We start from the raw sequence: 57,671 nt of genomic DNA on the forward strand, positions 1-57,671 counted from the left end.
CCGAAAAGGGAATTCTGTATTGTTTTAGATGTTTCACAATCTTGCATTTGAGCCTGCAAAGGTATGTATAAATTCATTAGAATAGAAATATTTTTTTAAATATTCCAGCTCAATGTTTCATACATTCCAATAGCGTGGCTTATTCATAGTAATTTTTGCCTAACTCTATCTTTTCCCGACCATTTGCCATTCGCCATTTATTGGTGTCGCGAAGGGAATATGCACAGCCGCAATATTCTTGCATATAGAACTTTTCTTTTTTGGATATTTCCAGCATGCGTGCCGAGCCTCCTTTTTTTCGCCAATTGAAAGTCCAGTATTCCATACCTTCATGGCGTGAAGCAGCCCGTAATCCACAGTCATTGATCTGTTCCATATTTTTCCAGCGTGAAATACCCAGCGAGCTTGAAATGACATCAAAGCCATTTGCTGCGGCGTATTCTGCAGTCTTTTCAAAACGCATATCAAAACACATGGTGCAGCGGATGCCTCTTTCAGGTTCGTGTTCCATACCTTTAGCCAGTTCAAACCAATGGTCTACATCGTAGTCTGCATCAATAAATGGTATATTATGTTTGTTGGCAAACCGGATATTCTCTTCTTTGCGCAGATCGTACTCTTTGCGCGGATGAATGTTAGGATTGTAAAAATAAATCGTAAAGTCGATATCTGAAGCGATCAGTGCTTCCATCACCTCTCCGGAACAAGGCGCACAGCAGGAGTGTAGCAACAATTTCTTGCCCTCTCCTGGTAATGCTAGCTTCTCCCGTACAAATTCCTTATTTTCCATAATCGTAAGTGATATCAAAATCAAAGGCAATTTTAATCAAAAAGTAGCGAAATGGCAAATCTTTCCGTTTTAGATGTTAGGGCAACAGGCCAAAAGAATCATATAAATGCATTGATATTCTTCATATATTAGTAGATTTGTATGTTTAACGCAATAAGCTATTTAGATAAAAATATATGAAATTTTCGCTTCACTCCTGTGTTATTGTATTATTTGTCAGCTTGGTAGGATTTGTCTCCTGTAAAAAACTGGATGATGAGCCGGATGACAGTGGTCGGCAAACCCTTATTTCGAGGTTGTATGTCTCTTTTCAGGACTATCAGGATGGAGGGGAGTCCAGCATTAAGAACCTCATGATCGTGGATCCGGCGGATACAACGAGTCTCACCAATATTTATCAATATCTTTCACCGTCCAAAGGCGGGGGACCGGTGACATTTGACCCGCGGGTGAAAGCGATTTTTCAGGCGAGCACCAATGATGCCGTCCTGCAGGATACCTTCCTTCGTGTCATCCCCTTCCAAAATGATATTTATGGCATCCCCGGCACCTCCGGTAATATCGGATTTACAGGTTTTAGGAACGTAAGGGGGCTGGCTTATTATCTTTTCTCGCAGTCCACGGGTACAGGAAGTGCGCCGGCAAATTCGGATTTTCTGTTAGCAGCGACCAATAATGGTACTAATTCAAGCTTATATGCGATAAGTAGGCCTACGGGTAAGACGAGCTCAAGAGGAGGAGCCAAAATCATTGATAAGCAAATTAACCTCGGGGCGATCCGTCCCACTTCGATGGTTCTTTTGAGAGGTAACGGCAGCAACGAACCCTATCTATTGGTTGGATTTAACAACGATGGCTCAAACAAAGGAGCTGGATTTGCTGTTTACACCAATTTGAAGCAAGAATTAATTGACCGGCCCAGGGATACCATTGTGAATGCAGAGAAATTTGCGCCAGCGTTAAAGGTATATATAGCGGGTAATAAAGCTAATCTGGGTTCCATAGCCTATGCTCCCCAACGTAAATTATTGGCCGTAACAACTTTTAGCGGTTCGGGAGGTAGTGCGGTTGGTGAGGTGCTGTTTTTTAATGATCCTGACAACGTATTCAAACCTGGAGGAGCATCCGAAAAAGAGGTGACCCCGGATAAAATCATTAGCGGCGGGCAAACGGGATTGGTACAGCCACAAAGCGTTGGGATTGACGACCGTGTAGAGGAAGGAAAGTATTTCTACGTTTCTGACCGATCTACCAAAAAGATTTCGCGCTTTTTGCTGACTGATCAGGGGGACGCGAAACCGGATCTTACACAAATTTATAACAACCTGACCCCAAGTTATATCTTCCTGGATGCCCGATCTGCGACCAACTTCGGTAACTAATCACTTTTAAGCAAGCAATTCGAACAGCTCTCTGATTTCCTGTTGCTTGCTTGCACTTTCGTGTTCTTCGTAAGCAGACATCAGGTTCCGAAGTGCGCGCCTGATAATCGTTACATTATCGCAGGGATAGGTAAACTCCCGATCGGGAGTGAGGTTCAGCTGCTTTAAAAATGAATGCACATCGCTTTTTTGCATGACCTGCCCACGGTTGAAAGCGTTGATATAAAATAGGACCTCCTCATGACCTTCCTCATCCGCATCCATGTAAGCTAGAATAAAATGTTTGGGCAGATTGATGCCATAAATAGGAATGTCTAATTTCTGCGCAATAATACTGTAGATGCAGGATAAGGTGAGGGGATTGCCCTGTTTGGTATCGAGTACCTGTCCAATATAAGAATTTTGTGGGTGATGGTAGTCTTTTGTATTACCTGATAGCCCAAAAGAGCCAAAGAGTACATGGTTGATCAGATTCACTTTTTCCAGTGGACTCATATCATATTGCAGACCGCGCCAGACTTCCGTCTTGAGATCCTCTATGGTCAGCACTATTTTATGGTCTTCATAAGAAGGGTATTGATAGTTATTGAGGATGATCAATCCTTCCAGGAGATTGAATGAATTGCTTAGGTTCCAGATTTGCAGCTCATTTTTGGTCTGATCAAACTGAATCTCATGAATAATGTTTTCCAGCCGTCCTTGTACTTTTGGATCAAAGCTTGATTCCCAGAATTTTTCCAAATAAGGTACGATCTCAGGTCCCTGGCTTTTTAATCGATGTTCCACTTCCTGAATAATCTGTTGGTCGGTGTCGTCCAACAATGATATTAGCGATTTCAACTCTCTCTCATTCATCATAACGAATTTATAAAATTGATTTGACAAATGAGCAGAAAAAATCCCTACTGTAGTCAGTTACTAAGTAGGGATATCCAGGTTAATTTGGCATTCAGTTATTTGAGCTGCCCATCCAGCATATTAACGATCTTTTTTCCGTATTCGGCATTTTTTTCAGAATGAGTGACTTGTATAATGGTGACACCATCCTCGTTGAGCTGTTTAAAGAGATCCATGATTTCTTCGCCCTGTTTGGAATTGAGATTGCCTGTAGGCTCATCCGCCAGCAGTAATTTTGGCGATCCCGCCAAGGCACGGGCGATGCCTACGATCTGCTGCTGACCGCCGGACAATTGGGCGGGAAATAGGTCTTTCTTGCCGACGATGCCGAAACGGTCCAACATATCTGCTACAATGGCTTTTCTTTCCTTACCGGAAATATTCTTATAAATCAGTGGTGTTTCTATATTTTCATAGACTGTCAACTCATCCAGAAGGTGGTAGGCCTGAAATACGTAACCAATATGTGTCTGATAAAGCTGTGTTCTTTTTTTTGCCTTCATTTCCAGTACATTCTCTCCCATGAAGTAGTAATCGCCCTCGTCGGGTTCATCTAGCATACCGATAATATTCAGCAAGGTCGATTTTCCCGAACCTGAAGGCCCCATGATGGAGATAAAATCACCTTCAGCGATATCTAAGCTTACATCTTTGAGAACAAATGAGCGTGTACCACCTACGTTATACCACTTGAATAAATTTTTTAGTTGTATCATTTTCTAGTATTGAGATATTTGTTTTGACACCCTGTTTCTCACTGCTATAGTCTGCCAAGCTATAACATAATTCATTTTATAACGGACTTTGGGTTTCTGTTTACCTAATTTCTGTTACTGCACTTTTTACCGTTTTTGTTCTTGAAGTACAATCCCCTTGCCATTGTTGTAATTATTTTATTATGAATGATTTATATTGTTGTTTTATTATTGTGTGTTCGATTACGAACAGTTTTCGCTCATAATCGAACATACAGACATCGAACATACGGGCAAGGTAATTTACCTATTCATCTCTTAGGCTGTCTACCGGATTGGCACGGATGACTCTCCACGTCTGATAGCTAATGGTAACGAGGGCGATCAGGATGGCGCTTATACCCGCTAATATAAAGTAAAGCCAATTGATATGTATGCGATAATTAAAATCCGTAAGCCATTGGTTCATCGCCCACCATGCAACAGGTGAAGCGATGACCAGGGCTACAAACACCAATTTTATGAAGTCTCCGGAGAGCAGTTTCAGAAGTCTAAATGAGCTGGCACCAAGAATTTTTCTTACACCGATTTCTTTTGTACGCTGCTGCGTCACATATGTAGCAAGGCCGAAAAGCCCGAGTGACGCCACAAAGATGGCGATGACAGCAAAACAGGAAAAGATATTTTTTGCACGTTCCACGTCCTTGTACAGACCTTCAAAGCCTTCGTCAAGGAAAGTATAATTGATGTTCTGATTTGGTACAAATCTGTGCCAGGCGGCTGTTATTTCCGTCAAGGTCTGTTTCAGTTGTTCTGGTTTTACCTTGATAGCTATTATGGAAGGCTGTCCACGCAGCACCATGCCGAGTCCACTAAAACCCTGACCTTTTAACGATTCAAAAATAAAATTATCGACTACACCAATCACGGTCCAGGTACTACCGTTGGTGATCTTTGCACCGATGGGATTTTTCAAACCCAGATCGTCGGCCAATTTTTGATTGATGATGACAGCAGTACTATCCGAGCTCATCTGAGGATCAAAATTCCGGCCCTTTGACAATTTCAGTCCGAATGTGGTAATATAATCAGTATCTATTTCCCAAAATTGCCCCTGAATGGCCATATCCAGCTCGCGACGGCCTTCTTTCCAGAAGGGGTTGCCATTTCTTTTGGCACCGTCGATAGGTACAGGAAGAAAATCTCCTGTTGATACGGAAGTAACATTAGCTATGGACTTTAGCTCATTTTTAAGGCTTGCTATCTTGCCGGACAACGTTCCGGCGCCATGTAGTACAATGACCTGCTCCTTGTTGAATCCCAGATCCTTTTCCAGAATGTAGCGTATCTGTTGATTCGTGATCAAGGCGCTGATGATTAATGTTATGGAGATGGCAAATTGGAAGATCACCAAACCATTTCTAAACATGGATGATTTGGGGCCAGAAGTTTTGTTTTTCAGTGCTTCGATAGGCTTGAACCGGGAAAGATATATTGCGGGATAGATACCGGCAAGACCACCGATCAAAAGTATGGCCCCTAGCAGAGATAGCAAGAAGTAAGGTGAAGTCCACGGTATGGTTAGGGATTTGTTGGCGACATCATTAAAGATGGGCAACAGCAGCCAGCTAATAAACAAGCCAGCGACCAAAGAAAAAAGGCTATACCATATAGCTTCTGTTAAGAATTGCCTTACCAACGCTTGTCTGGTAGATCCAATTGTCTTTCGGATACCAATTTCTTTGGCTCTGGTAGCAGCGTTAGCTGTCGAAAGATTGACAAAGTTGATACAGGCAATGAATAAAATAAATAACGCTATGAGTGCGAAAGTCCAGACCATGCGGATATCGCCACGGTTTAAGGTACTGACTTTATCGTCCTCCACATCCGCGGATTTAAGATGTATGTCAAGTGCATTCTGTAACCTGATTTTTGCCTGGTTGAACAGAGGATTGAGTTTGCGTCCCGATTTTTGATATGCAGGTAGATAATGCTCCTTATAGTTTCTTAAGATCTCGTCCTCTGTCTGTTCAAGGTTCACATTTGGCCTTAGCTTAACATAAACGGTATAATTATTATTAAGCCATTGGATCTGTTCGCCCGGGTAAAATGGATCGCCTGCCAGTGACATAAAGAAGCTGTAACCCGCCAAAGTTGAATTTTGTGGCATATCTTCGATTACGCCGGTGACGGTATACGCTTTGGATTTGTTGTTGTTCAGGTAAATGGTCTGCCCGACGGGATCATTTTTGAAATATTTCGCGGCTTTACTTCTGGTAATAACTATCGTATTGGGGTTATCAAGGGCATGCGCAAGTTTCCCGAAAACCATAGGCATGGGGAACATATCCAAAATGGATTGATCGACGTAGACAAAGCCATCATCGTGAAAGCTTTCAGGATCATCATTGAGGGACAGCTGATTGCTGCCCGCACCGAATAAAGGATTGGGAAGCACGCGCCCCGATTGTTCTATCGTGGGAATCTCAGCTTTCAGTGTAGGAGCTACGGGAGCAGATAGGGATACCCAACGCTGGATTTTGCCCTCAATCGGAAGCTGTACGACGAGCCGATAAGTCCGATCCATATCGGGATAAGATTTATTATAACTTGTCTCACTTTTGATATAAAGTACAATGAGAATACAGATCGCAATACTAAACGCAAAACCTCCAATCTTTATAAAAGAATAGAGCTTATTTTTTGCCATACTACGCCAGGCGATTTTGAAATTGTTGCTTACCATAGCAGAAACCATATTAAGGTCCGATCGACCGTGATTAAAACAAATAGACAGCTAGACCTCATTCAATAGCGTTGCCATAATTGTAAGTATTTGTTTTTTAGCGAGTTTCTGTTTGGTTGTTTCCAATTTGCCTGTACGATTTTGAACAGTTTCCGTTCGGTATCGTACAGACAAATCGAAATGGGCTGGAAGGCTGGCTTATTGTTCTATTTCTTTGAGCTGCAGATGATCGCAGAGCTCGTACATCATTTTCGCGGGATCGGTATCGATGGCGAGGGCGATAAGGTACATTTCATCCAGCCGTAATTTCGATGTCTCGGTCATGGTCAATTCATTGATGCGGGCTTTACTAAGTCCTGTTTTTCGGGCAATCTGGGCTTTGTTTACAGATTTCTTCGCTAAAAATTCTCCAAGTTTTGTCATCGTTTATGTTGGTTCCTCTTATTTGTATAGATAAATATATAAAATGTTATTTTTATTTATACAAATGCTTTTGTTTTTGAAATATTTTCCATTCTTTTGTATTGAAAAACTATATTATTTAAATGTGCCAATGATGAAAACAGGGAAAATTCAAAATTGCTGCAAAGATCCTAAGCCATAGGTACACCAATTATAAACTTTCATTCCCAATCGGTTAATAATAAATTGCACTTTTGACTTCAACAACCTACGGCTTATTTTTCTTATTCGTCCCGTAAACTATTGACGGGATTGATACGGGCTGTCTGGAATATCTGGACAGCAATAATGCCTAAAGTTGTCAATCCGATAAACATTCCTGTGAAAACAAATAGAGTGATCGGAACATCGATATGGTAGTAGAAGTTTTCCAGCCATTTGTGCGTAAACCACCATGCTATGGGGAAAGCGATTAGAATAGCGATCAGCAAGAGTATGATAAAGGATCTTGAAATCATATAGGTGATTGTATTTACCGAAGCCCCAAGCACTTTGCGGATACCGATTTCTTTCACCCGCCGCTTTAGTGTATAGATGGCAATACCTAAGATTCCTAAGAAGGCAATCAGCATACTGGAAGCTGTAAACAGTGCCAATTGTTGGTACTGTTTTTTCTCTTTATTATACTGATGCTGTACCTGATCTTCCTGCCAGTTGATCTGCGCGATCCGGTTGGGGAAAAATTGGTTCCAGGTGTTGTTTACCAAGGCTAAAGCCTCCTTTTTCTTGCCTTCTTGTACGCGGATGAGCATACAGCCGCCTTCCCATTCCTGTTGTGCCTTGATCGCAAAGGGACCGATTGGAAATTTTAAACTTGCTCCGTTAAACTCTTTAAATACACCCACTGGTGTATTTTTTAAGAGCTCCGAACTTTTATTGAGTTTAAAAGGTAGCCGCTGGGCGGTTCCTTCGGAAATCAGCATGTTTGTAAATACTGGCTGCCCATTGTGTACAGAATCTGTATATGGTCTGTCCAGTGCGTAGTCTGCGCTTAAAGGCCGGCCATCAAGCAGCTTTATGCCCATTGTTTTGATATAGTCATAATCTGCATAGACAAATACAATAGGGAACTCTTTATTCGGATCATTGGGGTCTTTTACAATTTTAAAGTCCGCACTCCCACTAAAGGGAGTCCAGCTTGTAAGGCTGACAGATGTGATGTATGTTTTTTTTAATAGCTCCTGTTTGAAGGCCTGATCCTTTCCCTTCCAAGATGTATAGTTGATGGCTAAAAGATTTTTAGGCTCGTAACCAAGATCTTTATTGTACAGATAATGCAATTGCGCCCGCATGGACATCATACAGATCGCTACAACGATGGCAATGGCAAACTGGATAACCACCAATACCTTGGTAAATGCCATATTGAGCGGTAGTCGGAAGAAAGAGAACTGTTTTCGAAGTTCCAGAGAAGGCTGTGTTTTCGATAGAGACAAGGCTGTAGGTAAACTGCAAAGCCAGCCCAGAACAATCCAAGTGATTAATAGTCCAACAAACATAAATACGGAGCGCTGGTAATTCATGGTCAGCGGATGTTCTAGATATTGTTCAAATGCAGGACAGATAAGAACATAACAAGAAAATGCAATCGAAAAAGCGCCGGCAAAAAGTATGGTACTCTCCAGGCCCATTTGCATAATCAAATTTTTTCGGCTTGCACCCAATACTTTGCGGATACCGATCTGCTGTGTGCGTTTGAGCGCATGCGCAAAGCTCAGGTTGATGTAGTTGATACTGACTAATACAAGGATCAGGATGGCTATTCCCGCCAGCAGATAAATATCTTGCATGGGATTCTCCCATCCCGTAATGCTTTGTAAGTGTATGTCTTTGATGGGGTCAATGAAAAGATTGTGCCCTTTCGCCCAGTCATTCAATTTTTGAGCGTTGTACCATTTGTTTATCTTGGTTGAAAAGCTGTTAATATCAGTTGTGCTTTTGAGCAATAGAATTTGTGTTTGCAATGAACCAGTCTCTGTTGGATTGAATGCATTCATTTTGGGCATCAGCACGAAGGCTTCTGCCTGAAAGGAAGAATTATGGGGCATATCTTCAATAATGGCATTGACATAATAAGCTTCTGGTTCACCTTCTTGTGGTTTATTGTAGAATGTGCTTCCGAGTACATCTTTTCCGCCGAAATATTTTTGAACAGCGGAGGCTGTCAACGTGATATTTTTTGCGCCGGCGATGATCTGTTTCGGATTGCCGGCGATGATTTCTGTATCAAAAATATTGAAAAAACCGCTGTCAATTTCTAGGGTGCTGATTTCAGCTAATTGTTTTGAGAGCCTGTTGACCGTTAGTTTTTGCGAGTTACTGTTGATCGTAGTATACCCGAGTATTTCAGGGAAATTAGCTTTTAATGTTGCAGATATACCTTCAGGAGCCCCTGAAATATTGTTTGTGAAGCCTTCTTGCGTTTCTTTGGGCACTATTCGCAGTCGGTAGAGCTCCTTGGAGTTGCTCCATTGCCTGTCGTAGGAAAGCTCGTCAACGACAAGCGAACTGATTAACATAAATACCAGCAGCGCTATGGTTAAACCAACAAGGTTCGATAGCGAATAGATACGATTGTGTATCAATGTCCGCCAGGCAGTTTTAAGATGGTTCTGTATCATACTATTTATAGATTGGTTTCTCGGATTATTCCTCTCTCAATTTTTCAACTGGATTAAACCGGGTAGCCCGAAATACAATGGCACCAACCAATAGCCCCAGTATACTAAGCAGTATAGCTAAAGGTAACAAGTAGGTGAACGCGTTGATTTCTATTCGGATTACATAGTTTTGCAGCCAATGTTGCATGAGCATATAGCTTGATGGGACTGTGACTAGCACCGCTAGCAGAAATATGCCGTAGTATTCTTTTGAAAATAATAACATCAAATGTGCTAATGAGGCGCCCAATACTTTGCGGATGCCAACTTCCTTGTTACGGAGATGAATCGATAGCGAAATTAAGCCCGTCAATCCCAATATGACAATCAAAAGCGAAACAGCGCTCGCAATTTGTGCTGCATGTTGCAGTTGTAGTTCTGTTTCGTATAAACTTTTGATGCGGTCATCCATAAATTGATACTCAAATGGCGCATCGGGCATTAATGCTTTCCATTTCCTTTCCAGTCCCTGTACTGCGCTAGAGAGATGGCCCGGTTTTAAACGGATACTCAGGTATCGGTATTGGAAATTTTCATGGATATCTGTCCAGACAATCGCCGGAGATGCATGATGAAGAGAATTTGCGACAAAGTTCTCGGTGACGCCCACAATGGTCATCTTATCTTTTGGATCGTTCAGGGCAATCTGTTGACTAATTGCATTTTCGGCGTTACCGAAACCAAAATCTTCCATGGCTTTCTTGTTGATCACAACGGGTCTATTTGTGGCACCGGTCACCGCATTTTTGGGTAAAAAAGTGCCCGCCAATAGGGGGATTTCATAAGTGTCAAGAAAGTGACTGTCGCTGTTAATCCGTTGAACCTGTACTTCTGTATCGTTATTATTGCCAAAAGCCGCTTGCATATTGGAACCTAATAGTCCCGGGGTTTCATACGAAAGGCTTACAGACTTGACAGCCGCTATCTGCAATAGCTCGTGCCGGACCGTTTCCATCTTCCGGATTCCAGTTTCTGACCAGTCTCTGGGGGCTTGTACAGTCAATAGATAATCTTTGTTATATCCTAAGTCGCTGGTTATAAATAGACGAACTTGTTTGGAGATTATCAAGGTACAGACCAGTAGGAGTAATGCGACGGCGAACTGAAAAAATAATAACACTTTTCGAACCAATTGCTTATCACCCAACGCGGCGAATTGTTTTTTGACGGAGACAAGTATGTTGATATTGGACAGTTTAATTGCCGGATATAATCCCGCCAGTAGGCCGATCATTAAAATCGACAGCCCCAGTAAACCGAAAAAGTAACCTGGCAGACTGATTAAAGATGGAAGCTCACACATGAGTACCTGTGCAAACAGCGGGCTTACAAGGATATAGATGGGTAGACTGATCAAAGCGGCAATAGCCACGATAAGGATATACTCTGTCAACAATTGTCCGATTAATTGTAGCCTCGATGATCCCATAATTTTGCGTACGCCGATTTCCTTTAATCGCGTAATATGCTGTGCAATACTAAAATTGATGAAATTGATGATCGCCATGATCAAAATAAAAATTGCAACCCAACTCAAGGTATTGATCATCTTTCGTATTGCGCCCTGATTGTCGTCGAGATAGTAAGTTTTTAATGGCCTTAGATTTGGCGCATATTGATCAGCAAATTCTTTATCTTTATTTTTATGGACAAGGTTCAGTATAGCCTGATCTACCTGTTGAGGTGTTACGCCTGTCTTTAATTCGATATAACCTGCTATATAAGGATTGTCCCAATTATTTATCGAACGTCCGAAATAGGTTTCGTTAGCAATAGGCAAGAAAATATCAGCATGCATACCTTTTGTTAGATCCATAATGGCATTCTGAACATCCGTTTTGACAATAGCGGTGATCTCAAAATCATGCTTTTCACCGTTGAAATTTTTAATCTGTAGATTTTCACCCAGGACATTTACCTTTCCGAAATATTTTATTGCTGCTTTATCCGTGATGGCAACTGAAAAAGGGTTGTTCAGCGCAGTATTGACATTACCAGCTAAGAGCTCAAAGCCAAACATGGTCAAAAGGCTCGGATCACCGAGCGACATACCTTCTTCATAAACTGTGTTACCGTTGGACACTATACCTGTCAATCCATCAAGGCGGTAATAGTTGGCTACTAAATTCGGGTACTCCTCGTATAACGCCTTGGGAAGGGCACCAATTGTGGTCAAATTGATCCCAAACCCTTCTTTCTTATAGGTGCTCTGTAGTAAAAATTGTTGATCAATATTTTTTATCCTGCTATTTACCTGATGAACATCCCAGATGTAGGCGCCGACAAGTATCATAAAAGTGATGCCACAAGTCAGACCGATGAGATTGATCAGATTTTGGATTTTTTTCTTTCTAATATTCCGCCAGGCAATTTTGAAGTTGGTAAAGTTCATTATAACCGAAATAGTATAGTAATAAAGTTCGTCCACCTACTATAGATTAACAATAGGGAGGTTAGTGTATAACCCAAATGTTTGGCCAAAAATTTAAGTTGTTGATTGTTAGTGGTTCTGTCTTTACGTGAGGGAGGTATCTGTCCGATTTTGAACAGTAAATGTTCGTAGGTGAACATTGGATTTGAACTGATGTGGCGCTGACAATAGAGCCAATCGGCTAAAAAAATGAGGGACAAATAGGCGGTGGCATTGGCTACGTTAGAGGCGGCATTGGTCACTTTTCGCAATGCCGCGACGGAAGCCTTTTATCGAGATACACGTGCATATTGATCCCTAATCAAAAAAAGGTGGAGCTGGTCTATGTGTTGCGGGAACTGGCCAAATATGTGGATACGATTGCACATGGCGATCCGACGAACATCCAAAACATCCTATGACGGTTTGGTTCCCAAACCACTAAAACTTGCCGTTCGGACGGGTGATGCGGGCAGTGGGCGGATCAAGCTAAACCTTAGTTATTCATTCCGAAGGCTATCGACTGGATTCGCTAAAGCGGCCTTAATGGCTTGTGAACTAACCGTTAGTAATGCAATCAGTATAGCAAGTAACCCCGCAACAGCAAACATCCACCATTGTATTTCAATACGATAAGCAAAATTTTCCAACCATTTGTGCATGGCCCACCAAGCTATGGGTGAGGAAATCAGGATAGCGATAGCCACAAGTTTGATAAACTGTACAGAAAGCATCTGTGTAATACCGGAAATGGATGCGCCAATAACTTTGCGTATACCGATTTCTTTACGGCGCTGATTTGCCGTAAAAATAGCTAATCCAAATAGACCGAGGCAGGCAACAAAAATCGTCAGTCCAGCGAATATACTTAACAATCTTCCTGTCTTGACCTCAGCCTGATAGGTTTGGGCATATCGTTCATCGAGGAATGAATAGTTGAATGGAATATCTGTTGCGAAGGAATCGTATAGTGCTTTCAACTTTTTGACCAGTCCTTCGGTGTCATTTGTATGTGTCTTGACAATTAGACTTCCTGCCTGATCCCCAAGTACCATGACCAATGGTGAAATCTGTTCGTGTAGGGATTTGAAGTGAAAATCTTTGACCAGCCCGATCACATTATAAGTTTTGTTGTCCTTATTGGTCAATGTGCGACCAATAATTTCGCCTTTCCAGCCCAGATCTCTTGCTGCAGTTTCATTTACGATAATGGATAAACTATCGTTACCGAAAGCTTTCGAAAAACTTCGGCCCTTACTAAGCTTCATGCCCATAGCATCAATATATTCTTCATCTACGTCATAGCGTAGCGTCTTGACCCATTTTTCTGTGTTTCCGTCTGGATAGACAAAGAAGTTGTTGTTGGCAGATTCACCGGCGGGAAGATAGGATGAACGGGAGAGATGTTTGACACGGCTGTCCTCTGATAGAAGTTTGATATAGCTTTTTTCGTTTTTACCTAAAGGCCAACTTTGGATCACAATCACATTTTCCTTCTCATAACCTAATTTGATATGTCTTATATAACGGAGTTGCCAAGTGACAACTACAGTACAGAAAATGAGTCCCACGGAAATAATAAACTGAAAAACGACTAGACCACTTCTGATATTGAACCGTTGTGTAGATCGCACCAAGCGCCCCTTTAATACGGTCAAAGGATTAAAAGCAGATAAGTACAGTGCAGAATACGTACTCGAAAATAAACCGACCAATAATCCAAATGTGAGTAAGAGCGGGATCATGTAGGTGCAATCGAATTGATGAATTTCAATGGATTTACCGGATAGTTGATTAAATAGGGGAAGGCTAATGATAACGATACCAATGGCCAGCAATAAGGCCAGATAGGTCAGCATAATACCTTCAGTGAGAAACTGACGCATCAAGCTGTATTTGTTGGCTCCCAAGACTTTACGTACACCTACTTCACGGCTTCTTTTGAAACCGCTGGCTGTAGATAAATTCATAAAATTGATGGTTGCTATCAATAGCATAAAGAGGGCTATTGCACTAAAGATATAGATATACCGGATATCACCAGAAGGACTGAGATCGTAGCCAAAATTGGAATGTAAATGGATGTCGGTCAACGGTTGTAAATACAGACCAATGGAATTGCCAGACTTTTTGAAATCGATATAATTCATCCCGAAACCAGCCATAAACTGAGCACCGACATGTTTGTCAAATAGTGTTGCTAAGTTTTTTTCCAGATTTTTTAGGGATGTATTTTCTTTGAGCAATGCATAAGTAAAATATTCGGATGTCATCCAGGATTTCGAACGGGAGTCTTCCAGTGCCTCCATAGATGTAAAAATATCAAAATGGAAATGCGAGTTTTGAGGAATATCCTTCATTACTCCTGTGATCTTTAAGATATTTTGGTCATCTTTAATGGTTAGATTACGTCCTATGACATCCGTAGTCCCAAAATATTTGAGCGCAGTAGATTCAGATATTACAGCCGTATATGGCATTGTTACAGCAGTAGAAGGATTACCTTTAACGAAAGGGAGAGTAAATATTTTGAAGAAGGAAGGATCTACGTAAGCCATTTGTTCATCGCGAAACACTTTATTTCCGATAGTGAACAAGGGGGAGCCACCTTGTCGCAACCGTGCTGTTTCTTGTACTTCGGCTAATTCAGCTTTCATTGTGGCAGCGACAGGCGGCATGACATGAGCCTCATTCATTGTTCCGCCTTTTACTGTACCTCTGAAGATCACACGGACGATGCGATCTGCATGTGTATTGAAACGATCAAAACTGAACTCATCAGCGACATATAGGCTTATCAGCAAACAGACCGCAATACCCATGGCTAATCCGGTGATATTGATGATCGAGGTGGAAGAATTCCTTATTAGATTTCGCCACGCTATTTTTAGATTGTTCTTTATCATAATAGGGTTGTATTAGCTGTTTAGTTTTCTGCTATTCATCCCGTAAACTATCGACGGGATTAGCTGTTGCTGCTTTAATAGCCAATGTACTGACCGTAAACAAAGCAATCAGTGTCGCTAAACAGCCTGCTAATGCAAATATCCACCATTGTATATCGATACGGTACACATAATCTTCTAGCCATTGATTCATAATCCACCAAGCAATAGGTGAGGCTATGAGCAAAGCAATACCGATGAGTTTAATGAAATCGCGGGACAGTAGCTTAATAATTCCGAATACAGATGCACCAAGCACCTTTCGGATACCGATCTCTTTTTGTTTCTGGATCGTTGCGAAGGAGACCAGTCCCAGTAAACCTAAACATGCGATGAGGATCGCCAGCCCCGAAAATAAAGCTGTCAGCTTCATCGTACGTTTTTGACCCGCAAATTTTAAGGCATACTCTTCGTCAATAAAGTGGATGTCTATCGTGTAATCTGGATTATACTTTTTAAGTAGCGACTGGATCGCCTCTATATTTGCCAATAAGCTTTTAGCTGTGTTTAGTCGGATATGGAGATAATTTGCGGGAACGATAGGGCCCTGAATCATCATTGGTTCGATGTCTTGATAAGGTGATTGCCAAACAAAATCCGCAATAACACCAACTACGTGATAGGTACGCTGGTACTCGGTACCCTTGGCTACGGTAACATGAGTACCAAGGGGCGTGGATAATCGCATTTTGGAAACAGCAGCTTGATTAAGTAGCAAGGCGCTGGAATCAGAAGGATAGGTATAAATGTCGATATCTCGTCCCTGAATCAATTTGACCCCCATTGTCTTTGTGAAATCGACATCTGTCGCCATATTGTTAAAAACGACATCATAGTCTTCTGGTCGGTCATTGGGCCAGGAGTATCCCCAGCTATTGCTACCCGAACGACTTATCCGCCCCCAAGATTTGGTCATGCTCGTGATAATATTTTGTTGGAATAATTCATTCCTGAAAGCTTGGTAATTTTTATCTAAATTCCCCTCTAAAGGTACATATACTAGGTTGTCACGATCATATCCACTTTCTCGATGCTCGCCAAGGCGGATCTGCTGACCGATGATAAAAGTGCATATACCAAGACCTATCGATATGGTAAACTGTAGAGTGACAAGTATTTTTCTGGGCTGGAGACTGGATTTGGCCGTTACAATATTCCCTTTTAAGCTTTTTACCGGATTAAAAGCTGATAGCACAAAAGCTGGATATAATCCTGCGCAGAGGGAGCAGAAGAAAATCGTGGTAAGAAATAGGCAATAAAAGAATATAGGGTAATCTGTGATCGTAAGATGTCCGTTGATGAGCTTGTTAAAAGATGGGAGTGCTAAGAGAATCATCAACAGCGCTAATAGTCCAGCTAAAAAGGTTATGATAAAGGATTCCAATAGAAATTGTTGAATAAGTGATTTTTTCGATGCACCAACTACTTTGCGTAGGCCAATTTCTTTGGCACGCCTTTCGGCTCCTGCGGTACTTAGGTTGATAAAGTTGATGCAGGCTATCAATAGAATGAGTATGCCAATCAGTCCAAATAGCTGCAACGTGGTGATATTGCCCGCCACCATCTGTCCATTGATCGATTTGTTGTAGAGATGCCAACGGCTGGCAGGGTAGAGATAGATCGCTGCTTTTGTGGTGTTGTTAGTATGTTTAGCAACCAGATTTCCAATGTTCTTATTGACAGAGGCCAATAGTGCCCCTTCTTTTAGAAGCACATAAGTCTCATGATTATAGGCTGTCCATGAATCCGTAAAAGTCTTGCCCGTTTTGGCCAGGTAATCCAGAGAACAGATAAAGTCGTTTCCATAGAATCTGGAATTAGAAGGAATATCCTCGATAACCGCTTCAACAGTTAGGGAAACGGTGGTGTCCATCTCAACCCGGCGTCCAATGATATCTACCGTACCAAATAATTTTTTGGCAGTAGAAGCAGTTAGCACTAATGCATCGGGACGGGATAATGGGTTGGAAGAATTTCCTGTTAGGATTTTGAAATCGAAAAGTTTTAAAAAAGCTGCGTCTACCGCTATCCCTGAGGAGCTGAGGCCCGGTTCAGCATCGTGGTGGATAAGGTGGTTAATATTCGAGGTACGCACCACGTGTTCGATTTCAGGATGTTCCTGTTGTAAGATAGGACCGAGTACATGCGGGGTACCTCCCCAAGTATGCTGATTACCATCAAATACATCTCTTGTATATACTTGATAGAGACGGTCTGTTTGGGAGTAGAAGCGGTCAAATCTTATTTCTGAATTGATCCAAAGGGCGATTATCAAAGAGACTGCCATCCCCAAGGCCAGCCCTAAGATGTTAATAAAAGAGTATCCTTTGCTTTTCCAAAGGTTCCGCGTGGCGGTTTTGATATAGTTTTTGATCATGTTTCTAATATTGAGATCTGAGCATTGAGATTTTGGTTGTGCAAGCCGAAAGCCTGCGAACCTAGTCTATTGTCCCAGATCTGTCATCTCATGTCTGTCATTTATAATTATCTCCGATGAGCTCGCAAGCTCGGTTCTTAATCATTATATTGAGGTTTTGACTTTTTCATAATCTACTGTTTGGCCAAGCAATCTATCCTAGTTGATAGCGCTATGCTGATCATGTATACTATAATTCGTTAATTCAATCCGTTTGCCATAGATCTAACTTACTGGCTATTAGATGTTGATATGTTTTAAGAACCTGTTGTGTGTTCGGAAGCGGACAGTCTACTGTCCGTCGCCGAACATGTGTATTACTCGTTCCGGAGGGTGATCCCCGGATTGGCCAATGCTGCTTTAATGGCTTGATAGCTGACCGTTATCAGGGTAATGCCGAGAGCCGTCAATCCAGTAAGGCCAAATACAGTCCAGGTAATTGAAATACGATAGACATAATTTTCTAACCATGTTTCCATTAGCAGATAGGCAAGAGGGGCTGCGATGAGAAAACTGGTCAATGTCAACCAGATATATTCCGTGCATAACAATTTCCATAAACCAACTTCTGAAGCTCCGAGCACCTTGCGGATACCAATTTCTTTTTGCCGTTGTTCCGTTAGAAAGGTGACCAAAGCATATAGCCCAAGACAGGAGATCAGTATGGCGAGCGCTGTAAAAATACTGGTCAGGCTTTTGATGATTTCCATCTGTTCAAATTGCCTAGCATATTCTTTGTCCGTGAATGCATAATCAAAAATGAGATCTGGATCAAAGCGATTAAATTGCTGAGCGATTTTTTTCATCGTTTGATTCATATCTTGTTGCTCATTCAGTCTAAGTGTTATTTTGTCTTTTGGCAAAAAGTCAAGAAAATAGGCGGTAGGCGTAATGGATTTGAACGGGGATTCAGATAGGGTGTTCTGTATGATACCTATAATCGTATAATTGATTCCTCTCATGGATAGCTGTTTGCTTGTCAGATCCGTCACTCCCATAAATTTGGCCGCCGCTTCATTGATAATTACACCCGTAGAATCTGTTTTGAAATCCCTAGAAAAATTTCTTCCTTTCAAAAAGTTCCATTGTACGGTTTTGGCAAAGTGTTCGTCTACGGTGAAAATTCCCATAATGGATCCTTCTTTTGTTTCATTCCCTTGCCAGTTAAAACCACCGCCAGTTAAAGATAGCCGATTAATGGAGCTGGAAGAAAGAGAGGCATCTTCTATCAAACGGCTATCGATCAGTTCTTTTCGCAGGGCCTCAAAGTTTTTGGTAATTAATGCGCTGCTACTTTTGACGTTCACTAGGTTTGAAGTGTTGTAGCCAATCGGACGATCTTTTGTATAGTGCAATTGTTTTATCACCAGATAGGTAGCAATCATTAGAAAGATGGAAATAGCAAGCTGCACGATTACCATTCCCTTTCTAGTCTTGAATCCATTTTTGCTAATATTCATTTTTCCTTTAAGCGCAAGGATCGGGTTAAAAGAGGATAAGAACAGCGCGGGATATAGTCCTGCGAGAATACCTATAACGAAAGTTCCGAATAGAGCATACAGATAGAATTGACCGCGATTAAATGGAATGCTTAAGGAGGTATTCGTTGCAGCGTTAATCCATGGGAGCAGCAAAGTACTTAATAGGATTGCGATCAAAAATGCACAGGATACGGATAAGATGGATTCAACTAAAAAGCCGGTGATCAGCTGCCAACGGTTTACACCGACAGATTTTAGAATACCGATCTCCTTTCCTCTCTTTAGACTGCGGGCTGTACTGAGATTAATAAAGTTTATACTCGCCAACAAAAGAATAAATATACTTATCCAGGCAAACATCCATACATATTGAATCTGCCCACCGGTATTTTTACCATTCTTGAACGAATCATATAAATTCCACTTGGACATAGGATGCAGTAAAATCTCGGGGTTTATATCTGTAAGATTTGTTCTAAAGATGCTGGTTAGTTTATGCTCAAGCCCCTGGATATTTTGCGGATCCTCGATTTTGCCATAGGTACTAAAAAAGCAGTTTGACCATCTTTCGATACCCTCATTTTTCCTGAGGTAATCTACTAAAGGTAGGACATATTCCAGTTTGTGAAATGTATTGTTTTCGGGAATGTCCCTAAAAATACCTTGTATCGTATATTGTTCTTTTCCGTTGAGCTGTATAGTTTTTCCGATAACATCTGAAGTCTCCGATAAGCGGTTGGCTAATGATTCAGAGATAATCAAGGTGGAAGCTGCGGTTGGGGTAGCGATATTTCCTTGTATAGCTTCAAGGGAGAATAGTTCCGAAAATTTGCCCATTGCATAAAAGCCTGTTGCATTCAATTTTTTGTCCCCCATTTTAATGGCCTTACTTTCCGCATCAGTAATCAATGTAACATCTTGGATTTCATCTTTAAAATCCGATTCCAAAACCTTCGCCAGGGGGATAGGAGTGGAAGTTCCATCTGTCGATTTTTCATTGTTGAAAGTACCGGTCATCATCAACTGATGGATCGTATCATAGTTTTTATAATAATGGTTGAAGGAAAACTGCTTCAGGATCCACAGCGTACTCACCAAAGCAACTGCAAACCCCAGGGATAGTCCGACAATATTGATGACTGTATTTAAGGGAGTGCGTTTAAGATTTCGTAACGCAGTTTTTAAAAATAGCTTTATCATGGTGCCTGTTTTTTCTTTCTATTCATCTCGCAGACTCTTAACCGGACTAGCGACTGCTGCCTTAACAGATTGAAAACTGACTGTCAATAATGCAATGGCAATTGTCGCGCTGCCAGCAAACAAGAAGATCATTATCGGTACGGTGATTCTGAATGCAAAGCCTTCAAGCCAGCTTGTGGTAAAGTATAACGCTATGGGGATCGCGATAATATTTGCAATGAGGACCAATATCAAAAACTCCTTATTCAGCATTTGTATGATGTTCAATACCGTCGCTCCCAATACTTTGCGAATGCCGATTTCCTTCGTTTTTACCTGTGCGGTATAGGTGCAGAGGCCTAAAAGTCCCAAACAGGAAATTAATATAGCTATAGAAGCAAAGAAATTGAATAATGTACCCTGTTTTTCTTCATTGGTATATTGCTTCTGGTAGCTTTCATCCAAGAAACTATAGCTAATGGGCATATCATCGTAATAACTTTTCCATACCTCTTGTAGACTTGCCAGGGCCTCTTTTGTGTCGGCTGCATTTGTCTTTAGATACAACATGCTGCAATCTTTGGGGCTATATTGGAAAACCATTGGTTCGATTTTATACCGGGCGCTTGCGTAATTAAAGTCTTTTACCACGCCAATGATCGTCCCCGGCATGGTACGGATGCGCAACCTACTACCAATAGGGTTTTTTAATCCCATCTCGCGAACGGCAGTTTCGTTGACGATAAAATGTGCTGAATCTGCAGCTGAACCTGTAAAATTCCGACCCTGTGCCAACCTGATTTTGAAGAAGTCGAGCGTATATTGGTCAGAATAAGTGATGCTGAACCAAAGGTTTGAATTGCTGGGTTTGCCTTCCCAATCATTATCTCCTGTGGAACTACCCCCATAAACCATATCCCGGCCGAGCCGGATGACATCGTTTACACCTCGGGCTTTTAGAAGCTCGCCTTTGGCCGCATCAAAATGTTCTGCCATCTTTTTGCCCATGAGGACGGTCACAATATGATCTCTCTCGTAGCCAATATTTCTATGGCGCATATATTCCAATTGGCGCCCGATGACGATAGTCATAGTAACCAGTACAATCGAAACAGTAAATTGCAAGATGACCAATATCTTCCTGAAATTTGATTTTTTTATGCTTGTTCGCCCTTTTATAACGCGGATAGGCTTGAAATTGGAAAGGAGCAGCGCAGGATAGACACTTGCCAGGATAAGGGTGGCCAAGAGCATCAAAAGTATGTAGCTCCAAATCTGAATGTTAGAAAGAGTGAGAGTCACATGTTTGCCAGAGAAGTTGTTAAAGAGCGGCAGAAAGATGAAAGCTAATGCAATTGCCGCCGCAGCAGCGATAGCAAATAAAAGTGTCGTTTCCAGTATGAACTGAAAGAAGAGTGCTTTCCGGTCTGCTCCAATAACCTTTCGAATGCCGACTTCTTTGGCACGATGCAATGAGCGCGCAGTCGAGAGATTAATATAATTGATGCTCGCTATTAGTAGGATTAATATGGCGACTCCGATAAAGATGCGGACGGTCCCGATGCCACCGTCACTACCATCCATTTGGTATAGATGCATTTTGGCAAGCTCCTGGGTGATATAGGGGACCTTACCATCTTCAGGTTTGGCCTGCCCGTGAATTTTCTGTAATTTTTGGGCCACGGTAACCGCATCGGCGTCAGGTCTTAATCGAAGATAAGTTTCGAATGCAAAGTTGGACCAGTCCTCGTCCATTGATGACAAATATGTTTTATTGTCATAGGTTGTTTTGTTCTTGATATATGCTTGTTCATTGTATCGCGATAGGGGTAGGAGCACTTGGAATTGAAATGTTGAGTTGTCTGGATAATCAGCGATGACCCCCGACACCGTGCACAAATCTTCCATGCCCATGATGATCGTCTTCCCAATAGGATTTTCTTCACCAAAATAACGCTGTGCAGTGCGGGAGGTAATCACAACAGAATTGTTGTCAGGAAATGGTTGCTGTTGATTGCCTTGAATTAACGGAAAATCGAATACTGAGAAATAGCTCGGGTCAACGAAAGCAAAATCTTTTTCGTTGAATCTTTTGTCCTTGTATTTAATTGCGGCATCACCAATTCTAAAGATACGCACAGCATCGTCTACTTCCGGAATCTCTTTTTTTGCCAAGGATCCCACAGGAGCGATAATCGCCTTAAATATGCGTTTGGATATTCCTGTACCGCCCTCGATGCCGATTCTATAGATATTGCGGTGCTGGCTATGAAACCTGTCAAAGGATAATTCGTCCTGAATCCACAACAGTAGGAATATTCCTACCACTAACCCTGAGGTCAGTCCCAGAATATTAATGGCGCTATAGAACGTATTGGAAAAAATACTTCGCCATGCGGTTTTGATGAAATTTCTGACCATGATTTCCTCTATTTATTCATCTCTCAAACTATTTATCGGATTTGCTTTTGCGGCGGAAACACTTTTTGTTGATAGGACAAAACTTGCGAAAGCGATCAGCCCAAGAGCCGACAGTCCAAATGTCCATGGACTTATGGTTGTGCGGTAAGCGAAATCATTTAGCCAGCTATGCATGAAATAATATGCGATCGGAAACCCGATCAAGCAGGCAATGGCTACTAGCGAGAGCAGGTTTTTAAGTAGTAAAAAGGTGATTTGTGCGACAGAGGCTCCCAGGACTTTGCGTATGCCAATTTCTTTTGTTCTTTGGTTTGCGGTGAAAGTCGTAAGACCAAATAATCCCAGAGATGCGATTAAGATCGAAAGCCCCAATGCCCAAGACAGGAGTTTGGATAGCTGCTTCTCCTGATTGTAAAACTTTTGGATTATTTCATCGACAAACCGGAGGTCAAGCTCATCGTCAGGAAATAACACTTTGTAGTTTGCCGATATTTTATCGATGGCGTTTTTCCAATTTTCCGGGTGTTGCTCGTCCAGGGCAATATGAAGTACATAACCTTGTTTATTGCCGATATATAAAACCGGTTTTACCCCCTGGCGCGCGGATGCGAGGTCAAAATCCTCCATAACACCGACGATGGTATTCTGACCGTTCTCAAATGTTTTTCCGATGGCATCTTGTGGGTTTTGAATCTGTAATAATGCTAGTCCTTTTCGATTGATCAGAACTTCATTGGTTGAGTCGCGCAGCTGAATATTTCTACCTGCCACAAGTGGTATTTTATAAACCTTTAGGTAGTCTTCGTCACCAGAACGGCTATCAAATGTCAGAGGTTCCTTTTCTGCAGACTGATCGAAGCTCATGGAAGTTGTCATAAATCCATTCATGGCTGGGGCGATATTACCAAAGCTGACGGCTTTCACTTCAGGGAGCTTTCGAAGCTCATTTTTTAGCGCCACCCCTTTATCAGAATTATGGAATGCCCCGGGAATGTAGATATTAAGAACAGCGTTCCGTTCAAAGCCCATATCTCTATGGGATACGTAATCTATCTGTTGAATCACGACCAGCACACAGATCAGAAAGGTTTGAGCCATGACAAATTGAAAGACGGTCAGCACTTTGCGGATCCATGCACTACGGGATAGTTTGGTGTTTTTGGTCAATTGGTTTTTGAGCGCTAAGGCAGGAGCATATCCTGTCAGCACTCCTGCTGGATAGAAGCCTGCCAGCAGGGTTACGACAAAAAGCTGAGCCAGCAAAAATAGAACGATAACTTTTTTGTCCAACAATTCCAGACTTAAATTTTCTGGTATAAATCCTTCAAAAACCTGTAGGAACAATGGCAGTAAAACAACTGCCAAAATGGTCGCGACCAAGGTAATCAAAAATGTTTCACATAAAAATTGCTTAACCAATGTCGATTTTGGGCTTCCGAGCGTTTTACGTATTCCGATTTCTTTGGCCCTTTCGATAGACTGCGCTGTGGATAAATTCACAAAATTGACAGCACCTAATGCTAAGAGAAAGAAAGCCAATAGGACCAGATTGCGAAGTGTTTCGGGTTTGGTCGCTTCATAATTAAAAGCTGTATTGAAATGTACGTCAGCCAATCGCTGTAATTCTAACTTATCCGTATTTTTCTCGCCGATTTTATATTTGTGCTTTTTAAGTAGCCTATTGATGTTGTTTTCTACTGCATGAGCTGAGGTGCCGGGCTTCGTTTTTATCAGAACCTGGTGGGCATCGGATATGCTGTTCCAGGCTTCCCAATTAAACATTTGCTTTAGGTTATGATCTTGGGCAATTGTGGCAACTGAAATAAAGCTTTCAAAACTGAAGTCAGAGTTATGTCTGGCTGTTTCAACTATTCCGACAACCCGCAATGGTATGCTGTCTGCATAAACTATTGTTCTACCTAGTGCATCCAGCGGCGGGAGACTGCCATAGAATCTCTCCATCGTTTTTCTTGTCAATACGATGGTTCCTGGTTTGTTCAGTTGCTCTGCATCTCCAGACAGCCACTTATTAGGGAAAATGTTAAAATATTGGCTGTTAACGAAAGTAATACGTTTTTCTTTCGGAAATGTCTGATACTTGTCCGTTGCCGATGCGACTTTCAGTTTCGAAATAGGGCTGCGGTAGATCGGAACGACGGCTTCCAGATTTGGCAGTTCGTCCTCCATAGTTCTTACGAGAGGAACGAATACGCCCGCGTTTTTAAAATCCCCATTATTGACGACCCGATAGATCTGATCGCGGTCTGGTACATGGCGATCAAAACTATAATCATACTGAATCATTAAAAAAATCACCAATGTCGCTGTAATACCAATCCCTAGGCTCAGCACATTGATAAACGTGATCAACTTATGTTTTTTCAAAAAGCGATAAGCTGTCTTTAATGAAATGCTAACCATTGCTGTGTATCTTTAATTTCTTAAAAAAGTTGTTAAACTCATTCATCTCGTAAGCTATTTACCGGATTTGCATTTGCAGCTTTAAAGGTCTGAAAGCTCACCGTAATTAAGGCAATCACAACTGCAGCGAAACCTGCAAAAGCAAACATCCACCATTTGGGCTGTATATGATAAGCGAAGTTATCCAGCCATTTATTCATGGCGATCCAGGATAAAGGTGTTGCAATGCATAGTGCTACAACCAATAATCTGATAAAATCTGAAGTAAGGAGTAGCACCAGATTATAGATGGATGCTCCCAGCACTTTTCGGACACCAATTTCTTTCGTCCGCTGTTGAGCTGTATAGGTCACCAGCCCTAGCAGTCCTAAGCAGGCGATGAACAGAGCAAATCCAGAAAATGCGGAAAAAAGCCGCCTGAAATTGAAATCCGCCTCATACTGCCGGTTAAAACTTTCATCCAAAAAACTATATAAGAAGGGGCGGTGCGGAACAAGTTCAGTCCACAATTTACCTATCCGTTCAATTGTTTCCGACTGATTTGCACGTCGTATTTGGAGGGTGAGATATCGGCTGCTGCTGGGCTCGAGCCGTAAGGCCAGCGGCTCAATTTTACGGTGTAAAGAAAGGTAGTTGAAGTCTTTTACGACGCCAATAACCGTTCCTTCTTTTCCCCACTGCCGAAATTGCTTGCCGATAATATCCTGAGGATTTTTATAACCCCAGAGTTTGGCTGCGGCTTCATTGATCACAAGAGAATGTGCAGTATCTGTCGGGAAATCTCTTGAATATGCTCTTCCCGCCGCCATTTTTACACCGATATTTGGAATAAAGTCGACATCTACTTCATAAAGAAAAGGGGCAAATGAGGTCATTGTACCATCTTCGGAAATGATTTCCGTCCCTGCATTAGGAAGAAACGTCCCGGGGACCGTACGTGAGGCGGTCACCGATAGTATGTCTTTATCTTTGGCAAACATTGATTTGATGGCTTCGAGGTTGTTATTGACCTTTTCGTCAAAATTATAATCAATTACAAGACGTTGTTCTTTTTGGAATCCCAGATCCTGCTGTTGCAGTTGATTTAGTTGGGAGAAGACGATTACTGTTCCGGCAATCAATGCAATGGAAAGGCAAAATTGGAAAACAACTAATCCTCTGCGTACCAAGGCGCCCCCTTTACTGTTACCAAAGGTTCCCTTGAGCACCTTTATAGGGTTAAAGCTGGCGAGGACCAAAGCTGGGTAACTTGCCGCTAAAATCCCTGTGAACATTGTTGTCAGTATGAATATTGACCAGGTGGTGCTGTTCTGTAAGGCTGAATAGTTGATTTGTTTACCTGAGAATGTACCTAAAAATGGGAGGCAGGCCAGAACGATTACTATTGCCAACATTCCGCTTATCAGCACAAGTGTAAGGGATTCGGACATGAACTGGAAGATAAGGCTGCTTCTGCTAGCTCCGACGTACTTTCGGACACCGACCTCTTTTGCCCTTTCCATTGACCTTGAAGTGGCTAGGTTCATAAAATTGACGCAGGCGATGAGCAGGATAAATCCGGCAATGATCCCAAATATATATAAGTTTTGATAACTGCCAGTGGTGCCGGGCTGCCGGTCTGCCGCTGAATGCATATAAGCACTAAGCAAGGGTTCGATATGGAAATTATATCTCGCATTTGTATTTCCGTCCGGCGGAAGATGACGTTGAAGAAAATCTGGAATTTTTTGATTAAACTTGCCAGCGTCAAATTGCTTCGAAGTCAGAAAATAGGTGTAAAAGTCGACATAGTCCCAACCCTCCTTTTCGAAGATGCCGGGGCGCTGCTTTCTAAAAGTACTCATGGAAAGTAGGGCATCGAAAGTGAAGTGTGAATTTGCAGGTATATCTTGCATGACGGCAGTCACTTTATATGATCCCGCATTCGCCCGGCCCGCTGCCAGCCCGCCTTCCAAAGTTTTACCTATAGGATTTTGATTTCCAAAATACTTTTTGGCTGTACTCTCCGTCAATACCACCGTATAGGGATCTTTTAAGGCTGTATGCGGATTACCTGCAAGTACTTTCCAGCTGAATACATCAAAGGCAGTAGAATCCATGAAGAATACGTTCTCTTCCTGAAACTTTTTGTCCCCCTGTCTGAGCAAGATGGAGGTCTGACCAGAAAATTGAACCACCTTTTCGATTTCAGGAAAATCGGATTCGAGTGCCTCACCAATAGGAGCGTTACCCCATATTTGTTCCTGTTCGTTTCCACTTGGATCTTTGTATTCGTGAACGATGCGGTAAATACGCTCTTTGTTGTCATGATATCTATCGTAAGATAGTTCGTTCTGTAGATATATAACAATTAATAGGCAGCAGGCTAGCCCCATTGCCAGTCCAATGATATTAATCGCCGCATATCCTTTGTTTTTAAGGATATTTCGAAATGCTATTTTTATATAATTTTGTATCATTTTGGTCTCGTCGAAGTTATCGTATAAAGCTATCAAGCTTTTTATTCATCTCGTAAACTATCTACTGGATTAGCGCGGGCTGCACTCAATGCATGATAACTCATGGCCAGAAATGCGATGCCAACGGTTATTATCGCCGGAATTGTAAACATCCACCAGCTCAGCTCAATTCTGAAGGCAAAGTCGCTTAACCATCTGTTGACTGCCAGCCATGCGATCGGGGTGGCTATTAAAATGGATATTATAATCAACTTCATATAGTCTTTCGATAGAAGTAATATGATTCCACTAACTGTACTGCCTAGAATTTTTCGGATACCTATTTCTTTTGTGCGCTGATGGGTCGTTAATGTCACCAACCCGATCAAACCTAAACAGCTAAGAAGAATGGTGATTGAGGTAGATAAATTAATAATTCTGTATAAACGATAATCTGCTTCATAGAGTTCTTTTATATGTTGATCATAAAACTGGTAGGTAAAAGGCGCTTTGGGGTAGACCGTCTTCCAGTCTTTCTCTATCGCCGCAAAGGCTGCCGGCCATTTACGGGAATCGGTACCTAATTTGATATTAATATTTTGCAGCATAGCTTTATTCGTCGTTAACTGCATCGCTACGGGGTCCAATGTCGCATGGAAATTAAAGTTGTGGAAGTTAGCCAATACGCCGACAATGGTAGTGGGTCTGTCGTTTACCGACACATGTTGACCCACGGCCTCTTGTGGAGATTTGAAACCAAACTTTTTTATAGCCATTTCATTGACAAGTATTCCGGATGTGCTGTCGGAACGTGTAAGCGCGCGTCCTGCTAACAGCTTCATACCGAACACATCGAGATAATTTTCTTCGACATATTTAAAGGGCATGTTGACCAAGACCTCGCCGGTATCACTCTGCATGATGATATTATTCCCCCACTGGTCGTTGTTCATCGGAAGATGACCTAGCGATACATGGTCGATTTCGGGATATTTTTGCAGGAGCTGTTTCAGCAAGAAAGGACTATTTCCGGAGTCTTCTGCTTTTTTATAAGGAAGCGGGATGGTAATAACGGCTTCGTCCTGAAAGCCTGCATCGCTGTTTAGTGCATGCTTCAACTGTAAACCCATAATTATCGTTAGTACCACAAAAGCCTGAGCAATGACGAATTGACACACGATGAGTACTTTTCTCAAGGAAAGTCCGCCAAAAGATAATTTGTCCGTTCCATTTGCTTTCATCACATCGACCACATGTACCTTATTGATCAGATAAGCTGGGTAGAGACTGGTAGCGAGTGTTAAAACGGTAATAAGTAAAGCTAGAAAGATGAAAAGGGGCAGATAATCTGAGAATGTATTGATATCTACTGGAATATAGGAATAGAACGCGGCTTCAAACAATCTCACCAATGGCCAGGAGAATATCAGACTTAACACGCATGTGACAAATGTCTCTTTGATAAATGCGAGGATTAGATGTTTTGGCTGTTCGCCTAATGTCTTGCGAATGCCAATTTCCCGTGACCGGGAGGGAATACGAGCTGTGGTTAGATTAATGTAATTGATACTGGCGAGGGTAAGCAGGAAAGCAGCGATGCCGACAAGCCCGAGTAATATCTGTTTGTCGCTGCTATTTTGAATAAACTTATTGAAATGCAAATCTGTGAGCGGAGCTAATTTATATCCCGGCGTTATATTATATTGTTTAAATTTATCGCCGACCATCTCTTTGACCTTCTTGGTCGCTGCTGCTGTTACTTGAGAAGGCCTACCGTTGTCAGCCAATTTAACGTAAACCTGGAAATTTGAGCTTGAATTCTCCCAATTATCGACCTCCTGAGGATTTGGTTTTACATGAATAAATTCTTTGTTGGTAAAGCTGCTCGGAAAGTCAAGGTCAGCCACGATACCTGTAACCGTTAGCGGTTGATCGTCATATAGGATGGTCTTCCCCAATAGCGTTTTTAGATCAGTATCGTTGAAATATTGTTTTGCTCTTGATTCTGTCAATATGATTTCATTGATATTTTTGAGTGCTGTACTGGGGTTTCCTACAAGCCATTTATAGGGAACAAGTTTAAAGTAATCGGCAGTAACAGATACTATTTTCTGCTGATCATTGAATTCCAGTATATCCCGACCCGACTGTATCTTTATACTTTCAAATGATCGGTTAATAACTGGTGCAACAAGCTCTAGCCCTGTTATTTCGTTTTTTAGATAAGCACTTAGAAAAGAAGCTAAAGGGTAAGGCGTCCCATCGAAATGATGTATATTCTCCCCTTCTTTAAATGCGGAGTATAGCTTGTAGATGCGTTCTTTTTCAGGATGATGCTGATCAAAACTTATTTCGTAGTTGACAATACGAAATACAATCCAGCATGCACTGATCCCCACAGCTAATCCGATGATATTTAGGAAGGTAAAGAGACGATTGTGCCGCCATTGTCTCCAGATTAATTTTAAACCTTTCATCATTTTTTGATGTTAAACTTGTTTAATATGCAAAGTTCTTAAACTATAAGGCCCGCTAAAATCAATAGCGTTAGCTAGCTCAAGGACGAGGTTTCCATGATCACCTGACCGTCCAGCATCCGTATGACACGATCGGCAAATTTGGCATCATGTTCACTGTGTGTTACCATTACGATGGTCGTGCCCGCCTCGTTGAGTTCAGTGAGAAGCTGCATCACCTCATTACCATTATTGGAATCGAGGTTACCTGTGGGCTCATCGGCAAGGATCAATTTAGGGTTATTTACGACTGCGCGGGCGACAGCAACGCGCTGCTGCTGACCTCCAGACAACTGCTGGGGGAAGTGATTGCGCCGGTGCATTATCTGTACTTTTTCGAGGACTTCTTCAACGCGTCTTTTGCGTTCTGCTGCCGGTACATTGGTGTAGACAAGTGGCAGTTCGACATTTTCAAACACTGTCAGTTCATCAATCAGATTAAAGCTCTGAAAGACAAAGCCAATATTGTGCTTCCGCAGGTCTGAACGACCACGTTCTTTGAATTTGGCCACTTCTATATCGTTAAACAAATAACTGCCTTCATCCAGATCATCCAGTAGACCGATGATATTTAATAGTGTAGATTTCCCGCAACCGGAAGGCCCCATGACGGCAACAAATTCACCTTCTTTGACATGGATGTTCAAATTATTCAATGCGACCGTCTCTACTTCTTCAGTGCGGTAGTACTTTTGAAGATTTGTTATTTTAATCATATTTTTTGTGCTCATGGTTTTTATGTTTTGGGTCTTTAGCGAAGTTGCTTTGGACGGTTTTTAGTTCTGTTATCAAATTCTTTTTTAACTGTTTATTGATCTCTTAAAGTCCTCGTCGGATTAGCTATCGCTGCTTTAAATGCTTGTGAAGTAATGGTCAATAAGGCAATGATAATTGCTGCCAAAGCACTGATTACAAAAATAGTCCAGGAAATTTCCACATGATGTACATAGTTGGTTAACCATTTGCTCATAATCACCCATGCAATAGGAAAGGCAATGGTACATGAGATCGCCACAAGAATGAGAAATTCACGGTTGAGCATCTGGATAAGTCCAGACACAGAGGCGCCCAAGACTTTACGGATACTGATTTCTTTGGCACGTTGTTCGGTAGCATATGCAGCTAGGCCAAATAGCCCCAAACAGGAAATAATGATGGACAGAAGTGCAAATACACTTGATAACTGTTGTACAAAAAGCTCGGCTTTAAATTTATTGTTGAAGCTATCGTCCAAGAATTTGTAGTCAAAAGGGAATCCAGGGTTATTTTGGACGATGATCTTCTCAATTTGTTGAATAGCACTAGGTAGATCGACCCCTGCCTTTGTCTTCATGATCATGATGCCATTAGCTCTGTTCATCGGTAGAAACAGCATCGGCTCGGGGTCGGCATATACATTGTTATAAACAAAGTTTTTGACAACACCGGCGATAGTGAACTTTTCCTCACCGTAACTGATGATGTTGCCCGCCACACGGCCATCTTTTTTGATAAGCTTCGCAAATGCTTCGTTGATGATGACAGAACTGCTATCGCCCATAAAATTTTGATGGAAGTTTCTACCGTCAGATAGCTTTAAATCCAATGCTGGGATAAGGCCCTCATCAGCGCGTAACATACCAATCAAGATACTTGCATTTGGATCTTTTCCATCCCAGCTAAAACCGGAGGTATTGGAGTTGATATCTAGGATACTCATGTCACTGACTCCAACTTCCTGAACTACTCCCGTCGCTAATAATTGATTTTTAATCAACGGCAGATGTTTGGACATATTGCCTTGTAGCGCGGTAGTCAATACCTGGCTCTTATCAAATCCAAGATCCCTATTTTTGTTGTGCTGGATTTGTTGATAGATAATAATGGTACAAATAATTAATACAACCGATGCCGTATATTGCAGGATGACCAACCCCTTGCGTATGAGGCTTCCACCGCCGCTCTTCTGTTTAGTCCCTTTAATTGTTGAAAGCGGTTTGAATGCGGACAGGAAAAATGCGGGATAGCTACCTGCAAACAATCCGCATGCGAATGTGACTGTCACCAGAAAGAAGAGGTGTGAGGGAGCTAGAAAATTGACCTGAAGTTCCTGACCGATCATCATGTTGAAAGGTCGGATAGAAAGGTAGATCAGCAAAATGGCCACCAGGGAGGAAATAATCGCCAATACCAGAGATTCACCCAAGAATTGCATCACAAGTGATTTACGGCTGGCTCCAACCACTTTGCGCATACCGACCTCTTTTGCTCTTTTTTCAGATCTTGCGGTCGCGAGATTCATAAAGTTGATGCAGGCAATCAGTAGCACCACCCATGCGATAAAGGTAAATAGACGAATGTTCTTAATGCCGCCTTCTTTTTCTACACCACTGTTGTCAAACTGATTGTAGGTAATCCAACGTTCCATTGGGTAAAGGTAGTTCTGCGAAAAAGTAACTTCACCATTGGTTTTATGTTTGACGAAGTTCATCATCTGCTTGTTGATCTGATCGATGTTAGCATTTTCTTCGACCTGAACAAGCGTTTGTAAACCATTATTCCCCCAGTTTTCCAACCAATCGTTTGCAGCTTCAAATTTTTTAAAAGGGATGAGCCATTGAAAATCATAGCTGCTATTTTTGGGAAGATCCTTGATAACAGCAGCGACGATGAAAGGCTCGCTATTGTTTGTTTTGACAGTTTTTCCCAATGCGGGACGGTCGCCAAATAATTTCTTCGCTGCAGTCTCTGATAATACAATATTATTGACTTGATCAAAGGCAGTTTTTCGATCTCCTTCAAGAAATTCTAAGGATAGTACGTCGGCGATATTCCCATCGGCATATACGCCATTTTGAAATATATTATTGTCGCCGACGGAAAACAACATGGGTGAATTCCAGCTTATGCGTACAGCATGCTTGATGCCCGGAATTTCTTTCACTATGCTTTGGGCAAAAGGTCCGGGGGTTGATTCAAAAACATAGGTGGCCCCATCGTAAGTCTGTTTTGATTTGACAATGTAGATATCCTTTTTGTTGACGAAATTATCGTTGTAGCTCAACTGATTTTCAACCCACAAAAAGATCAACGATGCCGCAGCAATCCCGACTGCCAGTCCAAAGATATTGAGCAAGCTGTAACCTTTGGTTTTCCAAAGATTACGAAGTGCGGTTTTAATAAAGTTTTTAATCATGATTATGGTCGTATGATAAAAGCAGTTGTCGACAGACCTGATGTGCTGGATAACCGCTATGCAATTTTTATTTTTTAATATTCAGCTCCTGTACCTTGTCATAAGTCTCATAACTAGATACTATAACTTTGTCTCCCGGCTGTAATCCTTTAATAACCTCATAATATTCAGGATTTTGTCTTCCCAGTTGGATATCCACACGATAAGCAGTGCTTCCATTTTTATCCAATTTGAATATCCAGTTGCCACCAGTTTGCTGATAGAATCCCCCTTTTGCCAATAACAGAGCTTTGGTCTCGTCGCTTAATGCCAGACGAATCTGTAAAGTCTGACCACGACGAATTCCCTTAGGAACATTATTGATGAATTCCATGTCCACTTGGAACCGTCCATTGGTGACTTGGGTGTATACCTTCTTGATACGTAACTTATAGGTTTTGTCACCAATGGAAAACTCGCCCTGCAAGTCTGGAAAAATGCGGTTAATATAGTGTTCGTCAATATCGGCCCGTACTTTGAATCCAGTCAGCACGTCGATTTGTCCCAACCGTTCCCCGGCGTTTTTGTTTTGTCCAATTTCTGCATCGAAGGAGGTCAATTGTCCGTCAACAGGCGCTCTAACGATCAGATCACCAATTTTTCTTTTCATCAGTTCCAATGCGCTCTGTGTACGTTGGTAGGTCTGCTTATCCTGATTGGCTTTTTGCGCATTGGAGATCTCGTCCTGTTTGAGGATCTGTTTGGTCAAATTGACCCGTTCTTTTTGATAGTTATATTCGTTCTGAGATTTTTCGAATTCCTGTGTACCAATAGCTTTTTCGGCGAGTAATTTTCTGTTTAGGTTATAGACACGTTCAGCTTCTCGATAAGCCTGTTCTACATCAGCCATCTGGTTTCGGTTGTTAATCGATGCCTGTTGTGCATTGGTCTGCGCAATTTGGGACTGTGTCAATAGATTCAGTACTTGTGTTTCTTGTTGTACCAGGGTAAGCTCCTGATCTGTATTGGAGAGACGCATAATAGGATCACCTTTCTTTAAGATAGTACCATCTTCCACAAATTTTTCTTCCACACGGCCGCCCACAGATGCGTCGAGATAGATGCTGCTGATTGGAAGTACCGTGCCGTTGATTGGAATGAATTCCTGAAAATTTCCATTTTTTATTTCGACGATAGAGATGCGGTCGGCTTCAACGTTGAGCTTGCTCTTGCCCGAGGTAAAATAAAAGCTGGCTCCTATTAACCCAACAATGCCCGCAATTCCTACAACGGTCATGATACGTTTGCTATTCCACTTCTTCTTTTCTAAAGGTCTGTCCATAATTTAATATCAATTTGGTATGTAACTATGAAAGCTGTGCCAATAATTTAATGTTTTGATTTGTAGTCGTTTACTTTGTTTAACTTCTTGTTTGGTGTTCGATAGCGGACACTTCTTGTACGAAGACGTACAACTGTCTTTTTTCATTTATCCCTTTTTCTTGTCTTTATTCTTTTGAGTACAAACTAACGACTGTTTCTTGTGGCAACTGAAGTGCTTTGAGCAAATACAACCACAGGTTGTGGTAAGGTTTAAAAGGTTTTTGATACAATTATCCTTATTGGGTTATTTCCCTGATCTTATTCGTCGTATACTATCGATCTTTTAAGATGATTACTCGGTTGGATATTAATAACATCAAGTATTTTAGGGTCATATGAAAGTCTTGGGGATAGTAATTTTTAATTACAGCAAATTAGGACCAAATAGTGATCAAGTCCTTCTTTCAAACAGTGATTACTCAGTGCTAACTGAACAATTAGTGAATGACCACTGTCTAAAAAATGTGTGAAAATTGTTGGTAGGTATAAGTTGTTATGAAGATGTTTCGGTTTTTGCGGCGAACTATCGAATTCTAATTGTCCAACTACGCACACCGACTGTCCATTAATGAACATTTTTCAAAATTCATTTTTTGTATTAATTTGATATTTAATGTTTTAGTTGTTTGGCATGGCGATGGTCAGCAAGAAAATAAAACATGGATATGAAGAGAGTCTATATATATACTACGTTATGTTTTTTATTGAGTTATGGCAGCGCAAAAGCGCAACAGGCTGAGCAGGGACTATCAGAAAGAGAGACTGGGACATCGATAGTCACAACGGGCGACAATAAACAAATGACCAAACGAACTTTAGCTGAATGTATACAATTAGCTGTAAAAGCCAATCCGACCCTATTGCAGAATGAACTGGATGTGAGGCGTGCAGAGGTGAATTTAGCACAAGCTAAAGCGAATAGACTTCCCGATGTAAATGCAAGTCTACAGCATAGCCTGACATCTGGAAGGTCGCAGGATAATTCTACCCTTCAATATATTTCATCCAACAATTCGACAGGGAATTTTTCCTTGGATGCAAGTCTTCCACTATTTAGAGGGTTTCGTCTATTTAACGAAATTCGGATGCGTGCTGATGCAAAGACTGCCGGTAAATTGACTTTTGATACGCAGATTAATGCTTTAAAACTGGATGTTATTACTGCCTATATCCAAAGTTTGACTGCTCAGGATATATTGAGACAATCCGAAATGCAGACTGAGGTAACCCGGGAACAGGTTCGCCGGGCGGAGACGATGCATAAGGAAGGTGCCATCAACCCGGGAGACTATTTTGATTTGAAAGGACAACTGGCCAACGATGTTAATATGGTTGAGAATAACCGGCAGTTACTCTATAGTAGCCGAGTGAAGCTCGCCACCTTGCTAAATATGGATGAAAATCAATTGGGAGAATTGGATAACCTAGGAATGCAGGAAAGCGGGCAACGACTGGATGCGAAACAGCTATATGAAATGGCTGTTGCTCAATTGCCCGATATGCAGGCGCTGGATTATCAGATTAAAGTGGCGGAGCGGAATATTAAGATTGCGAAATCATATTATTATCCATCGTTGAGTTTGAGCGCTGGTTTAGGCTCCAATTATTCTAAATTGGGGATTCAAGGGACGTATTGGTCACAAATGCGTAATAACGTCGGAAAATCTATTTCTTTAAATCTCTCTGTTCCTATTTTTAATCATTTACAGGTTTACAACAACGTCCGTTTAGCGAAGTTAGATCTACAAGCAGCTAAATATCAAAAAGAAATTCAGGCAAATATTTTACGGTCTGCCACATCCAATGCTGTTTTTAATTTGCAGAACGCCAGTAACATGATTACACAATTACGTAGTCAAAATGAAAATTATGCGGAATCTTTCCGCATAGCTAAAGTCGTTTTCGAACTGGGAAACAGTAATTCTGTTATCTTTCTGACGGCCAAAAATAAATACGACAGTAGTCAGATTCAATTGCTTGTGAAGCAATATGAATGGCTGCTGCAAAAATATATCAACGATTATTACGCAGGCTCGTTAAATTTATAGTTATCTTAGTGTCTGAAAGAAGCCAGGGAGTATGAAAAAAGCATCTATTTTAGTAGTCGACGACGATCAAGATTTATTAACGGCAGCGAGAATTCTGCTCAAACCCAAAGTTAGTCATGTCCAGGTGGAAACTAATCCGGAAAATCTGATCGGACATCTGGACAAAATGCCTTATGACCTCGTGCTTCTGGATATGAACTTCAAGAGCACCATCAATACAGGAAATGAAGGCTTGTATTGGTTATCACGGATTAAAGAAAAATTTCCCCATGTTCATGTGATTATGATCACTGCTTATGGCGCCGTGGATCTAGCTGTTAAGTCCCTAAAGCAGGGCGCGGCTGATTTTGTTGTCAAGCCATGGGAGAATGAGCAGCTATTGAACACAATTGAAAGTACGCTCGCCGAGTCAAAAAATAAAGAGAAGAAAAATAAAAGCTCACTACTAAGATCTAGCAATAGCCCTGATCTCATTGGCAATTCGCCGGTGATGGATGAATTGCAGTATAAGTTGGAGAAGATTGCACCTACAGATGCGAATATTCTCATTCTGGGCGAAAATGGTACTGGTAAGGACCTGATTGCTCAGGCCATCCAGCGCAGGTCACTGCGTGCAGATCGTGTTTACGTAAAGGTCGATGTGGGGGCATTGACAGAAACGTTGTTTGAGAGTGAACTTTTTGGCTATAAGAAAGGAGCGTTTACAGATGCCCGCGAGGACCGTCAGGGCAGGTTTGAAGCAGCAAACGGCGGGACGTTATTTCTCGATGAAATCGGAAATATATCTCTGCAGCAACAAGCTAAGCTACTGACTGTGCTTCAAAATCGCCAGGTCACACCGCTAGGTTCTTACCAGGCTATTCCTGTCGATATACGTTTGATCTCCGCAACAAATGTTCCTCTCAAGCAACTGGCTGATGAAAGCCGGTTTCGAAAAGATCTGATCTATCGCATCAATACCGTGGAGATCCAGGTGCCGCCCTTGCGGGAGAGGGGAGAAGATATCAAGGTGCTGGCGGCATATTTTTTGGATATCTATGCAAAAAAATACAATAAAAGAATTGAAGGTTTTGAGTCGGATGCCATAAAAAAGATGTTTGCTTATCATTTTCCGGGCAATGTGCGTGAGCTTCAATACAGCATAGAGCGGGCGGTGATCATGGCTGACCAGATCAGCATTGCTGGTAATGACTTGTTTTTTTCTCCCATTGAGCAGCAGGCCGAAATGCCTGTTGCTGCAACCATGCCCGGTAGTCAAAATCTGGAAGAGCTGGAACGCAAAGCAATCAAGTCGGCCATCGAACGATACAATGGAAATATCAGCAAAGCCGCCAAAGAGCTGGGACTTACCCGTGCCGCACTCTACAGACGTCTGGAAAAATATGATATCTAGTCTATGAGCCGGGGTAAACTATTCAATGCCATGAAGATTGTTCTGCTTCTGGCCGCTTCGGTTGCGGTAGCTTACTTGGGCATCAAGCGAGAATATGTGCAAGCATCCCTGATTTTTTGTATCATGCTTTATCTTGGTTTTAGTCTGTATGCGCAGTATAATTTTTTGGTTCGTCAACTTGTCGAGTTTTCAGAAGCAGTCAAATACCGTGATTTCACACGGAGGTTTCTGGTAAAAAATCCGAAGTCTGTTGAAGGACAGCTTTTCTTTGCATTTAATCAGATCAATGAAACGTATAAGGAGATTAGTATCAAACAGGAGATACAACATCAATACCTTGACCGTGTGATCAATATGTTGAACTCAGCCATTATATTCTATGAAATTGGCACAGGCAAAGTGATGTGGGTAAACGACGCTTTTAAGCAGCTTTTTCATTTGCCGCACCTTGGAAATATAGCAGGGCTAAAGAAAAAAAATCAGGATCTATACGAGAAAACAATGCAGCTCGACCATGGGCAGCAACAGATGGAATCCATTCAGTCCAGCAAAGGAAAAATTAAGCTCCTGATTCAAAGTTCAAGTTTTGAGACACAAGATGCAGTTTTTCGCATCGTGGTTTATCAGAATATCAATGAAGCTATCGACGAGACGGAAACAAAGGCCTGGCATAAATTGCTGCGTGTACTTACGCACGAAATCATGAACTCCATTGCTCCGATCAGTTCATTGGCCGAAACACTCAACAGCCGTCTGGACCATTTTAGAGGACAGGAAGATATCGAAGACCTGAAAACAGGCATATCCACAATCAAGCGCCGGAGTGAAGGCTTGCTTCATTTTGCAAAGAGCTATCGTATGATCAATAAAGTTGATCAGCCACAGGTAGCGCCAATTCAGGTATCCCAGCTATTTGAACATATTTATCAGCTGCTGGAGCCTACGCTCATCCAGAGGAATATAGACGTGGACATCATTTTAAAAAACACCCGTCTTGTGCTGTATGCCGACGTAAATCTCATCGAGCAGGTTATTATCAATATGATGCTGAATGCCATCGATGCAGTCAAGTCAAAAGCGGCGGGATATATCAGCCTGTCGGCACTGGAAATTGATGGCAGGATACAGATCAGGATTGAAGATAATGGGGCCGGAATCCCAGCGGATCTGCAGGAACAGATATTCACACCTTTCTTTACCACAAAGAAAACAGGGACAGGGGTCGGACTCACCCTGAGCAAACAAATTATGCTGCTCCACAAAGGAACGATTTTCCTCAATAGTGTGGAGGGAGCAGGGAGTGTGTTTATCCTGCAATTTTAGATTACTATGTTCCATGTGAAATAACAACGCGATCTGCTATTGTTACTGGTTCTGAGGAGGGCTAGAAGCGAACTTTTGTACCGAAAAAATTCAATTGTATTTAACCTTAAATTTCTCGATGTTTGCAGCGCAATGAAATACCACCTGAAGTATTGGCTACATTATTTTTTATCTCACAGTCGTCATGGGACACATTCCCCATTCGTATACAAACTGGTAGATGAAGTGATCTACCAAGACGAGCCGCCGGAGGCGTATTTGCAACTGCCTGCCGGGGTCAAATGCTGGCGTAAAGTAGAGCGAAAAAAGTATCTTTTGATCAGCCGCCTGTTAAAAGCCTTTGCTTATGATCAGTTCGCGCTGATGGTTGATGGGGATGCAGTAGATTACCGGGATTTGTTTGAAAGACAATGTGGAAATTATTCGTTCCGCAACATCTCTTACATAGACCAGGACCATCCGGTAACGGATTTTGTCGCAGCGGCCAGGGACCGTGATATGCTTATTGTCAATGAGCCCCATTTGAACACTGCGCGGGAGCTTTATTGGAATAAGTTAAAGGTTGACGACAGAGTCGTAGTCACGGTCGATCTCTACCATTTGGGACTCGTTTTCTTTAGAGCGGGACAACGGAAGGAGAACTTCTTCATCAGATTTTAGCTGCTGGAGAGGCTTAAAGCTTGTGGCCCTCATTTGAGAATCAAATAATTTTATTATACAATCATAATAGCCTGTCATGGTCCTAGACAGGCTTGTTAAGATAGTGCTTAATTAAAATGCTTCACTTAAGGATAGATAGAATCCGGACTGACGTTTCTCTCCGGCTCGCCGTTCGCCATAAGAATAATCAAATCGGATGCTGCTGTTATGTTCAAGGCTGAAGAAGTAGCGTAGCCCGCCACCATAACTGGGTACATAGCGGCTGCTGTTTTCTTTGGAAAAGGTGGAACCAAGCCCAGAAAAACCCACGATACCAAAGCGCGGGTGGAAGCGGTAACGTAGTTCGGCCTGAGAGGCCAAGTAATTTTTGTCGCGATAACGACCCAAATAGTAGCCCCGCATGATCATGTCGCCGCCGAGTTCACGGTAGTTATAGAAAGGTACTGTTTTACCAAATGTGGAGCGGAAAATTCCCTGTACTGCTAATGTAAGTTGCCGATGCAGGGGAATGAAGCCGCGGAGGTCTACATCCAAGTTGAAACCGTTAAAATCTGCGCTGGTCCATAATTTTGGAGCATAGGCAAGACGCAATTTCGCATAATAGCCGCGGGTGCTGTAAGAGACATTGTCGCGATTATCAAATAGCTGCGAAACACCCAGGAGCAGCTGCTGTCCGCCGTTTTTCCCAATGAGCCCGGACTGATTAAATATGTAATCATTGCTATCACTGCGAATGCTAAAATCATCGTATTGAACATTGAGGCCTGAATACAGGTTTTTTCCCACTTTTTTCTCTGCTTCCAACTTGATCCGAAACAGTTTTTGCGCAATGCGCTCTTCGTCTGCTTTCCAAGTATCCATGCCGATCCCATAATAATTGAAGGGCCAGTCGCGGTAGCGGATTTCGCTGATAAAATGATAGTCATTGTTTTTCGTCCACAGATCGGTTTGAAATTTGAAGTTGGATTGGTGTTTGGAAGTAAATGTCCCCATGAGCAACATCGTAGAGGTGCGTATATGGGGGTCCGACTTGTCGAGATAAAAATTATAGGAGCTCGACAGTCCGTATTCCACACCAGTCTCCTGTGCATATCCAACAGCAGGCAAAACCATGAAACTGCCCGAACGCGTCGAATCCTTCTCCGCTGAAAGGAATTTTTTACTCAGTTTTTGAATGATATTTTGACCCTTCAAATCGCCTGCCCCAGCTATTAGTAGTGTCAACACCGCGGTATAGCGGGTCAGCTTTGAAAGTGATTGGGATAAAATTTGCATGCCCAAAGATAGTATATTAGGCAAATAACCAAAATAGGTAAATATGCAATGAAAAATTATTGTGCTGCGTATCAGTATAATTGCTGAAAAGTGTCGCTTTTTTTTGAGAAATATTTTTGTAAAGTGAGTTTTGTGTCTATCTTTGCATCAGCAAACAAGGGAACAACGGTTCATCACAACAAAGTTTGCTTAGTTCTTTAAATGAAAAAAAAAGTAAAAAATAAACTTGCAAACGTCAAAAGTAAATTCGATATTTGCACTCGCTGAAAAGATAAATCGTCTGATTAGGTGTTGATAGAACGTAAGTTTTTAAAGATATTAGAAGCCTCTTTAGCTCAGCTGGTAGAGCAACTGACTTGTAATCAGTAGGTCATTGGTTCGATCCCGATAAGAGGCTCCAAGTGTAGCGAAAGCTACAGGTCTGGAGGGGTTCCAGAGCGGTCAAATGGGACGGACTGTAAATCCGTTGCTTCGGCTTCGAAGGTTCGAATCCTTCTCCCTCCACACTTTTTTTAATTGGAGTTTAGATTTACTCTAGTTTCTAGTTGTTAAGCGGAAGTAGCTCAGTTGGTAGAGCGATAGCCTTCCAAGCTATAGGTCGCGAGTTCGAACCTCGTCTTCCGCTCAAAATTTTCAAGTATTAAATTTAGTCTCTATCTTCTTTGATAATAATGTATCTAAAGGTGGGGGCATTAATACGTAAATGAGGTTTTTTAGTAAGCCGAAGTAGCTCAGGGGTAGAGCACTTCCTTGGTAAGGAAGAGGTCGTGGGTTCAAATCCCATCTTTGGCTCGTACTTGTGTAAGTTAAGCAAGAGTATATAACAAATAGAAATAATTTATAATTACTAATTCGCATAAACATGGCAAAAGAGAAATTTGACCGTAGTAAACCACACTTAAACATTGGTACTATCGGTCACGTTGACCACGGTAAAACTACAACTACAGCTGCTATCACTAAAGTATTGGCTGATAAAGGTTTGTCAGAAGCTCGTTCATTTGATTCAATTGACTCTGCTCCTGAAGAAAAAGAGCGTGGTATCACAATCAATACTGCACACGTAGAATATTCTACAGCTAACCGTCACTATGCACACGTTGACTGTCCAGGTCACGCTGACTACGTTAAAAACATGGTAACTGGTGCTGCTCAGATGGACGGTGCTATCATCGTAGTTGCTGCGACTGATGGTCCTATGCCTCAAACTCGCGAGCACATCTTGTTGGCTCGTCAGGTAGGTGTTCCTGCGTTAGTAGTATTCATGAACAAAACTGACTTAGTTGATGACCCTGAGTTGTTAGACTTAGTTGAAATGGAAGTTCGTGAGTTGTTATCATTCTACGAATTCCCTGGTGATGACATTCCTGTAATCAAAGGTTCTGCTTTAGGTGCATTGAACGGTGAGCCTGAATGGGTTGATAAAATCATGGAATTGATGGATGCTGTTGATAACTACATTCCAATTCCTCCACGTTTGACTGATTTACCTTTCTTGATGCCAATCGAGGACGTTTTCTCAATCACAGGTCGTGGTACAGTTGCTACAGGTCGTATCGAAAGAGGTGTAATCAACTCTGGTGATCCAGTTGAGATCTTAGGTATGGGTGCTGAGAACTTGAAATCTACTGTAACAGGTGTTGAGATGTTCCGTAAAATCTTAGATTACGGTGAAGCTGGTGATAACGTAGGTCTATTATTACGTGGTATCGAGAAAACTGATATCAAACGTGGTATGGTTATCTGTAAACCAGGTTCAGTAACTCCTCACACAGATTTCAAAGCTGAGGTTTACGTATTGTCAAAAGCTGAAGGTGGTCGTCACACTCCTTTCTTCAACAAATACCGTCCTCAGTTCTATTTCCGTACAACTGACGTAACTGGTGAGATCTCTTTACCAGAAGGTACTGAGATGGTTATGCCAGGTGATAACGTTACAATCACTGTTAAGTTGATCAACGCTATCGCGATGGAAAAAGGTCTACGTTTCGCTATCCGTGAAGGTGGTCGTACAGTAGGTGCTGGTCAGGTAACTGAAATCTTAGCGTAATCTATCGATTATTCTAAATACAAAATAAGCTAATCGACTGTGGTTGATTAGCTTATTTTTTTCAACGAAATTTTTGTTGATTTTTAATAAAAAAAAGATAAAAAAAAGTTGTGTTAGATAGTTTAAAACACTATATTTGCAACACAAAATAAGAAATACACGGGCATAGTTTAAAGGTAGAACGAAGGTCTCCAAAACCTTTGGTCTGGGTTCGAGTCCTGGTGCCCGTGCTTAATAAACAGATAAACTAAAATGGCAAAAGTACTTGATTTTTTTAAAGACTCTTATGTAGAGATCACTGAGAAAGTGACTTGGCCTACATGGTCACAGTTGCAAAGCTCAGCTGTTATTGTGCTTGTTGCGTCTCTTCTTATTGCATTGGTTGTCTTTGTGATGGATAAAGCATCGAGTGTAGGGTTAGAGTTCTTGTACGGTATTGCTTCTTAATTTTCAATAATATTTATGGCAGATCAAGGTTTAAAATGGTACGTAGTTCGTGCTGTAAGTGGGAAAGAGAAGAAAGTAAAGCAATATATTGATGCCGAGGTTAGTCGTTTAGGTATTGAGCACTTGGTTCCTCAAGTGTTGATTCCGATGGAAAAATATTACTTGATGCGCGATGGTAAGAAGGTTGCCAAAGAACGTAACTACTATCCTGGATATGTGTTGTTAGAGGCCGCTCTTGATGGTGAATTAGAACACATCATCAAAAATATCAATAGCGTCATTGGGTTCTTGGGTGATAAGGCAGGTAATGCTGTGCCTTTGCGTCAATCTGAAGTAAACCGCATTCTAGGTAAAGTGGATGAGATGGCAGAGCAAGGTGAAACTATCAATGTCCCTTACTATGTGGGTGAGACTGTAAAGGTAAACGATGGTCCGTTTAATGGTTTCACAGGTGAAATTGAAGAGGTACATGAGGATAAAAAGAAGTTGATCGTCATGGTGAAGGTTTTTGGCCGGAAGACTCCTCTCGAATTGAACTATATGCAAGTCGAAAAAGAATAAGATTAGTAATTAACGATAGAGAAAAGCTTTTCATGAAAATTGAAAGGCTTTTTTTGTTTCTTAGGCTATTGAAAAGGCCAGCGGACGGAATGCAGGCCATTATAGTTGGTGAGGAAATCGGAGCGGCTGCTAATTGTTACAGTGGCGGATATCAGATTTCACCTTGGGATCGTTTCTTTTGGAATAAAGCGGTCACTTTCTTTGCAAGAAGTTTGATATAATGATAGATTAAGCCGAATACATTCTCTCCTGTTATATCGCTAGCCAAGGCAGGCGGCAATAATTCATAGATCGTAATACCAAAATATTCGGCAATTTTGTAAACCTGTTCTACCTTCAGCTTCGTCTCATTGCGTTCTATTTTAGAATATGCCGCCTGGGACATATTTAATATATATGCTACGGCTTCCTGTGATATCTTCAGGCTCTCTCTTTTCTGTCTAATAATTGTTCCGATTTCTTCTTTTGCCATTTCTCTAATATCAAACTATAGGGAAGCCTAATTTAATAAATATAACTTGAAGTTGTAAAGCTTTTCTATGATAAAACTGGTGGTTATAGTGTATAACCTCAGGTTGTGGTGTCAAAGCGCCCTTTCCATGAATTTTGAAAAAATAAAAATCAGATATCATGGAAAAAAAATTAAATGAAATTAATGTTAGAGATTTAGATGCTAATGAAGTGTTGGAAATTGGAGGTGGGGGATCGGAAAGGAAGGATGAGAAGAGGGGTAGTTGGTTAGAGTCAATATGGAATCTGTTAACTTCATAATCCTAAAAGAGTGCTTTGTACATTTCTATTATTGAGGTGTGTCTAACCAGTAATGCAACGATGGAACCTATTAAATATGCTGCTAAGTGTAGTTTTTTATTAGTTTTCTTTTTTTTTCCTACAAAAGTCAATAGAATAAGTATTCCCAGACCTACTATCCATCTATGAGTAGTGTTTTGTACAAAAGAAAAGAGATGGCTACTTGTTTCTTGTAAAGGAAAAAATAGCGCTGAAAAGCCGAATAGTCCAAAGGAAAGTCCCGATGCACCAACCGCAGTAAATGAAAAATCGTTCTTTTCCGAAATAGTCTGGATGAGATTGGGGAGGATAATCAAAAGAAGAAAAATAGATATTGTACCTATGTATGCCACTGTAGTGCCATACTCTTGATCGAGATTACCAAACGTATCATACCCTAATCCAAAAATTACAATACAATTAAACAATAGGTGAATCCCGTTGCGATGAACTAATGCGGAGGTAAGCAAAGTATGAATACGCTTACCTCTTGCTATTTCGTAGGGGTGCAGGATCAGTGCATGGAAAAATGATTTGTTATAAAATCCAATTATGCTGCAGACCAATATAATCGGAACGACGATATAGGAATATGGAGCTTCGGAAAAAGTTGGAAATATATCAAAAAATTTCATCAATGATCATTAGTTGTGCTTCCGAAGATAATTAATAAATTTTAAAATACAACCTCAGGTTGTGGTGGGTGTTGGAGTTATTGATCAATTTTGTATCGTTGATCAAAACCGCTATGAAAAGAACAAATATTATATACGTATTGCTGATACTGGCTGTTATAACTGCGGTAATATTATTGCCGATTATTAAGGTGCCGATCTCAATTTCGGCACAGGGGGTCGTTAGACCCAAGATGGAGAATGCAAAAATACTCTCTTTGGTCAGTGGTCGAATCATTGACAATCGTATCGTCGGCAACAACCAGCAGGTAAAGGAAGGGGACACTTTACTGATTGTCGTTTCCGAGGATCTAGAAAATAAGCTGTCCTTAAATAAGGATCTGATGGCAGACTATTCACGACAGATTGCCGATCTGAAACTTATTCTCGGGGGAGACGCAAAAAGCGTCCAAGGTGGACAATACCAACTGGAATATCTATCGATGGAGCAGCGGATGTCTGAAATCCAATCGCAACTCACATTAGCACGGCGCGAACTGGAGCGTAATAATAAACTATACAGCCAGGGGGTGGTGTCCCAGGCAGAACTCGATAAAACACAATATTCTTACGAGCAACTTGAAAATCAGTTTCTGACGATACGCAAGCAGCAGATGGCGCAATGGAGTGCTAAGCTGGTCGAATTGCAACAAAAGGCTCAATCGCTATCGTCCGAGAAAAAGTCTATCTTGATTGATGGTCAAAACTATATTGTTCGGGCACCTATCACGGGAACTGTGGTCAATTTTAAGGGGTATCAAAAAGGAGGTCAGTTGGTGCAGGGGCAGGATATCCTAGAGATTTCACCAGAAGATCAGCTTATAGCCGAGTGTATGGTGCCAGCCAAATCCATCGGCTACGTCAGAAATGGTCAATCGGTCAAGTTTCAGATGGATACGTATAATTATAACCAATGGGGATTTCTATCGGGTACAGTGCATGACGTTGACTACAATCTGGTCACGGATCAGGAACAAGGGGTATTCTTTAAGGTTCGTTGTCACATGGATCAAAACTTTCTGAGCCTTCCCAATGGAAATAAAGTCTTTGTAGGAAAGGGAAATACATTCAATGCGCGATTTTACCTCTTGGATCGTACCTTGTGGCAACTCCTGTTTGATCGGGCTGATGACCTGTTCAATCCAAATCTTGGTGCTAAAACGAGCGCTTTATAATCTTTTATTACCTGTTAAAAATAATTTGTACGAATGAAAAAGTCACCTGTTTGCATTAAACAGCACGATATCCGTGACTGCGGAGCAGCCTGTCTAGCTTCTATTGCGGGCTACTATGGTACACATATTCCCATCGCCAAAATCAGACAGTATTGCCATACCGACACCCGTGGTACCAATGTATTGGGGATGGTTCAAGGATTGCAACAGATGGGTTTTAATGCCAAAGGTGTCAAGGGCGCCATGGATGCTATTCCGCAGATCCCGCTGCCGGCAATTGCTCATGTTGTGCTCAAAGAGCAGCTCCAACACTATGTGGTGATCTATCAGGTGGAAAAGGATAAAATCACGGTGATGGATCCTGGCTTGGGAAAAGTGGAGAAATATACCTTTGAGGCCTTTCAGAAGATCTGGACTGGAGTGCTGATCTTAATGGAGCCCAATGAATACTTTGAGCAGAAAAATGAAAAGACCGCTGTGTACAAGCGATTTTGGAATCTGATCAAGCCGCATCGTTCGGTGATCGTTCAGGCACTGGTCGGTGCTGCAGTGTATACGCTACTGGGGCTTTCCACATCGTTTTACATCGAGAAAATTACCGATTATGTACTGGTCGATGGCAATGTACGCTTGCTGAACCTGCTCTCTATTGGCATGTTGGTCATTCTCGTCTTTCAGTTGCTCATTGGTACATTGAAGAGCGTGATGGTCTTGCAGATGGGACAAAGGATTGACAAGTACCTTATTTTAGGCTATTATAAGCACTTGCTGAGCCTTCCGCAGCGCTTCTTTGATACCATGAAAGTAGGCGAGATTATATCGCGGGTCAACGATGCAGTAAAGATACGCGCTTTTATCAATGATGTGGCCATACAGGCTGTGGTCAATGTGCTGATCGTGGTCTTTTCCTTTGCGCTCATGTTTACTTACTTCTGGAAACTGGCTTTGATCATGCTACTCGTTATCCCCTTTTATCTGGGGGTATATTGGCTTTCGAATAAGCTAAACAAGAAAGTGGAACGCCGGATGATGGAAGAGGGAGCCGAACTCGAGTCTCATCTGGTCGAATCGCTGAATTCGGTCAAGACCATCAAACAGTTTGGCATTGAGACTTATTTTAATAGCGGTACAGACAACAGGTTTACCCATTTGTTAAAAACAATCTATGCCTCGGTGATGAATGGATTGTTTTCCAGCACCTCTGGTGAATTGTTGTCACGACTCTTTACCATTATCCTCCTATGGGCAGGCTCATATTATGTGATTGAACGCACAATCACGCCGGGCGAACTCTTATCCTTTTATGCGCTGATCGGCTATTTTACTGGGCCTGTGACACAGCTTATCGGAATGAATAAGACACTGCAAAATGCATTGATTGCAGCAGATCGCCTGTTTGAAATTATGGATCTGGAGCGTGAGGAATCTGAAGAAAAATTACAGCTTACCTCGGATTTGGTCGGGGATATCGTCTTTGATAATGTCCGCTTTTCCTATGGATCGCGGGTGGAAGTGTTCCGCAATTTTTGCTGCCGAATAGAGCAGGGGAAAATGACAGCTGTGATCGGGGAGAGCGGAAGCGGTAAGACTACCCTCGGAGCACTGATCCAACAGTTGTATCCGCTACAGGAAGGGAAGATTTCGATCGGACAATATGACCTGAATTACATCTCAAAGAGTTCGCTTCGGGAGCGTATCGCTATAGTACCCCAGCAGATCGATCTATTTTCGGGTAACGTCATTAGTAATATTGCCGTCGGGGAGGATATTCCCAATTTTCAGCGTCTATTGCAGGTGGTCAATGAATTGGAGATGATGTCTTTTATCGAAAAGCTTCCTGCTGGTTTTGAGACGCAGCTGGGTGAAAACGGGTCTATGCTATCCGGCGGACAGCGACAGCGGATTGCCATTGCACGTGCTTTATACCGCAATCCGGATATTCTGATTTTAGACGAGGCGACTTCGGCATTGGATACCTCAACAGAGCAGGTGATTCAACGGGCATTTCGCCGCTTTAGAGATTCCGGTAGGACCATGATTGTGATTGCGCATCGGTTGAGCACCATTGCCGAGGCCGATACCATCATGGTACTTAAAGATGGTATGCTTATCGAGCAGGGCGAACATGGGCAGTTATTGGCCCAAGAGTCGGTCTATAAGGATATGTGGAAAAAGCAATCGATCGTGTTAAACTAATCTAGCCAATTATTCAATGATGAACATTTATCGAAGCAAGAGCATAAAGTATTGTTTTATTCTTATATGGGTAATGCTGTCTGTGGATGTGCTGGCACAACAAACCTGGACCTTGCAAGACTGTATCGATTATGCAGTGGAGCATAATCTGCCGATCAAGCAGCAGGAAATCAAGGTGGCAATAAAGATGCTGGATCAGGAAATGGCGCTCCGAGAGCGTTTGCCAAATGTCAATGGCTATGCGAATGGTTACACCACTTTCGGATCATCACAGGATGTGTTCGGTACGATCCGGCGTAATGATAACTTGAATAGCAATATGGGGATCAATGCGGAACTGATCTTATACCAACATAACTATTTTCGAAACCAAGCCAGGAAAGCGGCTTCCGAAGCGGAGCAGGAACGTATCGAGAAAGAAATATTGAAAAGGAATCTTACCGTTCAGCTGATGGAAGCTTACTTGCAGACGCTGCTGGCTCAGGCGCTGGTTGTATCACAGGATTCGGCCATGCAATTTTCAAAGCAATTATTGGATAAAGCCGAGAAAAGTACAGCGGCAGGAGCAACAGCTATGTCGGTAGTTGCCGAAGCAAAAGCCAATCTGGCTCGGGAAAGGCAGCAATATCAGCAGTATCATAGAGATAGGCAGCAGTCCTTGCTCAAATTGGCTCAATTGATGAATTATCCAGATTACAGTAGTTTGCGATTGGCCGCCCCGATAACCGTGAATGATCCTCTGCATGACAGTACTTTTTCGGAGATATCGAACTTGCGGGAAGAAGCCTATTTGCATAATCCGGTATTTGCCAAACTCCAAAGTGAAAAGGATGGGCTTGACCTCGAATTCAAGCTAATTAAAGCAGCACTATTTCCGACGGTAAAGGGATCTGCTGGTTTAGGGAGTACTTATTTCAATGCGTTTAAATCAGAGAATACACGGCCTTTTTTTGTGCAGAGCAAAGACAATTTTGCCCAGCAGCTCGCCGTAACGGTTTCAGTACCCATATTTAACAAGGGAAAAACAAAACGACAATTGAAGCAGATCGAATTTAACAAGCAAAATATCCAATTGTCAGCCGACAATGAAAGGCTCGCACAGCAACAGATACTAGACAAGCTATTGCTTGAACTGGACGAGAACAGAAAGCAATATGATATTGCGACGGAAGCGAGCACGGCAACAGCGCAATCTCTGGATTACACCTTACGTAGTTTTGAGGCAGGCAAAGCCTCCATATATGATATCAATACTAGTAAAAGTAATTTGATCAAGGCGGAAACAGAAGTGATCCGCAGCAAATATAATGTGTTTTTCAATCAGCTGATGCTACGCTATCAGATTTATGGAACGATAAATTAAATGATATGAAGCTATTTCAATATATAGACCGGATTAATTTGTTGGACAAGTTGATCCGTCAGAGAAGGACGGGGACACCTCTTGTATTAGCTAAGCGGCTGGGCATATCTGTTTCTCGATTGTATGCGATGATGGATGAACTTAAGGGAAGGGGGGCACCAATCGATTATTCTCGGCAGGACTATACGTATTATTATACTTATGAGTTTATGATTACGATTTCGTTGAAAATGGAAGTACTAGGTGATGATAAACTTCGCCATATATCCGGTGGACAGAAATTTTTTTCAACTATTTTTTTCACTACTGTTTTTGTGTAGTGAGCAAAAGTAATTTAGTAGTGTTAAGTAACAAAGTATAAACAATTTTAAATTATCAAAATGAAAAATTTAAATTTAGAAAGCCTTGGCGTTCAAGAGTTGAATGCGAAAGAAATGGTTGAAATCGAAGGTGGTAAATTGGTCGATTGGTTGAAAGTTATTGGCGCGGCTATTACTCTTGCTGTTGCAATAATCTCCGGAGATTTGTAATAGTATTAGAGTGTGTGCATTCTCGACTGAAAAAAGAGAATGTACGCACTCTTTGTTTGTAACAGTGTTGGCGATCTTATATTTTTCAGAAGTCAAAATAGATTATTCTTATGAAAAAGTGCGTTATACTTTTGAGTGTAATTATTAGTTTAGTATATAACACTCAAGCACAAGAAAGAGACGGGAAGTCGTTTGAAATTCAATTAGGTGAAAAATTAGTTTTTGATAAAGTCGTTGACTTTGCTTTGAAAAAGGATTTCTTTATATCAGTTTTAAATAAGGAAGCCAATTTTATCCAAATTGTCAAATTGGAAAGAATAGGGAATAGTCTCGTGTCAAATGGTAAAAGGCTGACCTATAATTTTATAATTAGTAAAGTCAACGATACGGCTTCAGTTTTAAACCTCCAAATAAAAGTCGAAGATGACTTATATAAGAACTATGTAAATTTCTATGTGGATAAGGGAATTACTAAAGATATATCATATTATACATCAATTATGAATGAACTTAACCTAGTCAGATTGAAGAAAAAAGAATGATAATTTTAATTACTGGCATATTTGATGAAGATAATAGTTTTAATTTTATAGCTTATGAAGCTTTGGTCGATAATAGTAGTTATTTTTTTATTAAGTCCTATACATTATTCAATGGCACAATTAGTCTTTTTGAATAATGAGACGGAATTACCTGTTCCTTCTGCTAATATTTATAATAGTAAAGGAAATTTAATTGGTTTTTCAGATAAAAACGGTAAAATGGAATTGATTCCAGAGGCGAGGTCTTTAATTGTTTATCCAATGGATATCTTGGTGCAACATGTTTCTTATGATCCAGAGAGAATTAGAATTATTTCGAATGAAATCAAGCAAAATGTTCTCTTGCGTCCGCGTGAAAATAAGTTAAAGGAAGTTGAGATTGTAAGCAGACCTGCTGATTTCTTATGTTTAAGAGGTTATTATCGTTCACTGGAAACTTTTAATTTGAAACATAAGTACTTCTCGGATGGAATAGTTGAATTTTATATCCCGCTAAAAAAAGGAAAGGTAAAATATCGGGTACTCAATTATCGTATTTTCCAGGATTCCGCTGTCGTGGATGAGTATAATAAAAAGATGTGGACCTTTTTCACTACTCCTAGAATGGCTGAGATATTTACCGGAAAATTGACGGATCGTTTAAAAAATTATGAATTCAAAAACTATGGTGATAGAAGAACGGAACTAATTAAAAAGGAGAAAGTTGTCGGTTATATTTCGCCTTCAGTAGACCAACAATCTGTTTCCTTATATGTTGATCAAGTATTGCCTGACTCTGTTAATCTTGAAAAAATACTGAGTATAGAGGCTAAAACAAGACATGATGTTTATATTGAAAATTATCGCAATCACAAAATTTCAGATCTTTCACCCAAAGATTTAATAAATGTTTACCAACTCGTCACTGGAAGTATAAAACGAAAAGCAGAATATGGTCACATTCCATATGAGGTTATGAATGAGTTTTATGTAATGGACAGTGAATTTTTATCTACTAAGGAATATAAATTGTTAGAACCAACTTTAATAAAGAATTTTAATAAGACCTACGATAAAAGTAGTTTTTCTAGTTCTTTTTGGGAAGAGCTAGATGCTTATAATATCCCTCCTATAAATGATGTTTTAGCAAATCAAATAGGTGAAAATCTTAAATTGGTTAATTGATATTCGATAGTAATTTGTTGTAATTGACCTCCTCCTTACCTTCTAAATAATGATGAATCGCAGGCTATAAAAATAACTATGGTATAAATTGATAGGAGAAAAGCATCTTCAATAAATAATTTGAATACACTATTACTTTTTCTATCCTAGTTTAAGGAAAGTAATAGTGTTTTTGACTTGTGCTATTGGCAATTGAAGAGTAGTTGATGAGATTAATGTGAGAAAACTAATGAATGAAATAATAGATTATCCTGGGTTTGTCGCAGAATCGAAATTGATTAGTATGTCTAAAGCTAATATGATAGGCTTGTTGTTTTTCGCTATTTTCATCGTTTTATATGGTGTACCCTTTTAGTTATTGTGGGATTTGGATGAGGCGATCACTGTTATGAAAAAGACTATTCAATCCAAATCAAGGTAGAGGTACAGCAGGAAAATATTCATTTGATGGATATTCATCAAATGAGACAAGCAAATGCAGGCGATAATTTTATTTCGAATTATATGTTGAATGCTTTTTTGTGCATTGAAAAAAAGTAATTTAGTAGTGTTGATCAACAAAGCAGGAATCCGAAAAGGTTTATACATAGAGTAGGAGCTAATTTTATAAATCGAAAAAAATGAATACATTAGATTTAAAAGGTTTCGGTGTTCAGGAAATGGATGCTAAAGAAATGGAAGTAATTGATGGAGGATGGAATCAAAGTGATGGTATGATATCACCAAATACAGCCTACTTTTGGGGGGATTTTTTTAGCGGTCTTATTGATGGACTTTTAGGTTAAGATTATGAAAAATATTAATGATTTAAATATAGAAGAATTGACTAACTTAGAATTAGTTGATCTTGAAGGTGGTGTTAGATATCCTGAAGCCTACCAAGCTGGAAAGGATATAGGGGATGGATTGAGGAGAGGTTTAGCAATAATAGGTATCTACCTACTTTTTGTATAATTTTTTAAGCGAGGATGTTTTTATTGTGAGACTCCTCGTTTATATGTCTTATTTCAAAGAATGTTAACAAAAGATAAAATAAAGTCTATTGGATACTTGTATCTTCTATTTATCTGTATTGGATTTATACTTATGATGATTATTAGATCTATAGATACTTTTCTAGTGGTCGATTATTATAAATTACCAAGTTTGTTACATCACGACGTACTAAAATCTGTTAGGGCACTTACCAATAATAACAGCTTCCTTATTGTACTTTTAGCCGCATTTTTTGTCCCAATTGTTGAAGAAACAATGTTTCGGCTTTGGTTATCATTAGATGCACGGCATATAGCCATATCTTTTTCAGCTATTTTAACATATTTCCTTTTAGGGATTAAGGATTTGTTTAAGGTAAACTTAATGACTCTAGCTATCATTTTATCTTTTATCATGATTGGCTTAGTAATTTATCGGTTTTTGAAAGGTAAGGATATAGAAGGATATCTGACTAGATTTATTTCTATTAAATTCTTAGGTTCCATAAGTGCGATTGCTTTTGGACTTATACATATTACCAATTTTGCTCCTATTAATACAAATATTTGGTTTATTTATCCCATTTATGTTCTTCCTCAGATTGTACTTGGGTATTTGACAGTATATCTTCGACTAAAGCATGGTTTTATATATGCAGTGGGACTGCATGTGTTGGTAAATTTTATCGCTGTTCTTATGAAGATTTAGTGAAAATGATTTATAAGATAGAGGATTTGTAATCTAGATTTTCTTTTCGATAATAATGTTCATTGTTTATGATCAATAGCAACTAAAATAGTTGCTACCTCCAAAAATAAAAACCTTAAAGAATTAACGTATTGATAAAACATTTATATGAATCTATGGAGAGATTTTATTTATTTTTTGTGTCTCACAAGAATTTTTGCTTTTTAGCACTAATTCTTATATATCTATGTTATAGACTAGGTTATTTTCTAGGCGAAATGTTATTTAAGTACTTAACGAATTAAATAGGTTATGAAGATGTTATTGAGCAGGAATAGTGATCTGTTGTTTATTTTGTTCGGATAGCATGATCTTATTTGTTGTTTTTCGCTATTTTCATCGTTTTATATGGTGTACCCTTTTATTTATTGTGGGATCTGGATGAGGCGATCACTCTGATGAAAAATAATATTCATGATAAGGATTCTAATGTACGGTGGTATTGCTATTGTAGCTCCCGAAAAGGCTAATAATAGAGTAGGAACAAATTTTTTATAAATCAAAAAAAAATGAATACATTAGATTTAAAAGGTTTCAGTGTTCAGGAAATGGATGTGAAAGAAAATGGGAACGATCAATGGGGCCTTATTCCATTGGTTATTTTCAAAATAGCATTTTCTGCTGAGGCAGTTGCGGCAGGTGCTGGAGCTGTATTTTTGGCAGGAATGGGGATTGGTTCAGCGGTGGCTGGTGGGCTTGCAGGTTATGGCTTATATAAAGCTTTAGATTGGGATTTAAATTAATTTATTTATATTATGTTGTTAGTAAAGAATCGCAGACTGGTTATTGTGTTCGGCTTTGGAATCTTTATAATGTCGATGCTTATAGGTGCAATGGTTGCACATAACCAGAAAAATAGAACTCGTATACAAGTTGATGCTATCAAATAATAATAGATTGTAAAATTACAATTTAATTGGGTATTAAAATAAAAAGAGAAAATATCTTCTATAAATATAATTTGAATGCACTCTTGCTTTTTCTGTTTTTTGGTGGAAAGCAAGAGTGATTAACTGTTCATTATTTTTAATAGGCTTTATTACTGTGGTACCTATACCCTTATAAAGCTTATCGAAATAAAAACGGGTGGGAATAAAAAAGTTATAATGCACATGAAGGTGTTTATTTTAACTATTTTGCTTTTATAATTTTATTGGTATATAAATTGGTATTAGCTTGGAAAATTTGTTTATTATTTATTGTGCTAGATAGTTTAATCTAGCGAATCTATGATGATAAGATATTCACTCTTCGTGTCTAGCCTAAATACTTATGTAATGAATTCTTAACTTCCTTCTTATTCCTTCAGCCTCAACATTGTAATAAAAGTCGCTTGATTTTCTTCAGTACCCATGTAATAGCTACTTTACTGCGCTTCTGTCCATCAGAAATTTATTGCAATACAACCACAGGTTGTGGTATAAATATATCTTAATGTTTATTTTTGGTACTTGAACTAAAATCTAAAACACCATGGAAATTAAAACACTTTTAAAATTTGTAGGTATAATCGCTGTTTTGGCATTTTGTGTATATCTGTTATCTAATGTCGGTGAAATTATTCGAGGATTTGAGGATGGTTTTAACGCGGGCAGAAACTAATAAGGATCTTATAATTAATATACATGAAAAAACATTTTATTCTTTTATTACTCTTCTTTTTTGTCACTTTTGGTGGCTTCGCTCAGGGCAATTCGATGCTATGGAAAATTTCTGGAAATGGACTTAAACAAGACTCCTATTTGTTCGGAACGATCCATGTGCTGTGCCCCGACGATTTTGAAATTAAACAGAAATGCCTTGATGCCATTAATTCGAGTCAAAAAATCGTTTTTGAAGTTGATCTGTCAAAACCTGAAAACCTACAGGTCGTGCAGGCTTTCGCTGCTCCGGACCCTGATTTTGTGAAACAGTTTTCAGAAGCAGATGTGAAAAAAATGGATAGCATCTTGGTGTCTCAACAGCTTTCTATTAAGCTATTGGATTATATGTCACCGGTGACTGCCATGTCTTTATTCGCGATGAAAGGTTTTAACTGCCCTGATCCAACCAAAATGAAATCCTATGAAATGGAATTGGCTACACTGGCAAAAGCGCAGGGAAAGGCTGTTGGTGAGCTTGAAACTCCGGAGTTTCAATTCGATCTATTAAAAAATTTGATTACGCCAAAGTTATTTATGGAGTCCGTGTTTCAGTTGGATAAGTATCCTGCGCTGACAGCTAAGATGGTAGCCGCCTATAAGAATGAAAACTTAACTGAGTTAACGAAACTGATTCAGGATCCGATTTGGATGACAGCTGAACAGAAAGAAAAGCTCTTGGCAGGACGGAATGTAAACTGGACAATGATTATTCCGGATTTAATCAAGGGACAGAGCTGCTTCGTTGCTGTAGGAGCTGGGCACCTGTCTGGTGAAAAGGGGTTGATCTCATTACTTCGTAACAACGGATATACTGTGACGGCAATCAATTAAAAACATTGTCCTATTTGAAAAGGGATGATTTTAGTATATTGGAACATCGGTTAGCACCTCCGTGAGGAAAAATCATAAATTCCTGAAAAATTAAAAGTTAGATACTTGCAGGATTCAAATCTTCTTGTTAACTTTGCACCTCGGTTGTTGATAGTTATGCTGTCGCGCCGATAAATGTTACGTTATTTGCTTCCAACTTACTAACAGACATTTAACATATTAAATTCAAAACAAAATGGCAAAAGAAGTCAGTGCGTTAGTAAAATTACAAGTTAAGGGCGGAGCTGCGAATCCTTCACCTCCAGTAGGACCTGCGTTAGGTGCTAAAGGTGTGAATATCATGGATTTCTGTAAGCAGTTCAATGCTCGTACGCAAGACAAACCAGGTCAAGTATTGCCTGTTGTCATTACAGTTTATGCGGATAAGTCATTTGATTTTATCATCAAGACTCCACCGGTAGCAGTTCAGTTGAAAGACGCTGCTAAATTGAAAAGTGGATCTGGCGAGCCTAACCGTAAAAAAGTTGCGGCTATCACTTGGGAACAAGTTGAGACAATCGCTAAAGATAAAATGCCTGATTTAAATGCATTTACTGTAGAGGCTGCTATGCGAATGGTAGCTGGTACAGCACGTAGTATGGGTATTACTGTATCAGGTAATGCTCCTTGGAACAATTAATTAAGAAATCAATTTAAGAAAAGTGGCTAGATTAACAAAAAATCAAAAAGCGGCACTATCCAAAATTGAAGCTGGTAAAGCATACTCTTTGAAAGAAGCTTCGGCTTTAGTTAAAGAAATCTCATTGACCAAATTTGATGCTTCTGTGGATATCGACGTTCGTTTGGGCGTAGATCCTCGTAAAGCTAATCAGATGGTTCGTGGTATTGC

44 protein-coding genes and 5 tRNA genes (2 of these 49 running past the window's edge) are annotated in these 57,671 nt (G+C 40.7%); 28 read left to right on the forward strand and 21 right to left on the reverse strand.

Annotation, left to right across the window (positions count from 1 at the left end; genetic code table 11):
- Together K7A41_RS05610 and K7A41_RS05615 are read right to left on the reverse strand one after the other, a co-directional pair.
- Window positions 1-37, reverse strand: partial view of a YceD family protein gene (locus tag K7A41_RS05610; RefSeq protein ID WP_028072633.1) — the 5' portion only. 500 nt of this gene lie to the left of the window's left edge; only the first 37 of its 537 coding nucleotides appear in the window; it begins with the start codon at window positions 35-37; the stop codon falls past the left edge of the window.
- Window positions 38-139: 102 nt separating this feature from the next.
- On the reverse strand, window positions 140-790 hold the full coding sequence (locus K7A41_RS05615) for an epoxyqueuosine reductase QueH (RefSeq protein WP_028072634.1): 651 nt from the start codon (window positions 788-790) through the stop codon (window positions 140-142).
- Between the two features lie 176 nt (window positions 791-966).
- On the opposite strand from K7A41_RS05615, the gene K7A41_RS05620 reads away from it, so the two are divergent.
- Window positions 967-2,172: a hypothetical protein gene (locus K7A41_RS05620; RefSeq protein WP_265712894.1), complete on the forward strand. Its 1,206-nt coding sequence runs from the start codon at window positions 967-969 to the stop codon at window positions 2,170-2,172.
- A 6-nt stretch (window positions 2,173-2,178) separates the two neighbouring features.
- Here K7A41_RS05620 and K7A41_RS05625 read toward each other — a convergent pair whose 3' ends face one another.
- The 16 genes from K7A41_RS05625 to K7A41_RS05700 form a co-directional block, all read right to left on the reverse strand.
- Window positions 2,179-3,030 carry a transglutaminase-like domain-containing protein gene (locus tag K7A41_RS05625; protein ID WP_317132222.1) on the reverse strand — a complete coding sequence of 284 codons (852 nt, stop codon included), beginning with the start codon at window positions 3,028-3,030 and terminating at the stop codon, window positions 2,179-2,181.
- Window positions 3,031-3,125: 95 nt separating this feature from the next.
- Complete coding sequence (locus K7A41_RS05630) at window positions 3,126-3,785, reverse strand: ABC transporter ATP-binding protein (protein WP_028072637.1); 660 nt, start codon at window positions 3,783-3,785, stop codon at window positions 3,126-3,128.
- Window positions 3,786-4,071: 286 nt separating this feature from the next.
- Window positions 4,072-6,474 (reverse strand): ABC transporter permease, encoded by a 2,403-nt coding sequence (locus K7A41_RS05635; RefSeq protein WP_265712895.1) that lies wholly within the window; start codon window positions 6,472-6,474, stop codon window positions 4,072-4,074.
- A 234-nt stretch (window positions 6,475-6,708) separates the two neighbouring features.
- Window positions 6,709-6,933, reverse strand: a complete 225-nt coding sequence (locus K7A41_RS05640; RefSeq protein ID WP_265712896.1) for a helix-turn-helix domain-containing protein — start codon at window positions 6,931-6,933, stop codon at window positions 6,709-6,711.
- Window positions 6,934-7,196: 263 nt separating this feature from the next.
- Window positions 7,197-9,593, reverse strand: coding sequence for an ABC transporter permease (locus K7A41_RS05645; RefSeq protein ID WP_265712897.1), 2,397 nt, complete (start codon window positions 9,591-9,593; stop codon window positions 7,197-7,199).
- A gap of 25 nt (window positions 9,594-9,618) precedes the next feature.
- Window positions 9,619-12,024, reverse strand: coding sequence for an ABC transporter permease (locus tag K7A41_RS05650; protein WP_265712898.1), 2,406 nt, complete (start codon window positions 12,022-12,024; stop codon window positions 9,619-9,621).
- Window positions 12,025-12,542: 518 nt separating this feature from the next.
- Window positions 12,543-14,948 carry an ABC transporter permease gene (locus tag K7A41_RS05655; RefSeq protein WP_265712899.1) on the reverse strand — a complete coding sequence of 802 codons (2,406 nt, stop codon included), beginning with the start codon at window positions 14,946-14,948 and terminating at the stop codon, window positions 12,543-12,545.
- 31 nt (window positions 14,949-14,979) lie between these two features.
- The gene (locus K7A41_RS05660; RefSeq protein WP_265712900.1) at window positions 14,980-17,364 is read right to left on the reverse strand and encodes an ABC transporter permease; all 2,385 of its coding nucleotides are present in this window, start codon (window positions 17,362-17,364) and stop codon (window positions 14,980-14,982) included.
- A gap of 356 nt (window positions 17,365-17,720) precedes the next feature.
- Complete coding sequence (locus K7A41_RS05665; RefSeq protein ID WP_265712901.1) at window positions 17,721-20,084, reverse strand: ABC transporter permease; 2,364 nt, start codon at window positions 20,082-20,084, stop codon at window positions 17,721-17,723.
- Between the two features lie 18 nt (window positions 20,085-20,102).
- On the reverse strand, window positions 20,103-22,484 hold the full coding sequence (locus K7A41_RS05670) for an ABC transporter permease (protein ID WP_265712902.1): 2,382 nt from the start codon (window positions 22,482-22,484) through the stop codon (window positions 20,103-20,105).
- A 12-nt stretch (window positions 22,485-22,496) separates the two neighbouring features.
- Window positions 22,497-24,905, reverse strand: coding sequence for an ABC transporter permease (locus tag K7A41_RS05675; protein WP_265712903.1), 2,409 nt, complete (start codon window positions 24,903-24,905; stop codon window positions 22,497-22,499).
- Between the two features lie 38 nt (window positions 24,906-24,943).
- Window positions 24,944-27,364, reverse strand: coding sequence for an ABC transporter permease (locus K7A41_RS05680; protein WP_265712904.1), 2,421 nt, complete (start codon window positions 27,362-27,364; stop codon window positions 24,944-24,946).
- Between the two features lie 41 nt (window positions 27,365-27,405).
- Window positions 27,406-29,823 carry an ABC transporter permease gene (locus K7A41_RS05685; RefSeq protein ID WP_265712905.1) on the reverse strand — a complete coding sequence of 806 codons (2,418 nt, stop codon included), beginning with the start codon at window positions 29,821-29,823 and terminating at the stop codon, window positions 27,406-27,408.
- A 71-nt stretch (window positions 29,824-29,894) separates the two neighbouring features.
- Complete coding sequence (locus K7A41_RS05690) at window positions 29,895-30,575, reverse strand: ABC transporter ATP-binding protein (RefSeq protein WP_028072650.1); 681 nt, start codon at window positions 30,573-30,575, stop codon at window positions 29,895-29,897.
- Between the two features lie 92 nt (window positions 30,576-30,667).
- On the reverse strand, window positions 30,668-33,034 hold the full coding sequence (locus K7A41_RS05695; RefSeq protein ID WP_265712906.1) for an ABC transporter permease: 2,367 nt from the start codon (window positions 33,032-33,034) through the stop codon (window positions 30,668-30,670).
- 67 nt (window positions 33,035-33,101) lie between these two features.
- Entirely contained in the window at window positions 33,102-34,355 is a 1,254-nt protein-coding gene (locus tag K7A41_RS05700) for an efflux RND transporter periplasmic adaptor subunit (protein ID WP_265712907.1), read from the reverse strand.
- A 706-nt stretch (window positions 34,356-35,061) separates the two neighbouring features.
- On the opposite strand from K7A41_RS05700, the gene K7A41_RS05705 reads away from it, so the two are divergent.
- The 4 genes from K7A41_RS05705 to K7A41_RS05720 all read left to right on the forward strand — a co-directional run bounded on the left by K7A41_RS05705 (window position 35,062) and on the right by K7A41_RS05720 (window position 39,820).
- Window positions 35,062-36,444, forward strand: coding sequence for a TolC family protein (locus tag K7A41_RS05705; RefSeq protein WP_265712908.1), 1,383 nt, complete (start codon window positions 35,062-35,064; stop codon window positions 36,442-36,444).
- A 31-nt stretch (window positions 36,445-36,475) separates the two neighbouring features.
- On the forward strand, window positions 36,476-37,837 hold the full coding sequence (locus K7A41_RS05710) for a sigma-54-dependent transcriptional regulator (protein ID WP_265712909.1): 1,362 nt from the start codon (window positions 36,476-36,478) through the stop codon (window positions 37,835-37,837).
- Between the two features lie 30 nt (window positions 37,838-37,867).
- On the forward strand, window positions 37,868-39,160 hold the full coding sequence (locus K7A41_RS05715) for a sensor histidine kinase (protein ID WP_265712910.1): 1,293 nt from the start codon (window positions 37,868-37,870) through the stop codon (window positions 39,158-39,160).
- A gap of 132 nt (window positions 39,161-39,292) precedes the next feature.
- Window positions 39,293-39,820, forward strand: coding sequence for a hypothetical protein (locus K7A41_RS05720; protein WP_265712911.1), 528 nt, complete (start codon window positions 39,293-39,295; stop codon window positions 39,818-39,820).
- A gap of 111 nt (window positions 39,821-39,931) precedes the next feature.
- On the opposite strand, the gene K7A41_RS05725 is transcribed toward K7A41_RS05720, so the two are convergent.
- Window positions 39,932-41,095, reverse strand: a complete 1,164-nt coding sequence (locus K7A41_RS05725) for a BamA/TamA family outer membrane protein (RefSeq protein WP_265712912.1) — start codon at window positions 41,093-41,095, stop codon at window positions 39,932-39,934.
- 324 nt (window positions 41,096-41,419) lie between these two features.
- Here K7A41_RS05725 and K7A41_RS05730 point away from each other — a divergent pair.
- The 8 genes from K7A41_RS05730 (at window position 41,420) to nusG (ending at window position 44,153) form a co-directional block, all read left to right on the forward strand.
- A tRNA-Thr gene (locus K7A41_RS05730) sits at window positions 41,420-41,495 on the forward strand.
- Between the two features lie 23 nt (window positions 41,496-41,518).
- Window positions 41,519-41,599: transfer RNA gene (locus tag K7A41_RS05735), tRNA-Tyr, on the forward strand.
- A gap of 48 nt (window positions 41,600-41,647) precedes the next feature.
- A tRNA-Gly gene (locus K7A41_RS05740) sits at window positions 41,648-41,720 on the forward strand.
- Window positions 41,721-41,815: 95 nt separating this feature from the next.
- Window positions 41,816-41,887 (forward strand) — tRNA-Thr (locus K7A41_RS05745).
- Window positions 41,888-41,957: 70 nt separating this feature from the next.
- A complete protein-coding gene (tuf, locus tag K7A41_RS05750) occupies window positions 41,958-43,145 on the forward strand; it encodes an elongation factor Tu (RefSeq protein ID WP_028072656.1) in 1,188 nt (395 codons plus the stop codon).
- A gap of 159 nt (window positions 43,146-43,304) precedes the next feature.
- Window positions 43,305-43,375 (forward strand) — tRNA-Trp (locus K7A41_RS05755).
- A gap of 22 nt (window positions 43,376-43,397) precedes the next feature.
- Entirely contained in the window at window positions 43,398-43,592 is a 195-nt protein-coding gene (secE, locus tag K7A41_RS05760; protein ID WP_028072657.1) for a preprotein translocase subunit SecE, read from the forward strand.
- Window positions 43,593-43,607: 15 nt separating this feature from the next.
- Window positions 43,608-44,153, forward strand: coding sequence for a transcription termination/antitermination protein NusG (gene nusG, locus K7A41_RS05765; RefSeq protein ID WP_028072658.1), 546 nt, complete (start codon window positions 43,608-43,610; stop codon window positions 44,151-44,153).
- Between the two features lie 151 nt (window positions 44,154-44,304).
- On the opposite strand, the gene K7A41_RS05770 is transcribed toward nusG, so the two are convergent.
- Window positions 44,305-44,625 carry a helix-turn-helix domain-containing protein gene (locus K7A41_RS05770; protein ID WP_265712913.1) on the reverse strand — a complete coding sequence of 107 codons (321 nt, stop codon included), beginning with the start codon at window positions 44,623-44,625 and terminating at the stop codon, window positions 44,305-44,307.
- A 158-nt stretch (window positions 44,626-44,783) separates the two neighbouring features.
- Here K7A41_RS05770 and K7A41_RS05775 point away from each other — a divergent pair, with 158 nt between their 5' ends.
- A complete protein-coding gene (locus tag K7A41_RS05775; RefSeq protein ID WP_265712914.1) occupies window positions 44,784-44,924 on the forward strand; it encodes a hypothetical protein in 141 nt (46 codons plus the stop codon).
- A 2-nt stretch (window positions 44,925-44,926) separates the two neighbouring features.
- Here K7A41_RS05775 and K7A41_RS05780 read toward each other — a convergent pair whose 3' ends face one another.
- Window positions 44,927-45,577: a rhomboid family intramembrane serine protease gene (locus K7A41_RS05780; RefSeq protein ID WP_265712915.1), complete on the reverse strand. Its 651-nt coding sequence runs from the start codon at window positions 45,575-45,577 to the stop codon at window positions 44,927-44,929.
- Between the two features lie 113 nt (window positions 45,578-45,690).
- Between K7A41_RS05780 and K7A41_RS05785 the strand changes: the two genes are divergently transcribed.
- From K7A41_RS05785 to rplA, 14 genes are all read left to right on the forward strand, one after another.
- Window positions 45,691-46,791: an HlyD family secretion protein gene (locus K7A41_RS05785; protein WP_265712916.1), complete on the forward strand. Its 1,101-nt coding sequence runs from the start codon at window positions 45,691-45,693 to the stop codon at window positions 46,789-46,791.
- Between the two features lie 33 nt (window positions 46,792-46,824).
- On the forward strand, window positions 46,825-48,987 hold the full coding sequence (locus tag K7A41_RS05790) for a peptidase domain-containing ABC transporter (RefSeq protein ID WP_265712917.1): 2,163 nt from the start codon (window positions 46,825-46,827) through the stop codon (window positions 48,985-48,987).
- Window positions 48,988-49,003: 16 nt separating this feature from the next.
- Window positions 49,004-50,350, forward strand: a complete 1,347-nt coding sequence (locus K7A41_RS05795) for a TolC family protein (RefSeq protein WP_265712918.1) — start codon at window positions 49,004-49,006, stop codon at window positions 50,348-50,350.
- Between the two features lie 5 nt (window positions 50,351-50,355).
- Window positions 50,356-50,670: a hypothetical protein gene (locus K7A41_RS05800; RefSeq protein ID WP_265712919.1), complete on the forward strand. Its 315-nt coding sequence runs from the start codon at window positions 50,356-50,358 to the stop codon at window positions 50,668-50,670.
- A gap of 60 nt (window positions 50,671-50,730) precedes the next feature.
- Complete coding sequence (locus tag K7A41_RS05805) at window positions 50,731-50,880, forward strand: hypothetical protein (protein WP_265712920.1); 150 nt, start codon at window positions 50,731-50,733, stop codon at window positions 50,878-50,880.
- A 110-nt stretch (window positions 50,881-50,990) separates the two neighbouring features.
- Entirely contained in the window at window positions 50,991-51,422 is a 432-nt protein-coding gene (locus K7A41_RS05810) for a hypothetical protein (RefSeq protein ID WP_265712921.1), read from the forward strand.
- A gap of 111 nt (window positions 51,423-51,533) precedes the next feature.
- The gene (locus K7A41_RS05815; protein WP_265712922.1) at window positions 51,534-52,586 is read left to right on the forward strand and encodes a hypothetical protein; all 1,053 of its coding nucleotides are present in this window, start codon (window positions 51,534-51,536) and stop codon (window positions 52,584-52,586) included.
- Between the two features lie 620 nt (window positions 52,587-53,206).
- Window positions 53,207-53,371: a hypothetical protein gene (locus K7A41_RS05820; protein WP_265712923.1), complete on the forward strand. Its 165-nt coding sequence runs from the start codon at window positions 53,207-53,209 to the stop codon at window positions 53,369-53,371.
- Window positions 53,372-53,375: 4 nt separating this feature from the next.
- Window positions 53,376-53,540 carry a hypothetical protein gene (locus K7A41_RS05825; RefSeq protein WP_265712924.1) on the forward strand — a complete coding sequence of 55 codons (165 nt, stop codon included), beginning with the start codon at window positions 53,376-53,378 and terminating at the stop codon, window positions 53,538-53,540.
- Between the two features lie 60 nt (window positions 53,541-53,600).
- Window positions 53,601-54,269, forward strand: a complete 669-nt coding sequence (locus K7A41_RS05830) for a CPBP family glutamic-type intramembrane protease (protein ID WP_265712925.1) — start codon at window positions 53,601-53,603, stop codon at window positions 54,267-54,269.
- Between the two features lie 548 nt (window positions 54,270-54,817).
- A complete protein-coding gene (locus K7A41_RS05835; RefSeq protein WP_265712926.1) occupies window positions 54,818-55,051 on the forward strand; it encodes a hypothetical protein in 234 nt (77 codons plus the stop codon).
- Between the two features lie 882 nt (window positions 55,052-55,933).
- The gene (locus tag K7A41_RS05840; protein WP_265712927.1) at window positions 55,934-56,782 is read left to right on the forward strand and encodes a TraB/GumN family protein; all 849 of its coding nucleotides are present in this window, start codon (window positions 55,934-55,936) and stop codon (window positions 56,780-56,782) included.
- A gap of 235 nt (window positions 56,783-57,017) precedes the next feature.
- The gene (gene rplK / locus K7A41_RS05845) at window positions 57,018-57,461 is read left to right on the forward strand and encodes a 50S ribosomal protein L11 (protein ID WP_028072660.1); all 444 of its coding nucleotides are present in this window, start codon (window positions 57,018-57,020) and stop codon (window positions 57,459-57,461) included.
- 22 nt (window positions 57,462-57,483) lie between these two features.
- Window positions 57,484-57,671, forward strand: partial view of a 50S ribosomal protein L1 gene (gene rplA, locus K7A41_RS05850; protein ID WP_028072661.1) — the 5' portion only. Its footprint extends 511 nt past the window's final position; 188 of the gene's 699 nt are visible here — the first part of the coding sequence; the start codon lies at window positions 57,484-57,486; its stop codon lies off the right edge, out of view.

The sequence above is a fragment of the Sphingobacterium sp. InxBP1 genome, assembly GCF_026191775.1.
GTDB classification, from domain to species: Bacteria; Bacteroidota; Bacteroidia; order Sphingobacteriales; family Sphingobacteriaceae; genus Sphingobacterium; species Sphingobacterium thalpophilum.

Bases quoted from the DNA above. Each gene is read 5' to 3' on its own strand.
- K7A41_RS05615 (WP_028072634.1), bottom strand. From the start codon at position 790: ATGGAAAATAAGGAATTTGTACGGGAGAAGCTAGCATTACCAGGAGAG.
- K7A41_RS05620 (WP_265712894.1), top strand. From the start codon at position 967: ATGAAATTTTCGCTTCACTCCTGTGTTATTGTATTATTTGTCAGCTTG.
- K7A41_RS05625 (WP_317132222.1), bottom strand. From the start codon at position 3,030: ATGATGAATGAGAGAGAGTTGAAATCGCTAATATCATTGTTGGACGAC.
- K7A41_RS05630 (WP_028072637.1), bottom strand. From the start codon at position 3,785: ATGATACAACTAAAAAATTTATTCAAGTGGTATAACGTAGGTGGTACA.
- K7A41_RS05635 (WP_265712895.1), bottom strand. From the start codon at position 6,474: ATGGCAAAAAATAAGCTCTATTCTTTTATAAAGATTGGAGGTTTTGCG.
- K7A41_RS05640 (WP_265712896.1), bottom strand. From the start codon at position 6,933: ATGACAAAACTTGGAGAATTTTTAGCGAAGAAATCTGTAAACAAAGCC.
- K7A41_RS05645 (WP_265712897.1), bottom strand. From the start codon at position 9,593: ATGATACAGAACCATCTTAAAACTGCCTGGCGGACATTGATACACAAT.
- K7A41_RS05650 (WP_265712898.1), bottom strand. From the start codon at position 12,024: ATGAACTTTACCAACTTCAAAATTGCCTGGCGGAATATTAGAAAGAAA.
- K7A41_RS05655 (WP_265712899.1), bottom strand. From the start codon at position 14,948: ATGATAAAGAACAATCTAAAAATAGCGTGGCGAAATCTAATAAGGAAT.
- K7A41_RS05660 (WP_265712900.1), bottom strand. From the start codon at position 17,364: ATGATCAAAAACTATATCAAAACCGCCACGCGGAACCTTTGGAAAAGC.
- K7A41_RS05665 (WP_265712901.1), bottom strand. From the start codon at position 20,084: ATGATAAAGCTATTTTTAAAAACTGCGTTACGAAATCTTAAACGCACT.
- K7A41_RS05670 (WP_265712902.1), bottom strand. From the start codon at position 22,484: ATGGTCAGAAATTTCATCAAAACCGCATGGCGAAGTATTTTTTCCAAT.
- K7A41_RS05675 (WP_265712903.1), bottom strand. From the start codon at position 24,905: ATGGTTAGCATTTCATTAAAGACAGCTTATCGCTTTTTGAAAAAACAT.
- K7A41_RS05680 (WP_265712904.1), bottom strand. From the start codon at position 27,364: ATGATACAAAATTATATAAAAATAGCATTTCGAAATATCCTTAAAAAC.
- K7A41_RS05685 (WP_265712905.1), bottom strand. From the start codon at position 29,823: ATGATGAAAGGTTTAAAATTAATCTGGAGACAATGGCGGCACAATCGT.
- K7A41_RS05690 (WP_028072650.1), bottom strand. From the start codon at position 30,575: ATGATTAAAATAACAAATCTTCAAAAGTACTACCGCACTGAAGAAGTA.
- K7A41_RS05695 (WP_265712906.1), bottom strand. From the start codon at position 33,034: ATGATTAAAAACTTTATTAAAACCGCACTTCGTAATCTTTGGAAAACC.
- K7A41_RS05700 (WP_265712907.1), bottom strand. From the start codon at position 34,355: ATGGACAGACCTTTAGAAAAGAAGAAGTGGAATAGCAAACGTATCATG.
- K7A41_RS05705 (WP_265712908.1), top strand. From the start codon at position 35,062: ATGAAGAGAGTCTATATATATACTACGTTATGTTTTTTATTGAGTTAT.
- K7A41_RS05710 (WP_265712909.1), top strand. From the start codon at position 36,476: ATGAAAAAAGCATCTATTTTAGTAGTCGACGACGATCAAGATTTATTA.
- K7A41_RS05715 (WP_265712910.1), top strand. From the start codon at position 37,868: ATGAAGATTGTTCTGCTTCTGGCCGCTTCGGTTGCGGTAGCTTACTTG.
- K7A41_RS05720 (WP_265712911.1), top strand. From the start codon at position 39,293: ATGAAATACCACCTGAAGTATTGGCTACATTATTTTTTATCTCACAGT.
- K7A41_RS05725 (WP_265712912.1), bottom strand. From the start codon at position 41,095: ATGCAAATTTTATCCCAATCACTTTCAAAGCTGACCCGCTATACCGCG.
- tuf (WP_028072656.1), top strand. From the start codon at position 41,958: ATGGCAAAAGAGAAATTTGACCGTAGTAAACCACACTTAAACATTGGT.
- secE (WP_028072657.1), top strand. From the start codon at position 43,398: ATGGCAAAAGTACTTGATTTTTTTAAAGACTCTTATGTAGAGATCACT.
- nusG (WP_028072658.1), top strand. From the start codon at position 43,608: ATGGCAGATCAAGGTTTAAAATGGTACGTAGTTCGTGCTGTAAGTGGG.
- K7A41_RS05770 (WP_265712913.1), bottom strand. From the start codon at position 44,625: ATGGCAAAAGAAGAAATCGGAACAATTATTAGACAGAAAAGAGAGAGC.
- K7A41_RS05775 (WP_265712914.1), top strand. From the start codon at position 44,784: ATGGAAAAAAAATTAAATGAAATTAATGTTAGAGATTTAGATGCTAAT.
- K7A41_RS05780 (WP_265712915.1), bottom strand. From the start codon at position 45,577: ATGAAATTTTTTGATATATTTCCAACTTTTTCCGAAGCTCCATATTCC.
- K7A41_RS05785 (WP_265712916.1), top strand. From the start codon at position 45,691: ATGAAAAGAACAAATATTATATACGTATTGCTGATACTGGCTGTTATA.
- K7A41_RS05790 (WP_265712917.1), top strand. From the start codon at position 46,825: ATGAAAAAGTCACCTGTTTGCATTAAACAGCACGATATCCGTGACTGC.
- K7A41_RS05795 (WP_265712918.1), top strand. From the start codon at position 49,004: ATGATGAACATTTATCGAAGCAAGAGCATAAAGTATTGTTTTATTCTT.
- K7A41_RS05800 (WP_265712919.1), top strand. From the start codon at position 50,356: ATGAAGCTATTTCAATATATAGACCGGATTAATTTGTTGGACAAGTTG.
- K7A41_RS05805 (WP_265712920.1), top strand. From the start codon at position 50,731: ATGAAAAATTTAAATTTAGAAAGCCTTGGCGTTCAAGAGTTGAATGCG.
- K7A41_RS05810 (WP_265712921.1), top strand. From the start codon at position 50,991: ATGAAAAAGTGCGTTATACTTTTGAGTGTAATTATTAGTTTAGTATAT.
- K7A41_RS05815 (WP_265712922.1), top strand. From the start codon at position 51,534: ATGGCACAATTAGTCTTTTTGAATAATGAGACGGAATTACCTGTTCCT.
- K7A41_RS05820 (WP_265712923.1), top strand. From the start codon at position 53,207: ATGAATACATTAGATTTAAAAGGTTTCGGTGTTCAGGAAATGGATGCT.
- K7A41_RS05825 (WP_265712924.1), top strand. From the start codon at position 53,376: ATGAAAAATATTAATGATTTAAATATAGAAGAATTGACTAACTTAGAA.
- K7A41_RS05830 (WP_265712925.1), top strand. From the start codon at position 53,601: ATGTTAACAAAAGATAAAATAAAGTCTATTGGATACTTGTATCTTCTA.
- K7A41_RS05835 (WP_265712926.1), top strand. From the start codon at position 54,818: ATGAATACATTAGATTTAAAAGGTTTCAGTGTTCAGGAAATGGATGTG.
- K7A41_RS05840 (WP_265712927.1), top strand. From the start codon at position 55,934: ATGAAAAAACATTTTATTCTTTTATTACTCTTCTTTTTTGTCACTTTT.
- rplK (WP_028072660.1), top strand. From the start codon at position 57,018: ATGGCAAAAGAAGTCAGTGCGTTAGTAAAATTACAAGTTAAGGGCGGA.